Source organism: Micromonospora sp. CNZ322, from assembly GCF_007827755.1.
The window spans coordinates 281,023-338,693 of the sequence record NZ_VITD01000005.1 but is presented as its reverse complement, the minus strand read 5'-3'; the positions used below and the strand labels follow the sequence as shown (position 1 = coordinate 338,693).

The following is a 57,671-nucleotide window of genomic DNA, read 5'->3' as shown; positions in this document are numbered from 1 at the left end:
GCCGAGGACAACTCGGTCACCAACATCCCGGTGAGCCGATGGACCACGTAGTCCTTGAGGCCGATCCACCACCGCGTCGCCGTGCAGAGGTACGGCTCATGGCGGGCGAACCACAGGAGCTTGCAGAGCGGGTTCATCGAATGCACGGGTGTGCCCGTCAACCGGTGCAGCTCCCCGCTCTGGCCGGACAACCGCAACTCACGGGCCGCCTCCGACGACCGCGCGTCGCGCCGGGTCAGCAGCGGCGTCACCGGCGTCATGGCCGCGTCCAGCCCGATCAGGCCGTACCTGGCGGAGCTCAGCGCGAGGGCGACCACCTCCGCCCCGGCGGTGCCGGCCACACACGCGGACATCGCCGCCAGGGAGGCCGCCATCAGCACGTCCGGCTCCTGTACCTGCCAGCCGGGCATCGGCTCAAGCAGTGGGTACTCCCGCGTCGCGACGTGTCGTGCGGTGCCGTCCAACGCGAACGCGACAGCCCGCACGGCAGTGGTGCCCACGTCGACACCGACGATCACCCGACGCTCCGGCCCCATCCGCACATGGTCGAGCGGTGTTCGCCGGGCCGGCAAGCGGTTGCGCGCAGTTGTCGTCACGGCGGCGGGTAGCCGACCCGTTTGCGTGGAAGATCGGGCATCACCGACGCGAGTGGTGACAGGATTGTCGGCATGCCTGCTCGCGCACTGAGCTTCGGGATGGTGGCGGAACAATACGAACGGTACCGACCGGGGTACCCCGCCGAGCTTGTCGACCTGGTGCTGACGTACGCGGGTCGGCCCATTCGAACGGCCCTGGAGGTCGGCGCCGGAACCGGCAAGGCGACCCGGCTGTTCGCCGGAGCGGACGTCACTGTCACCGCGACCGAGCCGGACGCGGCCATGCTCGCCGAGCTGCGCAAGCACGTGTCAGCAGGCGTCGAGACCGTGCGGGCCGCGTTCGAGGACCTGCGGCCGGGCGCGAGGTACCACCTGGTCTACGCGGCGGCGGCACTGCACTGGACGAAACCCGAGGGGCGATGGTCACGGGTGGCCGCGCTGCTGGAACCCGGCGGCGTGTTCGCCTCGTTCGGTGGACCGACCCAGCTGGTTGACCCGGCGGTGGCCGACGCTGTCCGCCTCGCCCGGGCACCCTTCCTGGAGAGCGACGAGATTCCCTCTCCCGACGGCACGCCCCCGGGGCAGGCCATGCAGTGGCCGGGCACGGAACTCCAACGCTCCGAATGGTTCACCGATGTGCGGCAGACCGTGATCGAGCGTCGGCTGACGATGAGCGCGCGCGACTACGTGGGGCACCTGTCGACGATCTCGGCTTATCTCGAGCTGCCGACCTCGAAGCAGGAGCAGGTCTTCGGCCAGATCGAGCGGATCCTGCCCGAGCGGGTCGAGCTTTCCGCCGACATCGTCGTGCATCTCGCCCGCCGGCGCCCCGAGCAGTAGCGCCCGGTGGCGCTCAGACCAGGAACTCCTCGCGCATCCGCGCGCCCAGGTTGATCCCGCCCACCGCCCGGGGGCCGGACGGGTCGTGCACGGCGACGGTGTTGTTGCGACGCATCAGCTCACGGACCGCGGGCGGCAGCCGCGGCGGGTCGTCCATCGCCGCGAGGACCTGCCCGGCACTGACGATCAGTCGATCGGCCAGGGTGGCGGCGTCGGTGTCCACCCGCACCCGGCCGTACTCCCAGCCGGAGGTGGTCAGGTCGAGCACCTCGAACACGCGGGTCACCAGCGGGTTCGGGTCGGTCACCCGGTCGAGCCGGGGAGCCCGGTTGCCGACCACAGTGACGGCGGCGGCCACCTGCGCGTACGGGTGGAAGCCGCACGGCAACGCGAACAGCGGCCAGCGCAGGGCCGGGCCCGCCTCCTTCCACAGCGGCCGGTAGTTACGGCGGTGCACCAGCAGTCGCCGGCCGGTCCGTCGGTGGATCTCCTGGGCCTGGGCCTGAAGGTCCACGTGGGCCTCGTCGGCGACCTGACTCACGATCCGGGTCGCCACCACCAGGCCGTCGTCACTGTCGAGCGAACCGGTGAGCGCCTCGACCTGTTCGTTGAACCGGATCCGCGCGTGGGGGCCGTACCGGGACTGGACGTCGTGCAGCAAAGCCTGCTGGCGTCCCGGGTCGAGCTGGACCTTCCTACCGCCCAGCAAACGACGGAGCCAACGCATGTCGCCTCGATTCAGCAGAGCCGTCGCGGACGGCGGCAATGCTAGTGCGTCGGCCCTCCCTCATGTTCCCAAGGGGGGTTGATCGACGCCGCGCTCGGAGACGGCGATCACCGCCGACGCGGCGTAATCAGCCCCGACTCGTACGCCCACACGACCAGCTGCGCCCGGTCGCGGCAGTGCAGCTTCGTCATGGCCCGGTTGACGTGTGTCTTGGCGGTCAGCGGACTGATCACCATGCGCACGGCGATCTCGTCGTTGGTCAGCCCACGGGCGACCAGCTCGACGATCTCCTGCTCCCGGGCGGTCAGCACGTCGCGTCCGGCCGTCGGCACGGCCGGCGGTGGTCCGGCCACGAACTCACTGATCAGTGTGCGGGTGATGGTCGGCGCGAGCAGCGCGTCACCGCGCGCGACGACGGTGACGGCGTGCAGCAGGTCGGCGGGGTCGGCGTCCTTGAGGAGAAAGCCGCTGGCGCCCGCGCGGAGGGCGGCGAACACATAGGAGTCGAGCCCATAGTTGGTGAGGATGAGAACGCGGATCGCGGCGAGGTCAGGATCAGCGGCGATGCGCCGGGTGGCCTCGATGCCGTCGAGGCCCGGCATCTGCACGTCCATCAGGACGACGTCCGGGCGCAGACACCGGGACAGGTGGACGGCCGAGGTGCCGTCGGTCGCCTCGCCGACGACCTCCAGGTGGTCTTCGGCGTCGAGGAGTGCCCGGAAGCCGGCTCGCATCAGCGCCTGGTCGTCGGCGATCAGCACCCGGATCATCCCGGCTCCCGCAGCGGGAAGGTGGCCCGTACGGTGAACCCGTGGTCGTCGTGCGCGGCGGTCCGCAGCGTGCCGCCCAGGGCGCTGACCCGCTCCCGCATGCCGCGTAGACCCACGCCCGGGGTCAGCGGCTCAGCCGGCGACGCCTGACCGTCGTCGGTGACCGCGACGGTCAGCCCCGCCGGGGCGTACTCCACCTGGATGTGCGCTGTCGCGGGCCCGGCGTGGCGGGCCACGTTGGTGAGGGCCTCCTGGATGACCCGGTACCCGGCCTGGTCGACCTCGTCGGGCAGGTCCCCGCGCTGGCCGGTGACGGTCACCTGCACCGGTACGCCGACCGCCCGGGTCCGCTCGGCCAGCTCGTCCACCCGGGCCAGGCCGACCCGATCGCCGTCGGTTGGTGCGCGGAGGACGTCGAGGGTCGTGCGGAGTTCCCGCATCGCGGCGCCGCTGGCCTCCTGGATCGCCAGCAGCGTGGCCGACGGCTCCTCGCCGTGCTTGCGCGCCAGGTGCACGGCGATCCCCGCCTGCACCTTGATCACCGAGATGCTGTGGGTCAGGGAGTCGTGCAGGTCGCGGGCGATGCGCAGGCGCTCCTCCCCGGCGCGCCGCAACGCCATCTCCTCGCGGGTGCGTTCGGCCTCGATCGCCCGTTGCTCGACCTGCTCCAGGTACGCCCGGCGCTGCCGCGCGACGAGCCCGGCGACGTTGGCCGCCACGAACCAGCCGAGCAGCAGGGCCGTCCGCTCGGCGACCAGTTGGCCTGGTCGGCCGGCCGGCGCCATCGAGATGTCGCGGGCCAGGAAGCTACCGAGGAAGGCGAGGCTGGCCACGGCGGAGGCCGACCGGTGTCCCTGCCAGGCGCTGACGTAGACCGCGCAGAGGACGGGGAACGCGGCGGACACCCCGGGGTGCACCCGGACGTGAAGGGCCAGCATGGCGACGGTGACCACGCCCAGCGCCACCACCGGGTAGCGCCGGCACGCCGCCAGGGCCACCACAGTGGCGAGGACCAGGGCGACGTCGAGCACCTCGACCGGCGCGGCGTCCGGGGTGAGCACGGCGTTTGCCGAGCAGGAGGACGCCGAGGGCGAGCCCGCCGAGGGCGTACGGGAGGTCGCGGCGCATGGTCGCACTGTAGAACGGTCGTCGTCGGTGGAGCATCCCGCGCGCGTGGTACCTGCGGCGTACCACGGGCGCGGTATGAGCGGCGGGGCAAGTGTCTGCGGCGGCACGACGTTTTCCCGGCCCGCCGGAACGAGCATCGAACCCATGACCTACCGCTTCTTCACCCCCACGCCGACGAGGGCGGCCACCGGCCGCACAGCGTCCGTCTACCAACAGTTGCGCGACGACTTTCTCGGACCGTTGCCGACCTTCCAGGCGCTCTCGGCCGTGCCGGAGGTGCTGGCCGCGACCTGGGCGCTGATGCGCGAGGCGCTGCTCGCCGGGGACGCGCCCCGGGTCGAGCGCGAACTCGTCGCGGCAGCGGTGTCCCGGGCCAACCACTGTCAGTTCTGCGTCGACGCCCACGTGCTGCTGCTGCACGCGCTGGGCGCAGCGAAGCTGGCCGAGGCCGTCGCCCGGGGGGAGACGCCCCCCGAGCCGAGGCACGCCGCGCTCGTCGGCTGGGCGCAGGCGAGCCGCAGCCCCAGAGCCGCCGACTGGACCAGCACCCACGTCCCGGAGATCACCGGGACCCTGCTCGCCTTCCACTTCATCAACCGGGTCGTGTCCGCGTTGCTCGACCCCGATCTGCTCCCCGGCGGCCTGCAACGCTCCCCGCTGGTGCGCTCGGTCGGGGGCCGGCTCTACGCCAAGGCGGCCCGGGAGCCGAAGGAGCCCGGCCGAAGCCTCCCGCTCCTCGACGCCGACCCGACGGCATCACCTCCCGCCTGGGCGCAGGACAGCCCGGTGGGCGTCGCCTACGCGTCGCTGCGGGACGCCGCCGCCCGGGGTGGGGACCTGCTGCTGGGCGACGTGGCGCGCCAGACCGTCACGGCCACGGTGCGCTGGGAGGACGGGCGGTTCCCGGCCCGGCCCGCGGACTGGGCCGTCGACCTGGTGCGGGACGTGCCGGGCACGGACCGCATCGGGACGCGGATCGCGTTGCTGGCGGCGTTCGCGCCCAGCGCGATCAGCCCGGGCGACGTCGCTCTCTGGCGGCTCTCCCACCCCGCCGATGCCGACCTCGTGCGGTTGGTCGCGTACGGGGCGATCACGGCCACCGATCACGTCGCCCGGGCCCTCGCCTCGGCGCGCCTCTAGGAGGTAACCCATGCGCAAGGCTCTCGTCATCAGCAGCGCTCTGCTGCTCGTCGCGTTCGCCGTGCAGTTCGTCCTCGCCGCCGTGGGCGGGTTCACCAGACCCGCCGGCGACGACGCGTACGCGCTGCACAGCGTCAACGGCATGGCGGTCATCCCGATTCTCACAGTGCTCACCGCAGTGTTCGCCGCCCTGACGAAGGCACCGGGAAAGATCGTCGGCCTGGCGATCCTGCCGATCGGCCTCGTCGTCCTCCAGCCGCTCATCGCCATGCTGGCCGAGGCGTCCACTGACGCGTCGGGTGTCAGCACCCCGCTCGGCCTGACCATCGGTGGGTTGCACGCGCTCAACGGAATCATCGCGGTGCACGTCGTGGTCGGCGTCCATCGGGCGGCGCGACAGCTGAGCGTCCCGGTTCCCGCCGGCGCGGCTCGGCTGGTCACCCGGGAAGGAGAGCCGGCGTGACCACCGGGTCGCTGCTCGCGGCCGACCTCGTGATCGCGGTCCTCGCGGCCGCCGCCTGGCTGGGCGGTGGCGCCGCGTCCGCCGCCCGTCGCCGCCCGCTCGCGCTGGGACTGGCGGCCGTCGCCCTGCTCGCCACGCTCGCCCGCGCGATCACGATCACCGCCCTCGCCCGCGCCGGCTGGTGGTTCGCCGCGGAGAAGGTCCTCATCGCGGCCCCACTGTCGCTCGCGGCGGTGGGGATCGCCGGTCCGCGGTTGCTGCGCGCCCCGGGCGACATCCGGGCCGTCGCGGTTCCGCTGCTCTTCGCCGGGTACGCCACGAGCAGCGCCCTGCTCGTGACGGTCCTGCACGGCTATCCGGCGTCGGCCGGGGCGGGGCTGCTCGCGGTCGCCGGAGTCGTGGCGGCGACGGTTTTCTCGGGGCGTGCGCTCGGTGCGCACCTGCCCCGGACGGTGTCCCGGGTGGCCCTCGTGGTGGCGGTCGCGGCGCTGCTGACCGGAACCGGGCTGACCGTCGCTCCGGGCGCCGCGCCCGCCGTACCGCATGATCATGGTTTCCCGGCGGCCCGGATCGCCGACGAACCCACCCGGCGGTTCACACTGACCGCCGCAACCGCCACTGTGGACGCGGGCGGCCGGAACGTCGCGGCGTGGGCGTTCAACGGGCAGGTCCCCGGACCGGAACTGACCGCCACCGTCGGCGACGTGGTGGAGGTGACGCTGCGCAACCGGGACATCGGGCGCGGCGTCACAGTGCACTGGCATGGGTACGACGTGCCGAACGATCAGGACGGGGTACCCGGGGTGACGCAGGCGGCGGTGCGGCCCGGGCAGGAGTTCGTCTACCGGTTCCGCGCGGACCAGGCCGGAACGTACTGGTACCACACGCATTCGGCCTCCGATGTCGGCGTGCGGATGGGTCTCTACGGCGTGCTGGTGGTGCGACCGGGCCCGGCGACCGGCCTCGACGTCACAGTGCCGGTGCATACCCTGGCGGGCCGTCCGTTGCCCGTGCCGAAGGTGGAGCAGGTCGAGGCCGGCCTGCCGGTGCGGTTGCGGCTGATCAACACCGACAGCACGACGCACCGGTACGCCCTGGCCGGGACCGCGTTCCGGGTGGCCGCGATCGACGGCGTCGACCTGCGCGGCCCGACGCCGCTGGTGGACACCGCAGTGCTGATCCCGGCCGGGGGCCGCTACGACCTGGTCTTCGACGCGCCGGCGACCCCGGTGGCGCTGTTCGTCGACGGGCGGGCGGTCTACTCGACCGGCCCGGTGTCGACGGCGACCGGCGCCTGGCCGGTGCTCGACCCGCTCGGCTACGGCGCGACCGCTCCGGTGCCCTGGTCCCGGTTCGACAAGACGTTCACCCTCGTCCTCGATCGCGGCCTCGACCTGCGCAGACTGCTACCGCGGTACGCCCACACCGTCAACGGCGCGGCTGACCCGGACATCCCACCGCAGGTCGTAGGCCGGGGTGACGTCGTACGGTTCACGATCGTCAACCGGTCGCAGATCGTGCACCCGTGGCACCTGCACGGCCACCACGTCCTGGTGCTGGCCCGCGATGGCGAGCCGGCGACCGGAAGCCCGTTGTGGCTGGACTCGTTCGACGTCCGTCCGGGCGAGGTGTGGGAGGTGGCGTTCCGGGCCGACAACCCGGGGATGTGGGCCAATCACTGCCACAACCTGGCGCACGCCGATGCCGGGATGACGCTGCATCTCATGTACTCGTGATCGCCGGGGCCTGTAGTTTTCTGTCATGACTGAGGACACCTTCCGTTCGGTGGCGATCGAGCGCACCAGCCTGGGCAACTACGTCGTGCGGAACTCCCGTGGCGGCTCGGTGTCGTTGGGCACGGGCGAGGACAGCAGTTTCACGCCGGTGGAGTTGCTACTGGCCGCCATCGGCGGCTGCACCGCTGTGGACGTGGACCACATCACCAGTCGTCGGGCCGAGCCGACCGAGTTCGCCGTCGCCGTCACCGGTGACAAGATCCGGGACGAGGCCGGCGGAAACCGGATGCGGAACCTGCGGGTCGAGTTCACAGTGACGTTCCCGGAGGGCGCGGAGGGCGACGCGGCCCGTGCGGCGCTGCCCCGGTCGTTGCAGCAGTCGCACGATCGGTTGTGCACGGTCTCCCGTACCGTCGAGCTCGGCACTCCCGTCTCGATCGCCGAGGGCCCCGGGACCACCGCGGACTGACGGGCGCTGAGCACGGCTACTCAGGCTCCTGCGGTTCGTTCGGGTGAGGATGACGGGCATGCGTCGACTACTGGTGCCACTGCTGATCCTCCTCACCATGGTGGCGGCGTGCGCCGACCCGAACGCCCAGCCGGGTCGCTCGGACCCGACAGTCGCGGAGCCGGCGCCCACCGAACTGCTCGCCGACGGCAGCGTGCCCTGGGCCGACCTGAAGATCACCGGCGAGGACCTCAACGGCCGCCCTGCCGCGCCGAGAACGCCGGCCACCGGCAGCGAACCGTGCCGGGCAGAGCAGTTGACCGGCCGGCTCACCACCTGGACGCGGCCCGGCGCCGGCGGTGAGACGCCTCGCGGCTTCGACGCCGCCATCGGCAAGCTCATCGGCGAAGTGGACGTGCGGAACTCGTCGACGGTCGAGTGCACCCTGCAGGGCGAGGTGCCCACGACCATGCTCGCCGGCGGCCGCGAGATCCCGATGCTCTACACCCACGGCATCAACGAGGAGGGCCGTACCCGGGTGGTCGCCGTGCCGGCCGGCGGCCACGCCAGCCTGCGCCTGGACTGGTCCGGGCCGTTCTGTCAGCCCGTGAGGGGTTCGTTGGAGCTCGCGATCGAGCTGCCGCATGACGGCGGCAGGTTGCGCGCACCGGTCACCGCCGACGAGCGTCCGGGCTGTCCGCAGGGGGAGGGGGTGCACCCGCGCGCGCGTGGGACGCTGTCCGCGAGCGGGTTCACCGAGCCGGTGACGGTGTCGAAGCCCCCGTCCTCGCCGCTCGAAATGCTCACCGTCGCTGTTCAGGGGCCGACGACCGCCGCCGCCGGGTCGCGGCTCACCTTCCGGGTGACGCTGGGCAACCCGACCGACGGCCCCCTCGCGCTGGACCCCTGCCCGGGCTACCTGATGGAACGGTTCTCTCTCGGCGACGCGACGAACGACGCGGTGAACTCGGCCCAGCTGTACCGGCTGAACTGCCGCGCGCTCCCGCAGATCCCTGCCGGCGGCAGCGCCGTGTTCGAAATGGTCGCCGAGGTGCCAGCCTCGATGCGGGCCGGGCGCGAGCTGAGCGTGACGTGGAAGTTGTATCTGCCGCACTACGTGCAGCGGGGCAACCAGTTCGGTGTCCTCACCCTCACCGTCGTCTGAGGACGGTCGCTGCTGGGCCAGCCGCACCGGCGAAGTCGACGTGGGCGAGAACGAGGGATAGATGCTGTTGAGGGTATGGGAGCGCTCCCGTAACATACCTGACGCGGCCTGTTAACGCTCACAATCGGTCACCGCACAAAGACCACCACCAATGCATGGGCCGCCGTCCCGCGAGGAGGGTGCTACATGACCAGATCCAGAGCCACCAATGTCGGTCTGGTTGCGGCCGGCGTCGGCTTACTGATGTCGTCGACAGTTGTCGCGGCGCTGCCGGCCGGTGCCGCGGCTGAGGGTTGTTCGGTGAACTACGCCGTGTCGTCGCAGTGGCAGGGCGGCTTCGGCGCCAACGTGGCGATCACGAACCTGGGTGATCCGTTGAGCAGTTGGACCTTGACCTGGTCGTACGGCGCCGGGCAGACAGTGACGCAGGCCTGGAACACGTCGCTGACGCAGAGCGGGTCGGCGGTGACGGCGAAGAACGTGAGCTACAACGGTGGGGTCCCGACCAACGGCACTGTGTCGTTCGGGTTCAACGGGTCCTGGACGGGCAGCAACCCCGACCCGGCGAGCTTCGCCCTGAACGGCGTCACCTGCACCGGCGGCACGACGACTCCGCCGCCGACCGACCCGCCGCCGACCACCCCACCGCCGACCGATCCGCCGCCGACCACGTGCAACCTTCCCTCGACGTACCGGTGGTCCTCCACCGGGGTGTTGGCGACCCCGAGGTCGGGTTGGGTGTCACTCAAGGACTTCACCGTCGCCCCCTACAACGGCCAGCAACTCGTCTACGCCACCACCCACGACAACGGCACCCGGTGGGGCTCGATGAACTTCGGCCTCTTCACGAACTACTCGCAGATGGCCTCGGCCAGCCAGAACGCGATGAACAACGCGACCGTCGCGCCGTCGCTGTTCTACTTCGCCCCGAAGAACATCTGGGTGCTCGCCTACCAGTGGGGTGGGCCGGCGTTCTCCTACCGGACCTCGACCAACCCGACCAACCCGAACGGCTGGTCCGCGGCGCAGACCCTGTTCAGCGGAAGCATCACCGGTTCGGGCACCGGCCCGATCGACCAGGCGGTCATCGGTGACGACACGAACATGTACCTGTTCTTCGCCGGTGACAACGGCAAGATCTACCGGGCCAGCATGCCGATCGGCAACTTCCCCGGCAGCTTCGGCTCCAACTACACGACCATCATGAGCGACACCACGAACAACCTCTTCGAGGCCGTTCAGGTTTACAAGCTCCAGGGCCAGAACCGCTATCTCATGATCGTCGAGGCGATCGGTTCGCAGGGCCGCTACTTCCGCTCGTTCACGGCCACCAGCCTGGGTGGCTCGTGGACGCCGCAGGCCACCAGCGAGAGCAACCCGTTCGCCGGCAAGGCCAACAGCGGCGCCACCTGGACCAACGACATCAGCCACGGTGAACTGCTGCGCACCAACGCCGACCAGACGATGACCGTCGACGCCTGCAACCTGCAACTGCTCTACCAGGGTCGTTCCCCCAGCTCCGGCGGCGACTACGGCCTCCTGCCGTACCGGCCGGGTCTGCTGACCCTGCAGCGCCCGGTTTGATCACGCTCGACTGACCCGGACGGGCGGGCTCGGCGTCACGCCGAGCCCGCCCGCACCACGCCGGATCCACTCGGGTTCATGGAGGTCGCGGTATACCGGTCGTCCTGACGCCGCGACTTCCTTGAACGCGAGTCGATCAAGCAACGGCAGCACTGAGGCCGGCGGCGACGTCCGTGTAAGGATGTTGTGTGAGCTGCGAATCAACAATGTCGTCGGCGGTCGATCCAATCGCCTCCCCTCTCGTAATGGAAGGGGAGGGGATTGTGCTGCGGGACTGGCTCGACGCCGATCTGCCGCACATGCCGGGCCTCTTCGACGCGCCGGACATCGCCGCGAACACCGATATTCCTTGCCCATTCGACGCGGACGCCTTTCTGGTCAGAATCCGGCGGCGCCGTGCCCAGGGCATCGTCGACCTGGCCGTGACGCGCGACGGCGGGGAGCCGCGTGGCCTCGTCGTACTGCACGTGGCGAGCGGGGTGCTGGGGTACGCCATCGGCCCCGCCCACCGCGGCCGAGGCCTGGCGTCACGTTCTCTGCAATTGATGACGACGTTCTGCCACGAAGAACTCGGCTTCACCCGGCTACGGCTGAGCATCATCCAGGGCAATGTGCCCTCGCAGCGGGTCGCTGAGTCCGCCGGATACGTCCGGAGCGACGATGCCGTCGTCGAGAGGACGAATGGGTTGGGGCAGCCGAAGCTGCTCGAAACGTGGCATTGGATCGCTTCCGTGACGTCTGGCTGACAAAGACGGGATACGACACGCACCATCGGGACCGCCTGTGGCTGACGAGTTTGGGACGATGCGCCGGTCGACCTACCGACATCACCCGACTCGAAGGGATCCCCGCGATGGCAAAGGTCATCTCCACGCTGTTCATCTCGACCGACGGTGTGGCCGAGATCGACCCTGACTGGCACTTCCCGTACTTCGACGAGAACATGGGCCGCGCCGTCACCGAGGACTATGACGCCGCCGATGTGCTGCTCATCGGCCGCGAGACGTACGACAGCTTCGCCGGGGCGTGGCCCGGCCGGGAGGCCGCGGGTGGGGACGACGCGCCGTTCGCCAAGCAACTCGGCGACATGCGCAAGGTCGTCGTCTCACGCCAGCCGCTGGAGTTCTCCTGGCGCAACTCCGAGCTGATCAACGGTGGCCTCCTCGACGCTGTCACCGCGCTCAAGGCCGATGCCGGCGTCCGGGGAATCCTCATCCCCGGGTCGATCTCCGTGGTGCAGCAACTGCTCGCCGCGGGCCTGGTCGACGAGCTGCGTCTGCTGGTGCATCCGGTGGCCGCGCGCAAGGGCCGCAAGCTGTTCGACGAGGGCGACGCGGCGTACCACCTGCGACTGCTGGCTTCGGAGGCGTTCCCGACCGGCGTCCTCCGGGTGATCTACGCGCCGGGCACGGCACCGACTCCGGTCGGCTATGAGGAAATCAAGGACCAGGTGCCAGCCGGAAACTAGGGCGCGTTTTCGGGGACGGCCGCCGCGCCGGCCGCTCCCGGGTCCGGGCCACCGGTGCCCGGTGGTACGCCTCGCTGTATTGACCACCACCGATTAATCCCACACTTCGGACCGACATTTAGTGAGGTTCATCGATATTGACGGTGGGCGTTGACGGCGACAGGATCTCGGGCACCACCACCCTGATCCCTCCTGGGAGGCGCCATGACCCGTCCCCGCCTGCCCCGCCTGCGGGCAGCCACCCGGTTGGCCGCACTCGCGCTGGCCACCGCCGGCGTGCTGCTCACCGTCGCCACCCCCGCCAGCGCCGCCGTGCCCACCGGCCGTTACGTCGCGCTGGGCGACTCGTACACAGCAGGTCCGCTGATCCCCACCCAGGTCGACCTCAACTGCCTGCGCTCCAACCGTAACTACCCGTCGCTGGTGGCGGCGTCCGCCGGCTCGTCGTCGTTCGCCGACGTGAGCTGCTCCGGCGCCACCACGGAGGACATCCTCTACGGCGGTAGTGGCCAACTGGGCATCACGTTGCCGCCGCAGCTCAACGCGGTCACGTCGAACACATCGCTGGTGACGGTGCAGATCGGCGGCAACGACATCGGCTTCTCCGGCATCATCGGCGACTGCGCGGAGGCGAGCGTCAGTAGCCCGCTCGGCTCTCCGTGCAAGAACCGGTACACCGCCGGAGGTGTCGACCAGTTGCAGGCGCGGATCGTCGCCGCCACGCCGAAGATCACCGCCGTGCTCCAGGCGGTCCGGCAGGCCGCACCGGGCGCGCGGGTCGTGGTGCTCGGCTATCCGGCGATCCTGCCGGACAGCGGTTACGGCTGCTGGCCGGTCGTTCCGATCGCCTACCAGGACGTGCCGTACCTGCGTGGCGTCGAGAAGTCGCTCAACGCGATGCTGGCCAGCGTCGCGATCGCCAACGGCGCCACCTACGCCGATGTCTACACCCCGTCCATCGGCCGCGACGCGTGCAAGGGCAGCGGCACCCGGTGGGTCGAGGGTCTGGTGCCGCAGAACTCGGCCGCGCCGTTCCACCCCAACGCCCGAGGTGAGCAGGGCATGGCCACCGCCCTGATTGGCAGGCTGAACAGCTGACCGAGCCGTAAACGGCCGAGCCCGCCCCGCCGGCAGCGGCGGGGCGGGCCACTCCTGCCGTGCGCCGCGCGGCGGTGCCCAGACTCGCTGTGCTTGAGATCGGGGAGTCCGGGGTACCGAAAGCTATGCCGAATGTGGGGCAAGTCGTCGGAGACCGTTACCGCCTGGTCGAAAGCATCGCCAGCGGCGGAATGGGTGACGTGTGGCGGGCGGTCGACGAAACCCTCGACCGCTGCGTGGCGGTCAAGATGCTGCAACCTCGGTTGGCTACCGACGGCGGCTTTGGTGAGCGGTTCCGGCGCGAGGCGCGGGCCATGGCAGCTCTGCGTCACCCAGGTGTCGCCCAGGTCTACGACTACGGTGAGGTGTCCCAGTCCGGAGCGCCGGTCCTCGCCTACATCGTGATGGAATGCGTGCAGGGGCAGCCCTTGTCGGAGCGGATCGCCGAGGTCGGCCGGCTGGACGTGGCCGAGACGATGTCGATCGCCGCGCAGGCCGCCCGTGCCCTGCAGGCCGCGCATGACGCCGGTGTCGTCCACCGTGACGTCAAACCCAGCAATCTGATCATCGAGCCGGACGGACACGCCGTACTCGTCGATTTCGGTGTCGCGGTGACGCGGGAAGCGACGAGCCTGACCGCAGCGAACCAGATCGTCGGCACCGCCCTGTACATGGCACCCGAGCAGGTTGCGAAGAACGAGACCACACCGGCGATCGACATCTACGCGCTGGGGGCTGTCGTCTACCACTGCCTCGCCGGGCGGCCGCCGCACCAGGGCGAGAATGCCGTCGCGGTGGCGCTGCGGCATCTCGAAGAGGAACCGTCGCCACTGCCCGAGGACGTTCCGGCCGAGGTCCGGCGTGTGGTCGCCACCGCGATGGCCAAGGAGCCCGCAGACCGCTTTCCGACGGCAGCGGCCATGGCCGGGGCGGCGCAGGCACTCGCGGCCCCGTCCGACCACCTGCTGTCCACCGCGACCGGGGCGACCGAGATCGGGGTGCGGACCGAGGTCACGGATGCCCGGCGGTCGGCCCCCGGTGGCACGGTGAGCCGGGCCGTCACTCCTGGGCCCAGAGCGCTCGCGGTGCTTCTCGGATCGTTGGCCGCCGCAGCCGCCGTCCTGGCGCTCGCCGATCCCATCGGGATCATGCCCGGCCCGGCCGGGCGCCCGTCGACGCCTCCCGCGGTGCCGCCCGCGGTGTCGCCAACGGTGCCGTCGCAGCGGGAACCGGGCCCCGGCGTCGGCGGCGGTGAACCGGCCACCCGCAGTTCTGCGGGTCTGCCGGTCCGAGCGCCCGGCTCCCCGACCCCGACGCCAACCCGGGCCGAGGGGACGGTGGATCTGTCGACGCCGTCCGGTGGAAGCACTACGGATGCGCCTGGTCCCACCGCGTCCGAGAGCGCTCCTGCGGAGCCGACGGAAGCCCCGACGGGTGGAACGACAGTGGCGCCGACCTCGGGGACGACGGAGGACCCCGCGGCGGACCCAACCTCGGACCCGTCGGCGGAGGAACCGTCGGCAGAGGAACCGTCGGCGGAGGAACCGTCGGCGGAGGAACCGTCGGCGGAGGAACCGTCGGCGGAGGAATCGACGGCCGGAGGAGAGACCGCGTTGCCGCGGGCGTAGCGGACGGCGGCGAAGACCACGGTCTTGTGACTGGACCGTGCCGCAAGATCCGCCCTTTGCTCTGCACCCGCGGAAGCGCCATCCAGCTGTAGGCCGGTGGTGCCTCGGCGGGTGCAGAGCAAAGGGCACGTCGAGCGGGGTCGGCCCGTGGCCGCATGGACGCCGAGGCGGACGGGGGTGCCTGCGCAACGCAGACTGGCGTGGCGACCGAGGCCGCCACGCCAGTGGTGCGATGTGTCAGGAACTGATCGAGGTCAACTGGTACGACAGCTGATCGTTGGCCAGTTCCAGTTGCCGTTGGCCATGATCGTTACGCCGAAGTTGTTGCCGTTGCCGTTCGGCGTCGCGGTGACGGTGCCGCTGTTGCCGTTGACGGCGGCGTTCCAACTGTTCTGAATGCTCTGGCCGCCACCGAGGCCGAGGCTGACGACCCAGTTGTTGGTGCCGCTGACCGCGACGTTGAGGTTGAACCGGTCACCCCACTGCTGGCCGGCGGAGATCGTCGCGTTGCAGTTTCCGGTCCCCGGGTTTCCGGTGGGGGGCGGGGTGGTCGGGTTGCCGCCGCCGCTGCCCTCCCGGACGGTGATGTCGGAGCTTCCCTGGCTCTGGTAGCCCTCGGTGGCCATGACCTGGTAGCTGTGGTTGGTGCCGAGGTTCAGGCCGGCCCGGGCCCAGGCGTCGAAGTGGTTGGCGGTGGTGATGGTGCCACTCGAGCGCTTCTGCTGGCGGACGCTCCAGAACTGGTAGAACGTCTGGTTGCCGTCGATCGACGGGGCGTTGACCCGCTGGCTGCGGAGGATGTCGTAGGTGCCGCCGTCAGTGGTGACCGTGCCCATCCGGGTGGCGCCGCTGCTCGGGTTGTAGCTGCCGAAGTTCTCCACCACGTAGTACTCGATGAGCGGGTTGCGCGTCCATCCGTAGAGGGCGAGGTAGGTGTTGTTGTTACCCGGGTTGTAGCTGCCCGAGTAGGTGACCGTCCGACGGTTGCCGGTGGCCCAGCCCTTGCCGCCGACCCAGTTGTTGGTGCTCCTGTCCCAGCTGCTGGTGTATCGGCCGTCGGCGCGCAGCGTCATGCTGGCGTTGCCGCTGTCCTTCCAGAACGAGAAGTAGTACCCGTTGTGCGTGCCGGTGAGGTTCGACGTGAGGGTCCGGTCGGCCTCGGCGTACGCGTTGGTGGCCGTCATCGTGCCGGCGACGGCCACGACGGCGGCGCATGCGGCGCCCAGGAGCAACCGCATGCGGCCGCGGCCTCTCGGTTTGGTGTGGCTGGTGTCGGTCATGGAACTGTTGCCTCCTCTGACGGCTGGCGGGGGCCAGCGGCGCGGTATGCCTCGGCAGGCTGCCGGTGGTCGGGTAACGGCCACGGCGTCGTACCGCTCGGTGGTGGTGGGCCGGTCGTCCTGCACGACGACCGGAGAAGTGGGTCGTGGTGGTTGGTGCTGACGACAATCGAGCGCCGTCGATGGCGACCGTATTAACCCAGCCGTCGACTTGTCAACAATTTCCGGAAACAGCGTGGCAACACCGCCGTCATCGCCGGAACGGCATCCATCCAGGTCAGTAGTCGATCAGAGTCCAGGGCGGTCACCGCGGCGTCGCAACAGCCGAACATCGGTCGGGATGGGGGCTGCCGGAAGTTCCGGAGACTTTCCGGACCAGGTGTCCCGGCCGTGGCCAGTGGCACGGGCAGACGCTCCCGTTGCCCGAGCCGTCAGCGACGGCGCAGCGCGTTGAGCCTGGCGGCCTGGCGGGTCAGATGGTCGCGTTCGGCGAGGTTGGGGGCCTGCTGGGCGGCCTCGGCGTACAGCCGTGCCGCCGTTGTCGGATCGCCGTCGCGCTCGTGCAGGTACGCCGCCACCGCCGTGTACCGGGGCAGCGCGGCGTCCACCGCCGCGAGCGCCGTCAGGCCGGCCCTGGGGCCGTCGGCCTCACCGACCGCCACCGCGCGGTTGAGTCGGACGACCGGGTTCGCGGTCAGGCACGCGAGTTCGTCGTACCACTCCACGATCTGCACCCAGTCGGTCTCGGCGGCGGTCGGCGCGTCCGCGTGCAGCGCCGCGATGGCCGCCTGGGCCTGGAACTCGCCCAGTTGGTCGCGGGCCAGGGCCGCCTGCAGGATCTCGACGCCCTCGGCGATCGACCGGGTGTCCCAGCGGCTGCGGTCCTGCTCGGCGAGTGGCACCAGGCTGCCGTCGGGCGCGGTCCGGGCGGCGCGCCGGGCGTGGTGCAACAGCATGAGGGCGAGTAGCCCTGCCACCTCGGGGTGGTCGATCGCGGCCGCGAGCTGCCGGGTGAGCCGGATGGCCTCGGCGGCGAGGTCCACGTCACCCGAGTAGCCCTCGTTGAAGACCAGGTAGAGGACGCGCAGCACGGTGGCGACGTCACCGGGTCGGTCGAAGCGCAGCCCGGAGACGGTGCGCTTGGCCCTGCTGATGCGCTGCGCCATGGTCGCCTCGGGCACCAGGTAGGCGTGGGCGATCTGCCGGGTGGTCAACCCGCCGACGGCGCGCAGCGTGAGCGCGACCGCGGACGAGGGCGTCAGCGACGGGTGGGCGCACAGGAAGTAGAGCTGGAGCGTGTCGTCCACCGTGGGAGCGGGCCCTGACGCCGGCTCCTCGTCGACGAGATCCTCCCGCCGACGGCGAGCGGCGTCGGCCCGCGCCGCGTCGAGGAACCGTCGCCACGCCACAGTGGTCAGCCAGCCCTTCGGGTCGCGCGGCGGGTCGGCCGGCCAGACCCGGACCGCCTCGACAAGGGCGTCCTGCACGGCGTCCTCGGCCGCCGCGAAGTCGATTCCGCGGCGGACGAGGATCCCGAGGACGCTCGGCGTGAGGCTGCGCAGCAGCGTCTCGTCCATCGGGGCCGTCACTCCGTGATGGTGGGGGGCTCGCTCAGGAACGGGCGCAGCTCCAGCCACTCGTGGATCGGCTTCCCGCCCGCCCCGGGAGCGGCCGACAGCTCCCCGGCCAGCTCGACGGCCCGGTCGTAGCTGTCGACGTCGATCACCATCCAGCCGGCGATGAGATCCTTGGTCTCGGCGAAGGGACCGTCGGTGACCGGCGGGCGGCCCTCGCCGGCGTACCGGACGAACGTCCCCTCCGGGGCGAGTGCCTGACCGTCGACGAACTCTCCGGTGCCCTCGAGTCGGGCCGCGAAGTCGCGCATGTACTGCATGTGGGCCGAGATCTCCGCCGGGGTCCACTGGTCCATCGGCACGTCGTTGACCGTGGCCGGGGTGCCCCGGTAGTGCTTGAGCAGCAGGTACTTCGCCATCGTGATGCTCCTCGGTGCTGGCTGCGACCCATCGTGGTCACGTTCACTCCGGGGACGAAGCCGGTCGGCACTTCTCGACATGGCTGTCCGATTTTCTTCCTCCCGCAGGTTAACCTCGGGTGAATCGTCCGCCGTCGGGGCACCACGGGCGGCGCAAAACTTGATTCATTCCAAAATAGTGAGCTAGTGTTCGTACCCGTGATGTCCGACTTCGAGGCGCAGCTGCGGGCCGTCTCGTTGCGCGTGACCCGGCCCCGGTTGGCGGTGCTCGCGGCGCTACGTGACCACCCGCACGCCGGCACCGACGCGGTGATCGCGCTGGTCCGCGCGGATCACCCCACGGTCTCCCACCAGGCCGTGTACGACGTGCTGCGCGTGCTCACCGACGCCGGCCTGGTGCGGCGCATCCAACCGGCCGGGGCGACCGCCCGCTACGAGTCCCGGGTCGCGGACAACCACCACCATGTCGTGTGCCGCTCCTGCGGCGCCATCGCCGACGTCGACTGCGCCGTCGGTCACGCCCCCTGTCTCACCGCCTCCGGCGACCACGGTTTCGTGGTCGACGAGGCGGAGGTCGTCTACTGGGGCAGCTGCCCCGACTGCGCGACCGAACGCACGCCCCAGAGATCCGCAAGCTCGGAAGGAAGTACATGAGCGACACCCAGGACAACGGCCCCGTCAGTGCGCAGGGCGTGGACCAGAAGGCAGCTGCCGGCTGCCCGGTCGCGCACGACTCAGTGACCGCGCACGGCAGCGAGAGCGAGAACCCGGCGATCGACTCGCCGACCCCGAAGACCGGCGGTCGTCCCCGCACCAACCGGGACTGGTGGCCCAACCAGCTCGACCTGTCGGTGCTGCACGCCCACTCGTCCAAGGGCAACCCGCTGGGCGAGAACTTCAGCTACGCCAGGGAGTTCGCGAAGCTCGACGTCGAGGCCCTCAAGCGCGACATCGTCGAGGTGCTCACCACCTCGCAGGACTGGTGGCCGGCCGACTTCGGCCACTACGGCGGCCTCATGATCCGGATGAGCTGGCACTCCGCCGGCACGTACCGCATCGAGGACGGTCGCGGTGGCGCGGGCGACGGCGGTCAGCGTTTCGCGCCGCTGAACAGCTGGCCGGACAACGCCAACCTGGACAAGGCCCGCCGGCTGCTCTGGCCGGTCAAGCAGAAGTACGGCCAGAAGATCTCGTGGGCCGACCTGATCGTGCTCGCCGGCAACGTCTCCCTGGAGTCGATGGGCTTCAAGACCTTCGGCTTCGGCTTCGGTCGCGAGGACGTCTGGGAGCCCGAGGAGATCTTCTGGGGTCCGGAGGACACCTGGCTGGGCGACGAGCGCTACGCCTCCGAGAAGGAGATGGCGGCTGGCGTCGGCTCGACCGAGATGGGGCTCATCTACGTCAACCCGGAGGGCCCGCGCGGTAACGCGGACCCGGCCGCCGCGGCGCACTTCATCCGCGAGACCTTCGGCCGGATGGCGATGAACGACGAGGAGACCGTCGCCCTCATCGCCGGTGGTCACACCTTCGGTAAGACCCACGGTGCCGGCGTCGCCGACAACCACGTGGGTCCGGAGCCCGAGGGTGCCCCGCTGGAGGCGCAGGGCCTGGGTTGGTTGAGCACCCACGGCAGCGGCAAGGGCGCCGACACGATCACCAGTGGTCTCGAGGTGACGTGGACCGACGTGCCGACGCAGTGGAGCAACCGCTTCTTCGAGATCCTCTTCGGTTACGAGTGGGAGCTCACCACCAGCCCCGGTGGCGCGAAGCAGTGGGTCGCCAAGGACGCCGAGGCGATCATCCCGGATCCCTTCGACCCGGCGAAGAAGCACCGGCCGACGATGCTCACGACCGACCTGTCGCTGCGCGTCGACCCGGCGTACGAGAAGATCTCCCGCCGCTTCCTGGAGAACCCCGACCAGTTCGCGCTGGCCTTCGCCAAGGCGTGGTACAAGCTGCTGCACCGAGACATGGGCCCGATCGAGCGCTTCCTCGGGCCGTGGGTGGCCGAGCCGCAGCTCTGGCAGGACCCGGTGCCGGCCGTCGACCACGAGCTGGTGGGCGACGCCGACATCGCCGCACTCAAGGCGAAGGTCCTGGAGTCCGGTCTCACTATCGACCAGCTGGTCTCCACGGCCTGGGCCTCTGCCGCGAGCTTCCGGCACACCGACAAGCGCGGCGGCGCCAACGGGGCGCGGATTCGCCTCGAGCCGCAGCGCAGCTGGGAGGTCAACCAGCCCGAGCAGCTGGCCACCGTCCTCGCCACCCTCGAGGGCATCCAGCAGGAGTTCAACGCCGCCGGCGGGGCGGCCATCTCGCTCGCCGACCTGATCGTGCTGGCCGGTTCGGCCGCCGTCGAGAAGGCGGCGCGGGACGCCGGCGTCGAGGTGACAGTGCCGTTCCGGCCGGGCCGCACCGACGCGACCCAGGAGCAGACCGACACCGATTCCTTCCGGGTCATGGAGCCGCGCGCCGACGGTTTCCGCAACTACCTGCGCGTCGGCGAGAAGACCCAGCCGGAGGTGCTGCTCATCGACCGTGCCTACATGCTCAACCTGACCGCACCCGAGATGACCGTCCTCATCGGCGGCCTGCGTTCCCTCGGCGCCAACGTCGGCGGCAGCCAGCACGGTGTGCTCACCGACCGGCCAGGCGTGCTCACTAACGACTTCTTCGCCAACCTGCTCTCTCCGGGCACCCGGTGGAGCGCGTCGAAGTCCGACGAGCACGTGTACGAGATCCGCGACCTGGCCACCGACGAGGTGAAGTGGACCGCCACCGCGGTCGACCTCATCTTCGGGTCCAACTCGCAGCTGCGCGCCCTCGCCGAGGTCTACGCCAGCCAGGACGCCCGTGACAAGTTCGTGGCGGACTTCGTGGCCGCCTGGACCAAGGTCATGGAGCTCGACCGGTTCGATCTCGCCTGACAGGTACCACCGACGAGCCCCGGCCGATCCGCACGTGATCGACCGGGGCTCGTCGCCCTTTGCGTGCCGTTCGACGCGGGACCAGCGCCGTCCACCTTGATGTCACCCCCGGTGCCATTCCCTTCGCGACGAATCCCATGGATGATTTTCCTGTCTCATTGATCAGCTGGCGGACGGGCCCATCCATGGCAAGGTGTTGACCCTGCCCGGGCGGCGGGCGCGGACCTAGTCACGCAGGGAGTCAACGTGGCCCATCCCGACCTGCAGGCCGAGGACGTGGACCAGCACGCCGCAAGCCCTGCGATACCCCAGCAGCGGGTGGTCCCCGCTCGGCGGTCCCGAGCGGGCGTCGCCGACAGCGCCGTCGCCTGGCGACCGCTGCGGATCGCGATGATCGGCCAGAAGGGGATGCCGGCGACCTACGGCGGGATCGAACGGCACGTGGAGGAGATGGCCAGCCGGCTCGCCAGCTACGGCCACGAGGTCACCGTCTACTGCCGCCGGAGCTACGGCGAGACACCCGCCGACGGCTACCGGGGCGTACGGCTGCGCCAGACCCACACGATCGCGAGCAAGCACCTCGACGCCATCGTGCACGCGGCGACCTCGACAGTGGCGGCGATGGCCGCGCGGCCCGACATCGTGCACTACCACGGGCTCGGGCCGGCCCTGGTCGCCCCACTTCCGCGTGCCTTGTCCCGGGCGCGCGTGGTGTTGACCGTGCACGGGCTGGACAACCAGCGGGGCAAGTGGGGGCTCGCCGCGCGGGCGGTGCTGGGCAGCGCCCACTGGTTCAGCGGGTACGTCCCGCACCAGCGGGTGGCGGTCTCCCAGGGGCTCGCCGCCCACTACTCCGACCGGTTCGGCCGTCCCACGACCTACATCCCGAACGGCGTGAATCCGGCCCGACCGGCGCGGACCCGTCAGATCCAGGAACGGTTCGGGCTGACCCCCGGCGGCTATCTGCTGCTGGTCGGTCGGCTGGTGCCGGAGAAGGCGGCCGACCTGCTGATCCGGGCGTTCCGCCGGACCGAGACCCCGATGCGCCTGGCGATCGTCGGCGGGTCGTCGTTCACCGACGACTTCGTGGACCGGCTGCGCCGGGAAGCCGGGGCGGATGACCGGATCGTCTTCACCGGGTTCGCCTACGGCGACCTGCTCGCTGAGCTGTACGCCGGTGCCGCCGGCTTCGTTCAACCGTCCCGGTTGGAGGGACTGCCGTTGACGTTGCTGGAGGCGGCCGCGTACGGGCTGCCGGTGGTCGCCAGCGACATCGCGCCGCACGTCGAGGTGCTCAAGTCCGACACCGTCGGCGGGCGGTTGTTCCGTGACGGCGACGAGGACGACCTGGTCCGGGTGTTGACGTCGCTGCTCGCCGACCTGCCGGCTGAACGGGCCGGTGCCGTGGCGCTGGGCGGGCGGATCACCAACAGGTACAGCTGGGACACCGCCGCCCGTGAGTTGGAGCAGCTCTATCTCCGGCTGGCTCCGGAGCCGGGCCGACGGGCCCGGGCACGACGCACGGAGGCCGCCGACTGACCGGACGGCCTCAGCCGGGGGAGTGTCGGATCAGCCCCCCGGAGGACGGAGCAGTCGGTGCAACGGCCCCTTCTGCCGTCGAGGTGACAGGACTAGATTGAACCGATCTTGTGCCGGGAGGACATCGGTTGGCCGCGCCCGGCAGCGGCCGGGCAGCGCCGATTCAGTTCAGTGGGATCAGTGGAACAACACACGCAGCAGGTCACTCCGCTCATGACCAGGCGGCTCGACCCGACCCGCCTGCTCACCGGCGGAGCGGCGCTGGCCGCCGCGGTCGTGGCGGTGGTCGCGGGCGTCTCCATGGCGGCCGGTGATCGCAGGGGCGTGGTGCTGCCGCTCGCGGCGGTCGCGGGGATCGCGGTGGCCGTCCTCGCGCTGACCCGGTTCGCCGGGTACGTGCTGCTGATGCTCGCGGTGCGCTCCTGCGTCGACCTGTTCAAGCTGACCGGTCCCAGCGCCGGCCAGGCCGACTCCGCCGGAACGGCCCGGGCGGTGGACCCCTCCACTCTGCTCGCGGTGCTGTTCCTCCTCGCCGCCGGGCTCTGGCTGGCCGCGCAGCTCAGCCGGCACGGGCGGCTGCGCGGCTCCCCGCTCAGCTGGGCCATGCTGCTCGTCGGCGCCAGCAGCGTGGTCAGCGCCCTCGGTGCCAGCCGGCCGGCGAACAGCCTGTTGGAGGCGCTGCGGATCCTCACCGTGGTGGTGATGTTCGTGGTGCTGGAACAGCTCATGCCGGACACCGCGGCGATCCGCCGGGTCCTGCTCGCCTGCTACGCCTCGCTGGTGCTGGCGCTGGGCTACACCGTCGTGCTGTCGTTGCTCGGTAACCCGCCAGCCGAGGTGAAGGGCGACTTCACCCGGATCAGCGGCACGTTCAGCCAGTCGACCACGTTCGGCCGCTACCTGATGTTCATGGTGATCTTCGGGTTCGCCGTGTACCGCTTCCTGGATCGTCGCCTGCGGGCGTCCCTCGGGGTGCTGCTCGCGCTCTCGCTGCTGTTCCTGCTGCTCACCAACACCCGCAGCGCCCTGCTCGGCGCGGCGATCGGCCTGGTGGTGGTCGCCGCGCTGCACCGCAGCAAGCGGATGCTGGTCACCCTCTGCGTGGTGGCGGTCGCCGGGGTGGCACTGGTGCCCGCCGTCGGCGACCGCTTCGCCCAACTCGGTACGTCGCGCGCGGTCGGCGGAGACCCGACCGGAAACACCCTGGCCTGGCGGATCGGCTACTGGACCGAGATCGTCACGCTCGCCGACCGGAACCCGGTAACCGGCATCGGGCCGAACATGACCCAGCGTGAGACCGACGAGGCGAAGAAGCCGCACAACGACTTCCTGCGGGCGTACGTGGAGACCGGGCTGCTCGGTTTCGGGGCGTACCTGCTGATGCTGTTCGCCTTTCTGCACACCGCCCGGACCGCGCTGCGGCGCGCGCCTCCGGGCAGCTTGGAGCGTGGCGTCGCCGTCGGGTTCACCGGCTGCGCCGCCGCGTTCGTGGCGGTCAGCGCCGCCTCCAACGTCATTTCCAACGTGGTCACCCTCTGGTACTTCGTCGCGTTCGCCGCGGCGGCCAGCGTGATCGCCCGCCAACCGGCTCCGAACCTGACCGGCGAGCAGCCACGAGGCACGTCCGTCCCGGTTTGACTGAACGACAGCATTGGGGAAAAAGTGGAGATCGTCGACTACCTGCGGGTCGCCCGGCGGCGCCTCTGGGTACTCGTGGGCGTGCCGGTGCTCGCCACCGGCGCCGCGGCCGCCATCGTCCTGTTCGCGCCACAACAGTTCAGCGGGACCGCGTACGTGGCGGCGCCGGCGCTGGTGGGCGGCGCGGCCGGGACGCAGTACACCGGTACGCAGGCGGCGAACCAGTTCGTCGCGGCGTTCGGCGCGGCGGTCACCTCGCCCCGCGTCCTCGCCGACGTGGCCGCTGACACCGGGGTGCCGCCGGAGCGGTTGCGTGACGGGCTCGCCATCACCCAGGTCGGCGCGAGCAGCCAGTTGGAGGTGACGTACACCGCCGGCGACCGGGCGACTGTCGCGCCGGTGCTGACCGCGACCACCACCCGGGCGCTGGCCTTCCTCTTCTCCTCCCAGGTCGGCATCGCCACCGGCGAGGTCGAGGCGGCCAACGCCGACGTCACCGCGGCGACCAAGGCGATCGGCGAGTGGGAGAAGACGAACAAGGTCTCCCAGCCGGACCGGATCTACCAGGCCACGCTGGGCGAGCTGACCAGCCTGCGCCAGCAGCAGCTCTCGATGCAGGCGGTCGGCAACAGCCGGGGTGTCGACGCGGCGACCGCCGCGATCACCGCCGCCCAGAAGAAGCTCGACGAGCTGGGGCCGAAGCTCCCCGACTACCAGGCCCTGCTCGCCCAGCGGGACGCGGCGACCAACGCCCTGTCCCAGGCGCGGGAAGGGTTGCAGGCGGCGCGGGCGCAGGCCCAGGCCGCCGATCCGAAGCAGGTGACCAGCATCGGCGAGGCGCACGAGGTGAGCCGGATGACGGAGCTGGTGCGCACCGCCCTGCCAGTGGGCGGTGCGGGTCTGCTGCTCGGGGTGCTGCTGGTGGGCGTACTCGAACTGCTCTCCCGGGGTCGTACCGCCGCCCGGCCGGTGGCCCCGGCGGCGACCACCGCGGCCCCCTCGGCGCCGGCGGAGACCGTGACCGCGGCACGGTCGTGACCGTCGGGAAACGGGCCGCCGGGTGCGCGAGGTGACCGGCCGGTCGTCGGCCGCGCCGGAGGCCGGCGACCAGCAGGTACGCGGCATGGCCCGCGGCGGTGTGCTGAACCTGGGCAGCGCCGTGCTCAGCCAGGTGGCGCTCTTCCTGGTCATGCTGTTGCTGGCCCGGGTCCTGGGTGTACGCGAACTCGGCCGGTACGCCCAGGTCTACGCCGTGCTGTCGCTGCTGGGGCTGCTCTCGCTCTCCGGTTTCCGGGCCGGGCTGACCCGGTTCGTGGCGGTGCACCTCGCCGACGACGAGCCGGCCGCACTCCGGGGCGCGATCCGCCTCGGGATCGGCATCTCGGCCGTGGCGTCCACAGTGATCGCCCTCGGTCTGGCGATCGGCGCGCCGTGGCTCGCCGACGCCCTGCACGACCCGCAGCTCACCACCGGGCTGCGGTTGGCGGCGCTCTGCCTGCCCGCCGCGACCGTCTGCGAGGCCGCGCTCGCGGCCACCCGGGGATGGCGCACGCAACGGGCCTACGCGCTCATCGGCCAGGTCTACGAGCCGGGCGCCCGGCTGGTGCTCACCGCGCTGGCGCTCGCCCTCGGAGCGGGCCTGACCGGCGCGTTCTGGGCGCTGGTGGTGGCGAGCTGGAGCGCGGCCGGACTCGCTCTCGTGGCGCTGGCGCGGATGGTGCGCCGGGTGCCCGCCGCCCGGCCCGCGTACCGGCCGGGCGAGCTGTTCCGGTTCTCCACAGTCAGCTGGGTCTCCTCGCTGTCGTCCACCGGGCTGATCTGGGTGGACGCGTTGCTGCTCGGCTTCTTCGACTACGGTCCCGACGCGATCGGCGTCTACCACGTGGCGACCCGGTTGGTCACGATCGCGGTGTTCGTGCTGGCACCGGTGAACGCCTCGTTCGGTCCGCACCTGGCGCACCTCTACCACCAGGGTCGACTGGACGAGGTCCGCCGGATCTACCGGGTCGCCACCGGTTGGGTGCTCCGGCTGTCGTTGCCGGCCTTCGTGGCGTTGCTGGTCTTCCCGGAGCAGTTGCTGCGGTTGGTCGGCGGGCCGGGTCTGGCCGGTGGTGCGGCGGTGACGGTGGTGCTGGCGCTCGGCCAGCTCGTCAACGCCGCCACCGGGCCCTGCGGGACGCTGCTGAACATGTCCGGCCGGGTCTCGGTCAACATGGTGGACAACCTCGCGGCCCTGCTGCTCAATGTCCTGCTCAACCTCTGGCTCATCCCGGCGTACGGCATTCTCGGCGCGGCGGTGGCCTGGGCGGTGTCGTTGGCGGCGGTGAACGTCGCCCGGGTCTGGCAGGTGCGCGCGCAGGTGCACACCGTGCCGGTGACGGCGGGCATGGTCAAGGGCCTGGTCGCCGCGCTGGTCGCGATGGGCGTCGGGTTCGGTGTGCGGTGGTTGGTCGGGGGCGGGACCGGGCAGCTGGTGGTCGGTCTGGCCGCGATCGTGGCGGCGTACCTCGCCGTGGTGCTCGCCCTCGGGCTCAGTCGGGAGGACGTCATGGTGTTGCGCTCGGTGACCCGCCGAGGTGGTCGACGTGCCCCGGCCGACCCCGCCGACGGTGCCGGTGTGGGCGCCGGCCGCCCCGTGGTCCGTTCGTGACCGGCGTCGCGCGGCGTCAGGTCACCGACCGGCTGCGTCGGGGGGTACGCGCGGCGCGGGCCTGGGGACGCGCGGCCCGGCCGGGAGAGCCCGGCCCGCTGCCCGACTTCCTGGTGATCGGTGGGCAGCGCTGCGGCACCACGTCGCTGTACCACCATCTCGCGGCGCATCCCCAGGTCCTGGTGGCCAGCGGCAAGGAGTTGCAGTACTTCAGCGTCCATCATGGTCGGGGGGTGCGGTGGTACCGGGGGCACTTCCCGCGCCTCGCCCCGGGTGAGCGCACGTTCGAGGCGAGCCCCTACTACCTGTTCCATCCGAGCGTGCCGGCCCGGGTCGCGGCGACCCTGCCGCAGGCCCGCTTCGTCGTCCTGCTGCGCGATCCGGTGCAGCGGGCGTACTCGCACTACCTGCACACCCGCTCGTACGGCTTGGAGCCGCTGTCCTTCGCCGACGCGCTCGACGCGGAGGAGGAGCGGTTGGCCCGGGCAACGCGCGGTGGCCCGGACAGCGCCGCCGCGCACCGGGCGTTGCGTAATTATTCGTACACGGCCCGGGGTCGCTACGCCGAGCAGCTGGACCGGTGGTTCGCGCAGGTCCCGCGGGAGCGGATCCACGTCGCCCGGACCGAAGACCTGCACGCCGACCCGGCCGGCACGTACGGCGACATGCTGCGCTTCCTCGGCCTGCCGCCCTTCACCCCCGATGCGTTCACCCGGCACACCCGTCGCGTCGACCATGGCGTCTCGCAGCTGACCCCGGCCCTGCGGGACCGGCTGGGCGAGTACTTCGCGCCACACAACGCCCGCCTGACCGCCCTGCTCAACTGGCCCGACCCCTGGCCCGGCTAGGGCACGGCGGTCACCGTCGGTCACCGCCGCCGAGTCGGACGCGGCAATGAGCGGCATACCTCAGAGGCATATTGATACCTCTGAGGTATACCGCTACCCGGCACATCGACAGGTCGCGTAGGCGGTCGGGCCCTAGCGGACGGCGGCGAGGATCCGGTCCACCGGCTGGTCGGCGCGGAGCAGGACGGGGACGTCGGTCACCGTGGTGCCGCCGCCGGCCGCGCCGAGCGGGGAACCCACCGCCCCGGTCCGTCCGCCCGGTGTCGCCGGCACGCTCACCGGCGTGTTCGACGCCGACCAGAGCACCAGCGTGCTCGACCCGCCCCGAACGAACGCGACCCCGTGCAGCCTGCCGGCCACCGGGGCGGGCAGAGGGGTGACGGTGGCGTCCCGGGCCGCGTCGGCCAGGGCGGCCAGCATCCGGCCGGCGTCCCGTTCGGCGCCGTCCGGGTCGAGCAGGCCGTAGCGGACCTCGCTGCCGGCGGCGTTGTTCGGGTTGTACGCCAACGGCAGCCAACTGATCTCGCCGACCCCGCCGGCGACCAGCAGGGTGACCGTCTTGACCATCTCCGCCGCCCGGCTGGCCGTGTCACCGTCGCCGTCGCGCCAGAACTGCCCGACCTCCCACGCCTGGATCGGCACACCCGGCGGTGTGGTGGCGCGCAGGTAGTCCAGCAGCGGGGCCACCCCGCTGAAGTGCTCGTAGAAGTGCACCTGACGGACGTCGACGGTGCGGTCGGTCAGCAGCGACTCGGTCACCGCCAGGAAGCGCAGGCTGCGGCTGTTGGTCTCGGTGGCGAGCGCCCGGCGCAGCTGCGCCTCCCCGGTCACCGCCGGGATCTGCTGCCCCCGGGTGCCGACCCGGCGTTGGAAGTACGCCTGGTAGGCGGCGATGGCCTCGGGCACCCGACCGGCGCGTACCAGCCGGTCGGCGACACCCATGCCGTACGCGACGCTGCTGATGCCGGAGTCGACCACCCGCGCCTTCGGGTCGGTCGCGCGGATCGTCTCGGCGGCGGCCCGGACCAGCCGCGCGTACTCCTCGGGACTGCCGGCCCAGTAGCTCGGCGCGTTGACCTCGTTCTCGATGGCGTACTCCCGCACCCCGTACGGGCCGTAGCGCTGCACCACCGAGCGGACGAACCGCTGGTACGCGCCGAGATCGGTGGGCATCGCCGATTCGGTCTTCTTTGCCGTTCCCCGGGTGTAGCGGGCGGCGCCACCGGTCGCCCAGCACACGCCGGTGCGGATCTTCAGGTGCAGTGTGATGCCCAGCTCCCGGCTGCGCGACGCTATCTCGTCCAGCCCGGCCCAGTCGGCCTGCCCCGAGGTCCGTTCGATCTCGCACCAGGAGATCTCCTCGTACGTCGCCGAACCGGCGAGCCGGCGCAGGTACGGCTCGAACTGCTGGTACCGCGACCAGTCCCAGTGCGCGCCGAACGGGTTGCTCATCTGGTCGGCGGTGCGCCCCGGCGTGCCGACTCCGGGCGCCGCCGTCGTGGAGGGGGTGGCCGCCGGAGGCGGATCGTCGTCGCCGGCGGTGCAGCCGGCGGTGAGCAGAAGCGTGGCGGCGGCGACGGCGGTGGCGACCGCGCGCAGCCGGCCGGGGCGGGTCACCGGTAGCCCAGCGCGCGCAGGGTCGGACCGGAGAAGACCCAGACCAGCAGGCGGAGGAACGGGTCGAGTTCGCGGCGGTAGCTGCCCACCCGGGAGCCGTAGATCGGCGCGGTGTCGCCCACGGCCGCGCGTCGTCGCTCCGCCTCGGTGGTGTACTTCTGGGCCACGTCGTGCTGCTTGCTGTCGTAGTCGAGGATGCCGTCCTCCCAGGGCTCGCCGAGGAACTCGAAGAGGCCCCGCATCGCCTTCTCCGGCTCGCTGACCGCCTGCTCGTACCGCAGCTCGTAGTAGCGGTCCGCCGGCAGGGTGGCGCCGACCGCCCGCGCGGCGTGGATGTATCGCGGCCACTTGACCACGCACTTCACCGCCGACCAGTAGCCGAACCGTTTGCGGTGCGAGACCACCACGTCGCGTCCGTCCCGGATGAGGTGCACGATCTGGGCGTCCGGGAAGACCTCGGTGACGAAGTCGAGCGACATCGCGTACAGCGGGGTCTTGTCGGCCCACCGGGTCTTGCCTCGTGCGGCGGCGTAGTCGGCGTGCACACCGCCGAAGAAGTCCCGGATCCGGCGCAGCCAGTCCTCACGCGGAAAACCGAAGCGGGCCAGTCGTTCCCAGTCCCGGCCGACGATCCGTCGCAGGTCCGGCAGGAACCGGGTCTCCGGGCCGCAGCTGATCCGCGAGTGCGAGTCCAGGACGAGGCGCACCATAGTGGTGCCCGACCGCTGGCAGCCGACCAGGAAGATCGGCGCGGTACGGGTTCCGGTCTCACCCATTGTCGACCGCCTTCGTCGTCTCGGATCGGGCGTCGGCCGCGGCGCGGTCGAGCCGGCCGGTCAGCTCGTCGCAGTGGGCCCGGACGCCCGGGTCGATCGGTAGCCGACGGTGGCCCGCCGCGCCGTGCGACGTGCGCGGGGCGATGTGCGCGTGCAGCCCGGGATGGTAGGGGAAGTCGAGGAAGGCGCAGAGCCGCCGGAGCTGCGCGGCGGGCTGCGCGACCAGGCTGTCGTAGCGGCAGAGCAGCACGTCGGCCCGCCGGTTCAGGCCGAGCTGGAAGAACAGCGAGTTGCGGACGTACCAGAACAGCGCCGCGCCGCTGTGTGGATCCAACCGCTGCGGGTCGTGGGCCCGGATCAGCTCGATGGTGTCGGCGTCGAGGCGTTGCCCCTGCCACCGGCGGCCGATGCTGCCGTCGGCGATCGCGCGCAGGGCCCGCAGGTTCGCGTCACCGAACTTGGCGACCTCGGAGCGGGCCCGGTCGTCGACGTCGCGGTAGACCCAGAGCGCGCGCCCCGGCGTCACCCCCGGCAGGGCCAGCAACTCGTCCACGCGGTGGCTCTCGCAGAGCGGCTTGACCAGGACGTACGCGTGCCGGCTGCGGTGGAGGGTGGCGGTCAGCACCGGGTCCGGGCGCAGTTGGAAGCGGTGGAAGAGGGTGCTGTCGTTCTCGTTGCGGACCTCGACCTCGGGGGCGGCGTCCAGGCCCCGGACCAGCATGTTCGTGCCGGAGCGTTGCAGACCGACCAGGTAGACGGCCATCGCCGAGCCGGGCGTCCGGCCGTGCCGCCGTCGCCAGCGTCGCTTCGCCAGGGCGGTGCCGATCCGCTCGACCGGGTTGAGGCGGTCCTCCTCGATCAGCCGTCCGATCCCCTCGGTACGCGCCCAGCGCAGATGCCGCCGGACCCGCCGCGCGGTGTACGCGAGCGCGGAGACCTCGTCGTCGGCTGCCACGGTCCTCCTCGTCGGACACCGGCCCGGCCCCGCACCAGAGCGGGTGCGACCGGCGGCAGCCAGGCTATCGGGAGATCATGGTGGGAGGCCAGGCCGAGGACCGCACGGGCAGACGAAGATCACCCGTTCAGCCACATGCCAAACGTGAGCTGGACTCGCCGACCTGCCCTGCATACCGTGGGCCCTGGCCGGGGCGGGCAGACCCCGGTCATCACCTCCGGGCCCGGTTCGCCCGATCGACGTGAGCAGGGCGAGTCGATGCGCGTGCTGCATGTGAACAAGTTCCTCTACCGCCGTGGCGGCGCGGAGGGGTATCTGCTCGATCTCGCCGACCTGCAACGGGCTGCCGGCGACACGGTCGCCTACTTCGGCATGAGCCACCCGGAGAACGAGTCGCCCCTGCCGTACGCCGCGCGGTTCCCGTCCGAAGTGGAGTTGGAGCCGGCGCCGAGCGGGGTGCGGCCCCGCGCGGTGGCCGTCGGCCGGATGCTGTGGTCACCGACGAGCCGCCGCGGGCTGGCCCACGTGATCGACGACTTTCGGCCGGACGTGCTGCACCTGCACAACATCTACCACCAGCTCTCCCCATCGGTGCTCGCCGCGGCCCGCGCCGCCGGTGTGCCGTGCGTGCTGACCATGCACGACTACAAGCTCGCCTGCCCGAGCTACCAGTTGCTGGACCGGGGCCGCCCCTGCCAGGCGTGCGTCACCGGTGGCCCGTTGCAGGCGGCCCGTCGCCGCTGCAAGGACGGATCGCTGTCGCGCAGTGGCCTGCTCGCCGTCGAGTCCTGGTTGCACCGTCAGCTCGACGCGTACGACCCGGTGCAGCTCTTCGTCAGCCCGAGCGGGTTCCTGGCCGACGTGATGCGCCGCGCGGGTGTCTACCCGGACCGGTTGCGGGTGGTCAACCACTTCGTCGACCTGACCAGCGTCGCGGCCAAGCAGACGCCCGGCGGCGGTGTCGTCTTCGCCGGCCGGCTGGCGCCGGAGAAGGGTGTCGACGTGCTGATCGAGGCGGCCGCCGCGCTGCCGCCCGGAGTCAGCGTGGACATCGCCGGAGACGGCCCGGTCCGCCCGGAGTTGGAGGCGCTCGCCGCGCGGCGGGTGCCCGGCCGGGTCCGGTTCCACGGCCGTCTCGACAAGCCGCGCCTGCACGAGTTGATCCGGTCGGCGGCGGTGGTCGCCGTTCCGTCCCGGTGGCACGAGAACCAACCGATGGCGGTGCTGGAGGCGTTCGCCTGCGGTGTGCCGGTGGTCGCCACCGACCTGGGCGGGCTTCCCGAGCTGATCGAGCCCGAGCTGGATGGCCACGTCGTCGCCGCCGATGCGCCGACGGCCCTCGGCGACGCGCTGAACGACCTCCTGGCCGAGCCCGAACGGGCGTACCGGATGGGCCGGGCCGGCCGGGCGAAGATCGCCGCCCAGTTCGCCCCGGACCAGCACCTGGAGCGGATCCGTGGGCTGTACGCGGAGGCCGCCGAGGCGCTGCCGTCGCGGCGGCGGGCCGGCCGGGCCACCACCGGTGGGGGAGCGGCCCGGTGAACCCGGTACGGGTGCTCTACCTCGCCGGCAGTGGTCGCAGCGGCAGCACGCTGGTGACCACGGTCCTGGGACAGCTGCCGGGCTTCTTCGCGGCGGGCGAGCTGCGCTACCTGTGGCGACGCGGCATCCTGGAGAACCGACCCTGCGGCTGCGGCTCCCCGGTCGCCGACTGCCCGCTCTGGACCCGGGTGCGCGCCGACCTGACCGACGCCGACCCGGCCGGGATCGCCGCCCGGTTGGCCCAGCGGCTGCGGCTGCGCGGATTACCCGCACTGCTGCGCCGCCAGCGTCGGGGACAGCCGCCGGTCGCGGGTCACCCCGACGACACGCAGCTGGCCCGGCTCTACGCCTCGATCGCCGAGCACGCCCTGGCCGGCCGGTCGGACGGTGTCGTCGTCGACTCCTCCAAGCTGCCGCCGTACGGTGCCCTGCTCGGCAGCCTGCCCGGCATCGACCTGTACGTCCTGCACGTGGTGCGTGACCCGCGCGCCACCGCGTACTCCTGGCGGCGTCGACGCCCGCTGGACGGGCGCGCCGACGATGAGCTGATGAGCCGGCCACCGGTCGGCAAGGCCGCGCTGCTCTGGCTGGTCTGGAACACCGCGACCGTACGACTGTGGGGCGACCGCCGCCGTGCGCCCGGCCGCTACCTGCGGCTGCGGTACGAGGACTTCGTGACCGACCCGGCCGGCGCCACCGCCCGGATCGCCCGCTTCGTCGGCGCGACCCCCGACGAGCTTCCGTTCCCGACACCGGCAACGGTGCGGCTCACCCCCACCCACTCGGTGGCCGGCAATCCGTCGCGGCACCGCACCGGGCTGGTCGACGTGGTCGCCGACACCGAGTGGCTGACCGGGCTGCCCACCCGCGCGTACGCCGTGGTGACCGGGCTGACCGCCGTGGCCCTGGCCCGGTTCGGCTACCCGTTGCGCCGCCCGGCGGTCACCTCTCCCGCCGCCCGCCTCGCCGCGGACCCGGCCGTCTCCCCGTCACCCGCCACCCGGCAGGAAGGCTGAACGATGCTCTCACTGGTGGTGGGCACCGGTCGCTGTGGTTCGACCCTGGTCCAGGAGTTGCTCTCCCGGCATCCCGCGGTCGGCTTCGTCTCCGGCCTGGACGACAAACTGGCCCGGCTCAACCCCAAGGGCAGGTTCAACGGCGCGCTCTACCGGCGTTCGGCGCCGCGCCCGGCGGGGATGACCTCGCTGCGACACAGTCGACGGTTGCTGGAGCGGGGCCGGCTCCGGGTGGCGCCGTCGGAGGCGTACCACCTGCTCGACCGGCAGGTGCTGGCCGGCTTCTCCCGACCGTGTCGGGACCTGGTGGCCGAGGACCTGACCCCGTTCGTGGCCCGGCGGCTGCGGGCCTTCTTTGACGAGCGGATCGCGCGGCAGGGCTGTCAGCAGTTGGTGCAGCACGTCACGGGGTGGCCGCGGACCGGCCTGCTGCACGCCGCGTACCCGGAGCTGCGGGTGGTCAACGTGGTGCGCGACGGCCGGGCGGTGGCGAACTCGTGGCTCCAGATGGGCTGGTGGGACGGCTGGCGCGGGCCGGACAACTGGATCTACGGCCCGCTCCCGTCCGACCTGCGCGAGGAGTGGGCCGAGTCCGGTCGCTCCTTCCAGGTGCTCGCCGCGCTGGGCTGGAAGATGCTGATGGACGCCTTCGCGCAGGCCCGGCTGCGTCACCCGGCCGACCAGTGGCTGGACGTGCGCTACGAGGACCTGGTCGAGCAGCCGCGTGAGCAGGTCGGGCGGATGCTCGACTTCCTCGGCCTGCGTTGGTCGACCGCCTTCGAGAAGGGCTTCTCCCGGTACGACTTCACAGTGGGCCGGGCGGAGGCGTACCGGGACGAACTCAGCCGGGCGCAGCTCACCGCGATCGAACGGGTGCTGGAGAAGCCGCTGGCCGAGTGGGGCTACCCGGTCTAGGGGCGTCTGTCGCCGTCCTCGCTATCGACGGACGTCACGGGGGGCGGCTAATCTTTGGCCCCACACCATCGATGTGAGGAGATGCGATGGCGCGCCGTACCGGCCGACCCTCCTACCAGTTGGACAAGGCCGATGTGCGTCACCGCCGCACACTGCGCTTGGTGGCCGTCGCGTGCGTGATCGCACTGGTCACCGCGTTGCTGGGTGGGCTGATCGGCTACCAGTTGGGCCGCCCGGACGCGACCGAGGCGACCATCGCGAGCATCAAGCAGAACGAGGCGAAGCGGGACGCTCAGCAGATCGTGGAGCTGATCGAGACGGCCCGCCGCGTTCGCGACCAGGTCGCCCCGGTGCTGGCCGCCATCAAGACGGAGACGACCGCCGGACGTGCGCCCGACCCGGCGCAGGCGCGCCAGTGGCAGGGAGTCATGCGCCAGGCGGCCGAGCCGTTCGCCGACCCGCCGTCGGGGACCACCGCCACCAACGTGGCGCGCGGAGGGTTGCGCGGAGCGGTCCAGCAGGCGTCGCTGGCCGTCGACGCCTACGCGCTGGCGGCCGGCGTTCCGGCCGCGCAGCGTGCGGCCCTGCTGGACGTCACCGCGCGGCAGGCGGCCGAGGCCGCGACGATCTGGTCGGTCGCGGCGACCCAGCTCGACCAGATCAGCGTCGATTCCGGCCAGGGCCACCAGCATGTGTTCCTGGACACAGACCCCCACGAAGGGGCCCTCACCCCGGACGGGGCGGCCGAGGGAACCGGTGGCTGAGGCACCTTGCGGGGCAAGTGTCGGGTTTGCCGGCGGAGGTCGGCGTGCCGGGTCGGCCGAGCGGTCATGGCGTGATCTATGGGCGACCCGCCGGATCGGGTACGGTCGCTTATCGCAATGTCTATGAACCAGATTGGCTTTCCGTGCAATGGAAGCCGAATCGGAGGGACACAGCCGTGAGGTTCCCAAGCGCCGTCCGTCAGGCCGGCCTCGTCGTGGCCGTCGCCGCCCTGGCGTTGACCGCGGGTTGCGCGAAGAAGGACGACAGCGAGGTCCAGGCGAGCGGCGTCAAGCTGGTCGCGGCGGGCAAGCTGACCGTCTGCACCCACCTGCCGTACCCGCCGTTCCAGTCCAAGGACGCCAGCGGCAAGGTGACCGGCTTCGACGTCGATATCATGGACCTGGTCGCCAAGGAGCTCGGCGTCGAGCAGACAATCATCGACACCCCGTTCGAGGGGATCAAGTCCGGCCAGGACCTCAACACCGGCAAGTGCGACGCGGCCGCCGCCGGCATGACCATCACCGAGGAGCGGCGGAAGGTGGTCGACTTCTCCGATCCCTACTTCGACGCCACCCAGGCGATGCTGGTGAAGACCGGCAAGACGTACAAGTCGCTCGACGACCTCAAGGGCAGGAAGCTCGGCGTCCAGGCGGCCACCACGGGTCGTGACTACGCCAAGAAGCTCGAGGCGGAGAAGGGCCTGAAGCTCGTCGAGTTCGAGGACCTCGCCGCCCTCCAGCAGGCCGTCTCCAACGGCCAGGTCGAGGCCGCCATCAACGACCTGCCGGTCTGGACCGAGTACCTGAAGGAGAACCCGGGCGGGTTCGAGGTGGCCGCCGAGTTCGACACCGGCGAGCAGTACGGCTTCCCCGTCAAGAAGGACACCAACCCGGAGTTGCTCAAGAAGATCAACGAGGTGCTGGCCAAGGCCAAGCAGGACGGCACGTACAACACGATCTACGAGAAGTGGATCGGTAAGCAGCCGAGCGCCTGAGCGCCACGCACTACCGGAGGGCGCGCGTCCCGCGCGCCCTCCGACGTCGGTAACCTCCGGGAAGGCAACGAGCGAACGTGAAGCTGCGACGCCGCCAGCGGGAGCGGCTGTCCCTCGGGCTCCAGTACCTGGTCTTCATCGCCATCATCGCCACGGTGCTCGTCGCCGCGGACTGGGACAGGTTGGCCGACGCGTTCTTCCGCGTCGACATCATCAAGTCGATGTTCCCGACGATCATCACCGTCGCGCTGCGCAACACCATCCTCTACACGCTGGGCGCGTTCGCCTTCGGCCTCGTCTTCGGCACCATCCTGGCGCTGATGCGCCTGTCCCGGGTGGCGCCGTACCGCTGGGTGGCGACGGCGTACATCGAGCTGTTCCGGGGTCTGCCCGCACTGCTGGTGCTCTTCCTCGTCGGGTACGGCATCCCGATCGCCTTCCCGGAGCGCGAGATTCCGGGAGGGGTGTTCGGTTCGATCGCGATCGGCCTCGGGTTGACCGCCGCGGCGTACATGGCGGAGACGATCCGGGCCGGCATCCAGGCCGTGCCGAAGGGCCAGATGGAGGCGGCGCGGACCCTCGGCATGTCGCACTTCACCGCCATGCGCACGATCGTCATCCCGCAGGCGTTCCGGATCGTGATCCCGCCGCTGACGAACGAGCTCATCCTGCTCACCAAGGACTCCTCGCTGGCCTACGTGCTCGGGGTGACGGCGCAGACGATCGAGATCACCAAGTTCGGTCGGGACATGCTCAACGACCGGGTGAACGCGACCCCGCTGCTGGTGGCCGGCCTCGCCTACCTGGTGATCACCCTGCCGCTGTCGCAGGTGGTACGACGCCTCGAACTCCGCTACGCCAAGGCTCGGTGACCCCGATGACGACCACCCCTCCCCGCCCCGCCGTGGAGATCCGCGACCTGCACAAGTCCTTCGGGCCGCTCAAGGTGCTCAAGGGCATCGACTTCGAGGTCGGCCAGGGCGAGGTGGTCTGCGTCATCGGGCCGTCCGGCTCCGGCAAGTCGACCCTGCTGCGCTGCGTCGACCTGCTGGAGGAGCCGACCGCCGGCAAGATCTGGGTGAACGGGGTCGAGATGACCGACCCGGACGTTGAGATCGACGCGGTCCGCCGCGGCATCGGCATGGTGTTCCAGTCGTTCAACCTGTTTCCGCACCTGACCGTCCTGAACAACCTCACCATCGCCCAGCGCCGGGTGCTCCGGCGAGGTCGGGCCGAGGCCGAGCGGATCGCCCGTGCCAACCTGGAGCGCGTCGGGCTGACCGACAAGGCCGACGCCTTTCCGGCCCAGCTCTCCGGTGGGCAGCAGCAGCGGGCGGCGATCGCCCGGTCGCTGTCGATGGAGCCGAAGCTGATGCTCTTCGACGAGCCGACCTCCGCGCTCGATCCGGAGCTCGTCGGCGACGTGCTCACCGTCATGCGCAAGCTGGCCGAGGACGGCATGACGATGATGGTGGTCACCCACGAGATGGCGTTCGCCCGCGACGTCGCCGACCGGGTCGTCTTCATGGATGGTGGCGTCGTGGTCGAGCAGGGGCCGCCGCAGGAGGTGCTGGGCGCGCCGAAGCACGAACGGACCCGCGCGTTCCTCTCCCGGGTCCTCAACCCGACCCACGTCGCGCAGCTCGGTCAGCCGGACCAGTCGCCCGCGCCGTCGGCCGCCCCCGGTCTGCCGGCGGATGACCGCCACCTCCTCTGACAGACATCTTCCGTACGCCTGACCGCCGGGTTGCCGCATTGACGGCAGCCCGGCGTCTGCTTGTGTGTCAGCTTCATGTCAATCGACCGACGTCGTGATGTCAAGGTAATCTTCTTGCAATCAGAGCTGTACTTTCGTCGATGGATTACATAAGTTGCTGTCATCCATAGAAAGCTTTGAGTCTTCCGAGCAAAGTCCGCGACGAGCCTCACCCTCAGTCGTGCCACCGCCCCCGCGCTCGGGTCGATGCACCCTGTCCTCGTCGCGTCTTCGCCCGGTTGGGAACGGAGACCCATGGACGATCACGCTGGTGGCCCTCACCGCCACCTGTCCCGCAGATCGCTGATCGCCACCGGCGCGCTCGCCGCCGGGGCGTTGGGCGCGTCCGCCCCAACGATCGGCACCGCGTTCGGTGGCAGCCCCGCCCGGGCCGCCGCCGGTGTCACCAAGAAGATCACCATCTACGCCGAGCAGTTGCCCGGCAACCTGTTCGGGTACGGCCTGGCGCCCGGTCAGGCCACCGTTCCGGGCCCGATCCTGGAGATGTACGAGGGTGACACGCTGGAGATCACCCTGGTCAACACCACCAACCAGCGGCTGTCCATCCATCCGCACGGGGTGGACTACAGCACCGAGTCCGACGGCAGTCCGTTCAACGCCTCGTTCAACAACCCGGGTGAGACGCGGACGTACGTCTGGCGCTCCCACGAGATGGTGGCCGCGGCCGGCCGGCGGTACATGCCGGGCAGCGCCGGCTACTGGCACTACCACGATCACGCGATGGGTACCGACCACGGCACCGGCGGTGTCGCGAAGGGACTGTACGGCGCGCTGATCGTTCGACGGCGTGGCGACATCCTGCCGTCGAAGCAGTTCACGGCCGTGTTCCACGACATGATGATCAACAACAAGATGGCTCCGGCGACCCCGATGTTCGAGGCGAACCTGGGCGAGCGGGTCGAGTGGATCGCCATCGGCCACGGCAACCTGTTCCACACCTTCCACCTGCACGCGCATCGCTGGGCGGACAACCGCACCGGGATGTTGGAGGGGCCGAGCGACCCGAGCCTGGTGGTCGACAACAAGGACCTCAACCCCGGCAGCTCGTTCGGTTTCCAGGTGCTGGCCGGAGAGGGCGTCGGACCCGGCGCGTGGATGTACCACTGCCACGTGCAGACGCACTCCGACGGCGGCATGGCCGGGATCTTCCTGGTGCGCAACGCCGACGGCAGCATGCCGCCGGGTGCCGAGGAGGCGATCCACCGGTTCCAGGGCCACACCCACACGCACGGAAGCTGACCGAACCGAAAGTGGGGACGGGCATGACCAGAAAACTACGACGAACCCTTGCCGCGGTAGCGGCCTTGGCGACACTGCTCCCGGCAACGACGGCGGCCGCGGCCGCACCACGAACGGCGGCCGCCCCGCAGGCGGCACAGCCGCAGCAGACCGCGGTCCTGGTGTTCCACGGCCCGGTGGCCGAGCAACAGGACCCGGTTTCTCGCGCGGTGGACACCATCAAACAGCTTGGTGCCGTTCATGACATCGATGTCACGGCCACCACGGACCCGGGCGCCTTCACCGCGGCCGGGCTGTCCGCGTACCGCAGCGTGGTCTTTCTCTCCGCGACGGGCGCCGCGCTCAACCGCGACCAGGAGTCGGCGCTCCAGAACTACGTCAAGGCCGGCGGCGGTTTCGTCGGCATCGCCGACGCCGCCCGAGCCCAGGTCGACTCGACCTGGTTCACCGGGCTGATCGGCACCCGCCCGGCCGGCGCCATCCCGGTCGCCGAGCCGGTGACCCGGGTGACCGCCAGCGGCGAGAACCCGCCCAACGAGACCAAGGAGAAGCTGACCGACGGCGACGCCAACACGAAGTGGCTGGTCCGCACCCCGACCGCCTGGGTGGCGTACGAGTTGAGCGCACCGAAGAAAATCACCGGGTACGCGCTCACGTCGGCCAACGACTCCTCAGGTCGGGACCCGAAGGACTGGACCCTGCAGGGCTCCACGGACGGTCAGAGCTGGACCGACCTGGACCGCCGCACCGGGCAGACCTTCCCGGACCGGTACCAGACCCGGCGGTTCGACATCGCCGCGCCGCAGGAGTTCACGCGCTACCGGCTGAACGTCACAGCGAACAGCGGTGAACCGCTGGTCCAACTCGCCGACCTGCGCCTGTTCACCGGCAGCACCACCGCCCCGGAGCCGCCCGCGGTGAACCGCGCGGTGGTGAACATCCTGGACCGCAAGCACCCGGCCACCGCGTCGCTGCCGATGACCATCACCCGGTCCGACCGCTGGGAGAACTGGGACCCGAACCCGATCGGCACCGTGCACACCCTCGCCCAGGTCGAGGAGCGGCACTACAACCCGGGGGCAGCCGCCAACGGCGCCTTCCACCCGGTGTCCTGGTGCCGGGACTACGACGGCGGCCGGTCGTTCTACACCGGCATGGGCCACACCGAGGGCAGCTACGGCGAGGAGGCGTTCCGCACGCACCTCGCCGGCGCTCTCAACTGGACCACCGGTCGGGTACGCGGCGACTGCCAGGCCACCATCGCCGCTAACTACAAGGTGGAGCGACTCACCGCAGCCAACCAGACCGGGCAGCTGGACCAGATCGGCGAGCCGCACGGGCTCACCATCGCGCCGGACGGCACTGTCTTCTACGTCGGCAAGGCGGCCTGCCCGAGCGGCCCGATCGCGGACTGGAACAACCCGAAGGTCGGCCTGGGCTGCGGCACCATCCACTCCTGGGACCCGCGCACCAAGCAGGTCAAGCTGCTCACCACGCTTGAGGTGATGGGCAACCGGGGCAGCGGCTCCGAGTTGGTCAAGAACGAGGAGGGTCTGCTCGGCATCGTGCCCGACCCCGCGTTCGCCGAGAACGGCTGGCTCTACGTCTACTGGATGCCGCACGACTCGGTCGACCGGGTGAAGCGGGTCGGTCAGCGAACCGTCTCGCGGTTCACCTACGACCGTCAGGCGCAGACCATCGACCAGGCCACCCGCAAGGACCTGTTGCAGTTCCCGGTGCAGATCCACAGCTGCTGCCACGCCGGCGGCGGCATGGCGTTCGACGCCAAGGGCAACCTCTACGTCGGCTCCGGCGACAACAACTCCTCGGAGGGGTCGCAGGGCTACGCCGGCAACAACTGGACCCAGGAGTACCAGGGGATCTCGTTCCAGGACGCCCGCCGCACGTCGGGTAACACCAACGACCTCGCCGGCAAGATCATCCGGATTCACCCGGAGCAGGACGGCACGTACACCATCCCGGAGGGCAACCTGTTCCCACCGGGCACGGAGAAGACCCGACCGGAGATCTACGTGATGGGCGTACGCAACATCGCCCGCCTTCAGATCGACCCGGTGCACCAGTGGCTGACCGCCGGTTGGGTCGGCCCGGACGCCTCGTCGCCCAGCCCCACCCTGGGCCCGGCGAAGTACGAGACGGCCACCATCATCACCTCCGCCGGTAACCAGGGCTGGCCGTACTGCATGGGCAACCGGCAGCCGTACCGCGACCGCAGCAACGCCGACGCGACAGTGCTGACCGGCTGGTACGACTGCGACAACCTGAAAAACGAGTCACCGCGTAACACCGGACTGGTGGACATCCCGGCGGCCCGGGACAACATGATCTGGTATTCGCCCGACGGCGGCGGCCCGGTGTTCCCGAAGCGGACCGACGGCAGCGGCCTGCCGACCTACATGGCGGCCGACGCCACCTACACGCAGCCGTATCTGCGCGGCGGCGGGCAGGCCATCATGTCCGGCCCGACGTACCACCGCAGCCTCGTCGACACCGCCAGCGGCGTGGCGTGGCCTGAGCACTGGGACGGCAAGTGGTTCATCGGCGACCAGTCGAACGCCGCCAACCGGGTCGCGGTCACCGTCGACCCGGCCGGCGTGCCGCAGGCGACCCCACCGGTGTACGCCGAGTCGCTGCGGGCCATCATCCCTGGTGGCAACGGCGACAACCGGTTGCAGAGCTGGATGGACGCGAAGTTCGGCCCGGACGGCGCGCTCTATCTGCTCGACTACGGCGGCGGCTTCTTCAGCCTGCACGCGAACCAGAAGCTGATCCGGATCACCTACACCGGCGGGGCGCCCACCCCGGCGCCGGCGGCGACCTCGGTCGCCGTGCAGAACAAGCCGCTGACCATCGCCTTCACCGGGTCCCGCTCCGGCGGCGTCAGCCACCGCTGGGAGTTCGGCGACGGCGCCACGTCAACCGAGGCGGACCCCCGGCACACGTACGCCACTGTCGGCACCTACACCGCGAAGCTCACCGTCACGTACGCCGACGGTCAGACCGCGACGGTGCAGACCACTGTGACGGTGGGCTGCGCGGTGCCCGACGACAGGTCGACGGTGTGGCTCGGCGACACCGACACCGGGGTGCCCAGTCGCACGGTCGGGCAGGGTTGCACGGCCAACGACCTGATCGACGACGAGAGCACCTGGACCGACCACAACGGTTTCGTCCGGCACGTCACCGCGGTGGCCCGCGCGTTGCAGGACGACGACCTGCTCAGCACCCGCGAAGCGGGCACCCTCACCCGCCTGGCCGCCGCGTCGGAGATCGGCCGGGACGGGCACACCGGGTACGAGCCGCTCTTCGACGGCACCGCCGAGTCGCTGCGCGGCTGGCAGCAGGCACCGTCGGGACAGTTCGGCATCCAACCGGACGGGTCGCTGCGCTCCAGCGGCGGCCTGGGCATGCTCTGGCACACCAAGGAGCTGGGCGACTTCTCGCTGAAGTTGCAGTTCCGGGACATCGCGCCGGGCACCGGCCGGGCCAACACCGGAGTCTTCATCCGGTTCCCGGATCTGCGAACGCCCCTCGACCAGCGGCCACCGGACAGCTGCGGCACGGTCGGGTCGGCGCGGACCTCGCCGGCCTGGATGGCGATCTACTGCGGACACGAGATCCAGATCTACGACGGTGACACCGGTGAGCCGCAGAAGACGGGCTCGGTCTACAACTTCGACCCGGTGCCGCTGGCCCAGGCCGGCGTGACGCCGAAGAACGAGTGGAACGACTACGAGATCCGCGCCGTCGGGCAGCACTACACGATGATCCGCAACGGCGTGGTGATCAACGAGTTCGACAACACGCCGGGCAAGCAGTCGTCGCGCGCCGGCGACCCGCCGACCGACCTGCGGCAGTTCCTGCGCGGCTTCATCGGCCTGCAGAACCACGGTGACAACGACCTGACCGAGTTCCGCAACATTCGTGCGCGGGAACTCTAGGAGTGACGATGACCCGACGACTGACGGCCGCGCTGGCGGCGCTCCTGCTCACGGTGATCCCGTTGGCAGTGGCGCCCGCCTCCGCCGCCCCGCGTGTCGCCGCCGACCAGGTGCTGACCTGGACCGCCGACGACAGCATCACCCAGTACAAGTCCGCGCCCACCACGGCGGTGGCCGGAGCGACCACGATCATCTGGGAGAACAGCGCGGCCACCGGAAACACCACCGGGATGCCGCACACCCTGACCTTCGACACCAGCACCGAGGGCTACAACCACGACGTCACAGTCAACATCCTGGCCAGCCCGTTCGACGCCAACGACGGCCGCCACCAGGCGACCGTGACGCTGACCCCGGGCCGGTACCGGTACTTCTGCTCGATCCCCGGCCACAGCTCGATGGTCGGTGAGCTGGTGGTCACCGAGGGCGGTGGCGGCGGCGACACCACCGCGCCGACAGTGACCGCCGCGGTCTCCGGCGACCAGGACCAGGACGGCAACTACCTCGGCGCGGCCACGGTGACCGTGACGGCCACCGACGCCGACTCGGGGGTCCAGACCGTCGAGTACCAGGTCGACGACACCAGCTTCCTGCCGTACACCGAGCCGGTGCGAGTGACCGCGATCGGCGACCACGCGGTGCAGTTCCGCGCCACCGACCAGGCCGGCAACACCAGCGCCGTCGGCTCGGTGGCGTTCCGGATCGTCGAGCCGGGGGAGGAGGACACCACCGCGCCGGTGGTGGCGGTCGCGCTGGCCGGCGACCGCGACGGCGACGGCAACTACATCGGTACGGCCACCGCCACGTTGACCGCCACCGACAGCGGTTCCGGTGTCGCCACCATCGAGTACGCCCTGGACGGGGCGGCCTTCACCGCGTACACGAACCCGATCGTGGTGAACGCGGCCGGGATGCACATGCTGCACTACCGGGCCACCGACGTCGCCGGCAACACCTCGGCGGAGCAGATGTCCCACTTCACCGTCGTCGAGCCGCAGGCCGAGGACACCACCCCACCCACTGTCGCCGCCACGGTGGCCGGTGACCGCAACGACGACGGCGGGTACGTCGGCGGCGCGACCGTCACCGTCACGGCCACCGACGCCGAGTCGGGCGTGGCGAAGATCGAGTACGCGCTCGACAGCGGCGGCTGGACGGCGTACGCCGCTCCGGTCGCCGTCCGCGCACCCGGCGCGCACACAGTGCGGTACCGGGCGACCGACACGGCGGGGAACTCCTCCACCGAGCAGTCGACGTCGTTCACCGTGGTGGTCGACGGCACCGACCGCTGCCCCGACTCCGACACCCGGGCCACCGTGGTCATCGACGGGGGCGACACCGGTGTGGCCAACGTGGACACCGGCGACGGCTGCACCATCAACGATCTGATCGACGAACACGCCGACTACCCCGGCCACGCCGAATTCGTCCGACACGTCGAAGCGGTCACCGCCGCTCTCGTGACCGGCGGCACGCTCGACCGGCGGCAGCAGGGCGCCATCGTCCGGGCTGCGGCCCGATCGGACGTCGGCGCATGAGTCCTCGAACCTCACCGACAGGGAGTACCACGATGCCCGGACGTACCGTCGCCAAGCTCGCCACCGTGAGCGCCGTCATCGCGGCCTCGGTGCTGGCCGTGGCGCCCACCGCACACGCCGACCTGGTCACCCACTGCATCGGCACCGGCGGCGCGGTGACAGTGCCCAACGACCTGCTCGTGCCCGCCGGCGAATCCTGCGCGCTCACCGGCACCACGATCACCGGCAACGTCACCGTCGCGGCCGGCGGCAACCTGGTGGTGACCGGTGGCCGGGTCAGCGGTGAGGTACGTGTCGCCGCCGACGGGTACCTCGACGCCACCGAGACGACAGTCGACGGCCAGGTGGTGCTCGCGGCCGGGGGGTACGGCATCTTCCTCAAGGACGCCCGCACCGGCACCGTCACCGTACGGCCGAAGGGCTCCACGACCATCGACAGCTTCCTGTTCGCCGAGGCGTCGACGGTCACCGGGCACGTCAACGTCGGCGCCGGCGAGGTCCGGCTCGACCGGGGCACCCAGGTGCAGCGCAACCTCAGCAGCACCGGCACCTACTACACCGACCTGCACGACTCGTTCGTCGACGGCACGCTGTCGGTGCTCAACAGCGCCACCGGCAGCGTGGTGTGTGGCAGTGCGGTCCAGGGCCGGGCCACCTTCGCCGGCAACCTGGGCGGTGTGCAGCTCGGCCCGAACGGCACCCTCGACAGCTGTGCCTCCGGCGGCTACTGGGGTGGGGACGTGAGCATCACCAGCACCACCGGTGGCGTCACCGTCGACGACAACATCATCAACGGTCAGTTGGCGGTGACGTCCAACGACCCGGCCGCCCAGGTGGCCGCGAACAACCGGATCCGTGGCGGGGTGACCGGTGACCAGGCGGCACCTGCCACCAACCGTGCGGCCCGGGTGGCCGGCCCGGACCGGGAGAACGCCGGTGACGAGCGGGCCGAGGTCCGCCGTACCTCGGCGGTGCAGGAGGCCACCGAGGCGGGCGCCGCCCGGCTCTAGCTGATCGACGCGACGGCGGCCGGCCACCCCCGCGTTCGGGGTGACCGGCCGCCGCCGTCGTGCCGCGTCGACTAGAAGTTACCGGCCGAGTTGCACTTCACGCCCTGGTCGAGGCAGTTGCGCACCCGTGCGGCGAGCGCCTCGTCCTTCCACGCGTTGAAGAAGTCCGCGTGCATCGAGAACGACGTGCCGGACGCGAGGGTGATGCCGTCCGTGTTCGCGCTCAACGGATACGAGATCACGAAGGACACCGAGGGGACGGGCACCGGGTGGCTCTTCGGGCACGCCCCGGTGTGGTCCCCGTTGGCCATGTGCGCCTTGTGGTCGGGGCTGTCCAGGTGCTTGCCGTCCCAGCAGTCCGGGAAGGTGATCTGCCGGACGATGTTCGCGGTCTTGGCGCAGACCGGGAACGTTTTGTCGGCGCTGCGGCCGATCTCGCCGCCGATGCCGGCGCACCAGAAGTGGTTGCCCTGCTTGTCCGGGGTGTCGACCTGGTTCTTGGCGTTACCCGTGATCATTCGCAGGCCGAACGGGAAGGGCTGGGTCCTGCTCGGGTCCTTCAGGCGGGAGCCGTAGTAGACGGTCACCTCCTTCGGGTCCACGACCTTGCCGTTCTGGTACATCGTCGGCACCCAGTAGGCGGACTGGTCGTCCGGCGAGTTGCAGGTGGTCGCCTTGGACGCCCGCAGCGACTCGGCGGTCGAGTTGGCGTCGGTCGACCTGTTGCCCCAGAACGTGTGGTTGTGTGAGCCGCCCACCAGCTTCGGCAGCACGATCGGATCGTCGCTGTTGTGGTGGCTGGTCGTACAGCCGACGTTGAATTCGGGCACCTTGACGGGGTTGCCGGTCACCGTTCTGGGCTTGCGCGCGAAGAATGCCTTCGTCGCGGCGGCCTGCGCGGCGGCGTCGATGGTGATCCAGCCACCGGAAGCGGTGGGCGGGGCGGCACTGGTCGCCGGCTTGCCCGGCGCGGACGGGGTGGCCGAGGTGCCCGGAGCACTCGGCGTGCCCGACGGGTCGCTCGGGGCGGTGGCAGTCGGCGCGTCCGGGCCGGGCGAGCCGATGCCGGTGTCGCTGGACGGGCCGGACGCGCCGGGGGTGCCCGGCGCCTCCTTGCATCCGCCGGCGAGCGCCACGCTCACCAGCAGCAGGGCGGTGACAGTACGACGGTGTCGAGGGGTGGATCGGAGATTCATCAACGGGGGCGCACCTTTCTTCCGAGCACGAAGAATACGAGTCGGCCCCCTGCTCGTTTCCAGGTGAAACGATTAATTCTCCCTTAAATATCGCTCTGCGATTGCCTGGTCGGCTGTGCGGAGCCGCCGCGATGTCGGCTCGATCTCAATTCTTTGATTTTTCTTCAAAAACTGTAATCGGCGACTGTGGCGCCACTCCACTTTCTTGAGTGGTCGGCCGTGTCGGGTCAGCAGCGGTCGCGTGCCTTGCGTAGGAAAGTCTCCCGGGACACGACCTTCGTCGAGTTGTGTTCGCGCGGCGCCAACACCTGATCCGGGCCGATCCGTGGCAGGTCCGCGAGGGTGAAGTCCACCGAGAGGGCCTCGCTGCGGCTTGACCCGTCGAGGGTGTAGGTGACCCCGGCCCGAAATTCGGTGAGCAGCTCGACGTCCACCTCGGTCGCAAGGCTGTCGACAGCGTCGGCGACCTCCCAGCCCTCCGGCGGCTGACCCAACAGCGCCACCTCGACGACCTCGCTCGCGGGCGGGCCGCCGATGCGCCACCTGATCAGGGATCGTTTGCCCGGTTCACCCTTATGGTCGTTCTCGAACACACGGATATTGGCGTCACGGTCGTCGCAGGTGAACAGTACGCCGACCGGCCGGCCGTCCTGGACGGCGAGAGCGACAATCGGCTGCTCCGCAGGCGAGCAGGCGGTCAGGATAAGGAGGGGAAGCGGGAGCAGAATCCACGTACGTCGTCTTCCACGCATGTCGGCAGCATTCCACTGCGGCATCACGCTTCGATGCCCCGAGGATCACAAAAGGGAAGCGCAGCCGACGGACCCGGACCGCGTGCCGCGCCCGAACGTTCCCCCCTTCGTTGCGTGATTTCCGGAAACAGCGCAGGGCGCCGTCGACGCGGAGAGAATTGCCGCCACGGAGCACGCGGAAGCCGGGGGACGTTCGATGGGTTTACGAAGGCGTATGGCGCTCGTTGCGGTGACCGTCGCGGCGACACCGCTGGTCGTCGGTGGGTGCACCACCGAGCGAAAGGCCGCCGTGCGTCAGGCCGAGCAGGTGGTGCCCTCGCCCGAACTGACCCTCACGCCCGCCGACCTCTCCCGGAACGTGCCACTCAGCGCCGAGGTGGTGCCGCTCGTCAGGGGCGGCAAGATCACCACCGTCCGCATCGTCGACGACACCGGCACCTTGGTCAGGGCGGAGCCACGCGCGGACGGCTCGGCCTGGGTGCCGACCACTCCGTTGCGGCCGCAGCACACCTACACCGCGTCGGTGACCGCCACCGGCGACTCCGGGCGGACCGCCACCCGCACCACCACCTTCACTACCGCGGCGGCGTCGACGAAGCCGCAGGTGAGCAGCACCCTGTACTTCGCCGACAAACAGACGTACGGCACGGCCATGCCGGTGACCATCGGCTTCGATCCGCCCATCGCCAGGGCGGCCCGCGCCGACGTGCAGCGTCGGTTGTTCGTCACCACGAAGCCGGCCCAGCCGGGCGCCTGGTCCTGGGTGGACGACGGCAGCCAGGTCTACTACCGGGCTCCCGACTTCTGGCGGCCGGGCACGACCATCAGCGTCCGGGCCGGCCTGGAGGGCCTGCCCATCGGCAAGAACCGCATCGGTGACGCCGACCGCACCGCGACGTCCCGGATCGGACGGCAGGTGGCGCTCGAAGTCGACAACGCCACCAAGCAGATGCGCGTGCTGCGCGACGGCAAGCTGATCCGCAGGATCCCGGTCAGCCTCGGCAAGCGCAGCACCCCCACGTCCAGCGGCAAGATGGTGATCATGGAGAAGCACCAGGACACCACGTTCGACACGCGGGGCGAGCCGAACGGCGGCTACGTGGTGAACGTCAAGGACGCGCAACGGCTCACCTGGGGCGGCGAGTTCATCCACGGGGCACCCTGGTCGGTGTCGGATCAGGGACACCGCAACGTCTCGCACGGCTGCACGAACATCTCGGCGGCCAACGCCGACTGGTTGATGGGCGTCACCCAGGTCGGTGACCTGGTCACCTTCACCGGCACCGAGGTCCGCCTCCAGCCGGGCAACGGCTGGACGGCCTGGAACACCAGTTGGGGACAGTTCGTCAAGGGCAGTGCCCTGCCCGTACCCGCGGATCTGCGACCGGCGTCGCCCGGGCCTGCGGTCACCGGTGGCGTGCCGACGCCGGGGCCGTCCGACTCCGCAGGCTGAACCACCGGCTGCCCGGCGGGCTCTCGCCGCTTGCCCGGCGGCCCTACCCTCCGGGCCATGACGTACGAGCCGATGATGGTTCCCGCTCCGAGGCCCAACCGGACACTTCGTACGGTCCTGATCGTCGTCGGCGCCCTGCTGGCCTTGTGCTGTGTGGTCGGCACCTGCGTCGGCCTCTGGCTCTACCGCTCGGTCAAGGACACCGTCGAACCGGTCCGGGTGGTGGCGACTGCCTACCTCGACGACGTGCAGGCCGGCAACTACGCGGGCGCGTACGGGCGGCTGTGCGACCGGGTGCGCGACACCATGCCGCAGGAGGACTTCGCCCGGATCCAGAGCGCGCAGTTGAAGATCAGCAGTTACGAGATCACCGGCGTGAACGTCAACAACTACAACGGGCGGGTCACCGGGACCGTCCAGGTCGAGGCGGTCCAGGCGGCCACCGGTGCGAGGTTCACGCAGGGGGTCGCGCTGGTCAAGGAGGACGGCGACTGGCGCGTCTGTCAGTGAGTCACCGCGCCGCGCTGCATGAGAGTCGGTATGCGAGCTACGGTAAAACCTGACGTTCACGTGAGGGGCAAGGCTGTGTGACCGGCGTCACCGGCCGGGGGAGGGTCGATGCGGATCGGGGAACTGGCCACGAAGACCGGGGTGTCGGTACGAGCCCTGCGCTACTACGAGGAGCAGGGCCTCCTTTCTGCCGCACGGAGCAGTGGCGGGCAGCGGCACTACCTCGACGACGCGGTCGACCGGGTGTATCTGGTCCAGATGCTGTACGCCGCCAGCCTGTCCAGCCGAACCATCCTGGACCTGCTGCCCTGCGTCGACGCGAAGGTCAACACACCGCAGTCGCGGGCCATGCTCCGCGCCGAACGCGACCGCATCGATCGGCAGATCACTCAACTCCGGCAGGCGCGCAAGCGGCTCGACGAGGTCATCGCGCTCAGCGAGAGCCCGACAAACGGTTGCACCCGAACGGACACCGACGCCGCGGTGGCGTAGCGACGCAGTCCCGTCGCCGGCTTTTGACCCTGCGTCGATCGGTGGCAGCTCAGCAGGGCGTCGCTCGGCGTGTCGAGCTGCTCAACTGCCAACGATCAAGGGATGGGCCAGCTCCGGGATGCCGTAGTGCTGGTCGAGGACCTGCATCGCCGCGCCCGCGGCGATCACGTCCGCGCCGAGGCTGGACAGGGCCACCCTGGTGCTGAGCCAGTCCGCGCGCCGGGCGTCCGCCCCGACGGCCTCGGTGACCGCCGCGAGATAGGTCTGCGAGTGTCGGAGGAGGTCCGCGCCGGCCAGCACCACGTGGGCGAGGTCGAGGGTCTGGAGCAGGTTGACGACGCCGACGGCCAGCACGCGGGCGGCGTGTGCGATGTCTCCAGCCTCGGCGGCCCGGTGGTGCACGATCTCCAGGCACCCGTGCCGGCCGCAGACGCAGCGGGGCCCGGTCAGGTCGACGACCGTGTGGCCGAACTCGCCCGCGTTGGTGTGCGCTCCCCGGTGGGCCGCGCCGCCCAGCCAGAAGCCGCCGCCGATGCCGGACTCGACCATGATGAGGGCCGCGTCGCCGAACGTCGCGCCGTGCCGCCAGGCCTCGGCCGTGATCCCCGCGGTGACGTCCTTGTCCAGGTGGACGGGGAGGCCGAGGTGCTTTTCGGCGATCTCGCGCAGCGGTATGTCGTGCCAGTGCCGCAGGCCGTGGGCGTCGCGGACCAGGCCGTTGGCGTGGTCGAGTGGGCCGATCATGCCGATGCCCAGCCCGGTGAGCCGGCTGCGCAGGTCGCCGATGCCGGCCATCGTGTCGATGCCGACGCTCAGGGCGTCGAGGAGCTGCTCCGGGGTGAAGTCGCGGGGCAGTGGACTGACCGCCGAGTGGTGCACGGTGCCGGCCAGGTCGACCAGGACGAGCCGGAGCGTGCGTCGGGCCACGTGGGCGCCGATCGCGTACCGGCTGTCCGGGACCAGTTCGTAGATGACAGCGGGCTTGCCGATGCCCGGGCGCCGGACGCCGGCGGGGCGGATCAGGCCGTCGGCGGTCAGCCGGGCGATGACCTTGGAGACCGCCTGTGGTGTCAGGCCGGTGGCCTCGACCACTGTCGCGCGCTCGAACGTGCGAGCCGTGCGCCCCACCGCCATAACCAGCGCCTGGTTGTACCCGCGGAGGAAGGTGACGTCGGCAGTGACGCGAGTCATCTCACCACCCTATTACGCAACGCTGTTGCTAAATTTTTTTGGTGATCGAGTTGAGTAGAGGTCGACGGTTGGCGGCGCTGGCCGCCCTGGCACTGGGCGGCGTCGCGGTCGGCCTGACCGAGTTCGTGGCGATGGGGCTGCTGCCCGACATCGCCCGCGGTCTGCTCCCGCACGAGTACGCGCAGTCGTCGTCGGACGCCGTCGCCCGGGCGGGTTGGATGATCACCGCGTACGCGCTCGGCGTGGTCGTCGGCGCGCCGCTGATCGCCGCGTTGAGCGCGCGTCTGCCCCGCAAGAAGCTCGTTCTCGGGCTGCTCGTGCTGTTCGCCGTCGGCACTGTCGCGTCCGCGCTCGCCCCCACCTTCGACCTGGTGCTGGTGGCCCGGTTCGCGGCGGCGCTGCCGCACGGCGCGTACTTCGGTGCGGCGGGTCTGCTCGCGGCGACCCTGATGGGCCCCGGTAACGAGGCCCGTGGTTTCGCCACGGTGCTCGGCGGTCTGACAGTGAGCAACCTGGTCGGCGTACCCCTCATCACGCGGCTCGGGCAGGCCGTCGACTGGCGGGTCGCGTACCTGGTCATCGCCGGCTTCTTCGTGCTCACCCTGCTGGCGGTGCTGGCGGTCGTGCCGGAGGTCGCCGCGGCGGTCGACGGCTCGCCGGCCACCGAGTTGCGGGCGCTGCGGACCCCGCAGGTCTGGCTGGTCGCCGCGACCGGCGCAGTCGGTTTCGCCGGCTTCTTCGCGGTGAACACCTACATCGCTCCGGTCACCACCGACGTCACCGGCCTCTCCGCCGCGACGGTGCCGTGGGCATTGGTCGCGGTGGGTCTCGGGATGACCGTCGGCAACGCCCTGGGCGGCTGGCTGGCGGACCGTGACCTCCACCGGAGCATGGTCATCGGTTTCGTGGCGATGATCGTGAGCATCGCCGTGTTCAGTCTCGTGGCGTCGTCCCGCGTCGGTCTGTTCGTGGGCGCGTTCCTGGTCGGTGCGACCAGCCTCTATCTCGGTCCGGTCCTGCAGGCGCGCCTGATCACCGTCGCCCCGGGAGCGCAACTGATGGGCGCGGCGCTCAACCAGTCGGCCATGAACATCGCGAACAGCCTGGGTGCCGCGCTGGGCAGCGTCGCCATCGCCGCCGGCCTCGGTTACCTCGCGCCGGCCCGGGTGGGCGTCGCGCTGGCGATCGTCGGGTTGATCCTGGGGTTGGTCAGCTTCGCCGTCGGGCGACGAGTGCGCGAACGGGTCCCGGCCACCGTCTGACGAGTGCGAGCGGGGCCCGGCCACCGTCTCGACCTGAGGTGGCCGGGCCGTCCGCGAGACGCGGTCAGAAGTCGTCCACGCTGACCGTCACCCGGTCGGTGCTCGACCTCCAGTTGGGCACGTTGATCACCTCGTAGCCGCCGCCGCGTTGGCCCACGGTGATCCGTACCAGGCCGAGGTGTGCCGGTGTTGCCGGAACGAAGACGTCCATGCCGGTGATGAAGGTCTGGCTGAAGAACTCCGGCAACGGGGCCGTCAGGTCGGTGACGCCGTCGCTGCCGTCGTCGAAGGCGAAGATGCCGATCGTCCGCTTGGCGCGGGGTGTGTTCGCCGCGTTCAGGACGTCCCTGCCGTTGATCCAGAGGTGGTCGCCGGCGTCGCCCTGGTCGCCCCACCACTCCTTCTGCCGTTGGATCGTGAGCGCTGTGTGCCGGTCGCTGGTCTCAACCAGGCCGCTGAGGCCCTCGCCCGGCTCGCTGGTCGCCAGGCGCACCAACGAATCCGAGCGGAGAAACGGCTGAAAGTAGAAGTGGTGCGTCGCGGCGCCCGGGCGCACGATGGCGAACTCGTAGCGAGCCGTGGCGAGCACCGGGAGAGGGCCGAACGAGCCGTCGCCGCCGAGTGACAGCCGATGCGCGGGCCGGTGCGACAGTCGGCCGCCGGTCAGCGGGCTGACCGGGTAGACCTCAAGAGTTGCACCAGTGACACCGACGTTGCTCGGGAAGAGCACGGCGCGGCCGGAGACGCGGGCGGCGCCGAAGAGTTGCGGCACGATCCGCGTCGTGTGGGGCGCGCGGCCCCGGAGGAAGCCGAAGATCTCGGTGAACGACTCCGCCGACGACACGGTCTGGGTGTGCGACTGGTCCGGCAGATGCACGTTGGTCGCGCCGACGACGGCGCGGGCCGGGTCACCCTCGCCCCAGATGGCGAGCGTGGGCACACCACCCGGCGGGGAGATCGCGGGGCGCCCGTCCAGGTTGACGTAGTGCGCGACCCGGGCGGCACGCTCCGGTGAGCTGTTGAGATAGGCCTGCGAGACGAAGGTGCCCAGTGAGTGCGCGACGAGGTCGACCCGGTCCGCGCCGGTGGCCGCCAGCAGGCGGGAGATCCGTGCGTCGAGTCCCGCGTACACCTGGGGCAGGATCGTCGCGACGTTCGGGGAGTCGTACTCGTGGGCTTCGATGATGTCGATCGGGTACCCGTTGCTGGCCAGCCGTTTGGCCTGGGTCTCGAACTGCGCCGCCGATCCCGCGCTGCCGTGTACGAAGATCACTGGACGGTACGTCGGTGTGGCGGCGGCTTCGGCGGTGCGTGGAACGGCGACGGCGGACAGGCTGGCCGCGAGGGCGACCCCGGCCAACACGGACAGCAGGCTCCGGCGAGATGTGTGCATCGATCCTCCACCTGGACGGACGAAGTATTTGCACTGCTAGCGCAAGTATCGTGTCAGGGTGGGGAGCGATGGTCCACACCTTCCGGTCAGTTGACCTTTGTGGCGAGCAGGTCGCCGACGGCGGCGCGGACCGGGTCGGGGTTCGACCAGCTCCAGTTGGGGTGCGCGCGGTTGGTGAGCAGCGCCAGGACGAGTTTGCGGTCGGGGGCGACCAGCAGCGAGGGGCCGGCGAATCCGGTGTGGCCGAAGGTCCGGGCCGAGGCGAGCTTCCCCATGAACCAGCTCTGGTCGAGGACGACGCCGAGGCCGTGCGCCGAGGTCCGATTGGAGCGCTCGGGGTCGATGGCGGGTTTGCCGGCGTTGTGGTTGGTGAGCATCCGGCGCACCGTCGCCGCGGCGAGGATCCGCTCGCTCCGGTGGGTGCCCTCGTTGAGGAGCAGCTGACCGATGGCAGCGAGATCGGTCGCGGAGGCGAAGATGCCGGCGTGGCCGGCAATGCCACCGAGGTGATTGGCGACGTCGTCGTGGACGACGCCACGGAGTAGCCCCCGGGACGAGCGGGCGTCGGTGGCGACCAGCCGGCTGGCCTTCGCGGCGGCCGACAGCCAGCCGTTCGGGTTGAAGCCGGTGTCGCGCAGGCCGAGCGGGTCGGTCAGGTTGGTTTTGAGCGCCTGATCGAGCCGCTGGCCGGTGACCTTCTCGACGATCTTGCCGGCGACCATGAGCCCGACGCTGGAATAGCGGAACGTCTTTGCCGGCACGGCGCCGGAGACCAGCGGCGTGCCGAGCACGGCGTTCCAGCGGGCCGCGTTGTCGGGCAGGCCGGTGACCTTGGCGCCGACGGGAAGGCCGCTGGTGTGGGTGAGCAGCATCTCGACGGTGATCCGCTCCTTGCCCGCGCCGGTGAAGGCGGGCAGGTAGTCGCGCACCGGAGCGCCGAGGTCGACACGCCCCTTGTCGACCTGCTGCAACAGCAGGATGGCCGTGTATACCTTGGTGACCGAGGCGAGGTCGAAGATGGAGTCCCGGCGCATCGCGACGCGCTGGTTGGCCGCGAGCAGCTTCGGACCCGCCGAATAACGCAACGCCTCACCGACAGCGCTGTGCACCGTCACCTTCCCCGCCCACCAGAACGAGAGCGACAGCACCGGGAAAACCCTTGTGTTGCACGGTCTGCGGTGTCGCGGGCAGGTGTCGCCGAAGCAGGACGGTCACGTCCTGCGCGTAGCGGGCCTCACGAACTGGTGGGTTGCCGCCGACCGGTGCGTCCGGTGCCCTGAGCGGCGGCCCGGCGTCTCCCGCCGGACCAAATCCGGCCCGGCTGCCGGTGGCGCCCTTCCCGGTCGCCGCGTCGCCAGGGCCGGCCGAACCGGGGTTCGGCGCGCCGGTGGCACCGCAACCGGTAAGGGCGGAGGCCGCAGCGGCCAGGCCGGCCCCGAGCAGAGTTCGACGTGCAACGGACATGCCGGAAATCGTGACAGCCGGCCAGGGTACGCGCCACCTGACCCGTCCGAACGTCGGACCCGTCCGGCCCACCGGTCAACAGGCCGTCATCTGGCGGACACAGCCGGTTGCCGTTCAGGTGGTTGTGCGACGATCGGCGGGCAAAACGTCGAACGACCGTCCACCGGTCTGTCCGCGCGCGGTCGCGGACAGTAACCGGGGAGGGCACACACCCCGTTACCCCCTTGGAGAGCACGATGTCCCTCTCCCCGTCCCGGGTCTTCGCAGAGCTGAATGCGGCTCGACCCCCTGACCAGCCGTCCCCGACGATGGGCACGGCCGTCGTGGTCGGCGGCAGTGTCGCCGGTCTGCTGGCCGCCCGGGTGCTGTCCGACCACGCCGACACCGTCGTCATCATCGACCGGGACGACCCGCAGGTGACCGGCGCGCGGCCCGGCGTACCCCAGGGGACGCAGTTGCACGCGCTGCTGCCCGGCGGCCTCTTCCAGCTGGAGCGGCTGTTTCCCGGATTCCGCGACGAGGCACTGGCGCGCGGAGCGGTCGAGGCGCCGCCCGCGGCCCGGCGCAACTACCTCGACGGACGTCTGAAGGTCGTCGTCCCCGACGACGCCGACAGTCTGGCGGGCAGTCGGCCGCTGCTGGAGGGCCTGATCCGCCAGCAGGTGCTCCGACTGCCCAACGTCAAGACGATCACCGCTCGCGCCACCGGCCTCGTGTTCGACGGCTCCGCTGTCACCGGGGTCCGCTGTGAGGTCAGCGGGGTGCCCGGTGTCGAGCGCGGTGACCTCGTGGTGGATGCCATGGGGCGGTCCAGCAAACTGTCGGACTGGCTGGAGCAGGCCGACTGGGACCGGCCGGTCACCCGGCGGATGACAGTGCACCTCAACTACGCGACCGCCCTGTTCCGTCGCCCGGAGGTGACGCCGGACTCGACGGTCGTGCTGGCTTTGAACACCGCCAGGGCGCAGGTGGACGTGGCCGGGGCTGCGTTCTTCGCCATCGAGGACGGCCGGTGGATGGCCATGATGGCCGGTTACGGCAAGGACCGCCCGGGGCGCACCGCCGACGACTTCGTCCGTCGCCTACGCGAGCAGTTCCCACCGGAGTTCGGCGAGGTTGCCGACCAGGAGATGATCGGTGACGTCCAGACCTACCACCACGCCGACAGCCGGCGACGGGACTTCCACGCGCTCAAGCGGTTCCCGGCCGGTCTGATCAGCGTCGGCGACGCCGTCGCGTCGTTCAACCCGGTGTACGGGCAGGGAATGACGGCGGCGGCCCTGCACGCGGCCTGCCTGTCGACGTACCTGCGGTCCGGTCCGGATCTGCGGGCGCCCGCGCGCCACTACCTCGCGCTCCAGAAGGTCGTGGTCGACGCCGCCTGGTCGCTCTCCACCTCGGCGGACCTGGCGTTGCCCCACGTCGACGGGCCCTACCCGCGCGGCTATCGGCTCTCCAGGTGGGCCAGTGGGCAGATCATCGCCGCGACCGTCACGGACGTGGCGACCGCGCGGCGGTTCAACGACGTGGTTTCCATGCGCGAGCACCCGCGCTCACTGGCCCGGCCCAGCGTGCTCCTGGGCGCCCTGCGGGCCAACCGGCGCACACACTGAGCGGGTGACCCGGCGGCCTCGGCAGGAGGCCGCCGGGACAGCCCCTTACCGGGGGAGCTTGCGGAGGATGTCGACCACGAAACGGTGGTCGTCCAGCTGCGGCAGCCCGGAGACACCGACCCAGCCCACCACACCGGTGCCACGCACGCGCAGCGGCACCGCGCCCCCGGCCGCCGCGTACCGCGAGGCCGGCAGGCCGAACCTCTCTGCCAGCGTCACCTGCTTGTCCTGGCACAGCCGGGCCATGTAGAGCGAGGAGTGCTCGAACCGCATCACCACCCGCCCCTTGCGGCGCAGCCACGCGTCATTGTCCGCCGTCGACCCCGGCAGGCCACAGTGGAACAGCTGCCGCCCGGCCCGCCACACGCCCACCGATACCGGCAGCCGCTGCTCGGTCGCGGCGGTGACGGCGAGCATCCCCAGCTCGTACGCGTCGGTCTCGGACAGACCCGCGAGCTCCAGCTCGTTCTCCTCGCGCAGCAGCTCGTCCAGCGTCGGCCACGATTCACGGTCAGCTGACATGTTCTTCTCCTTTTGGTGCGGGCGATCGTCCTCGTCCTGCGGGGCGATCAC

General features: G+C 70.8%; 51 protein-coding genes (2 of these 51 only partly in view). 34 read left to right on the top strand and 17 right to left on the bottom strand.

The annotated features are described in order from the left end of the window. Nucleotides 1-536, bottom strand: the beginning of a protein-coding gene (locus FB453_RS15460; protein ID WP_145790873.1) for a gluconokinase. 991 nt of this gene lie to the left of the window's left edge; only the first 536 of its 1,527 coding nucleotides appear in the window; the start codon lies at nt 534-536; its stop codon lies beyond the left edge, outside the window. Between the two features lie 132 nt (nt 537-668). On the opposite strand from FB453_RS15460, the gene FB453_RS15455 reads away from it, so the two are divergent. Next, nucleotides 669-1,436, top strand: a complete 768-nt coding sequence (locus FB453_RS15455) for a class I SAM-dependent methyltransferase (RefSeq protein ID WP_145790871.1) — start codon at nt 669-671, stop codon at nt 1,434-1,436. Nucleotides 1,437-1,449: 13 nt separating this feature from the next. On the opposite strand, the gene FB453_RS15450 is transcribed toward FB453_RS15455, so the two are convergent. The 3 genes from FB453_RS15450 to FB453_RS15440 all read right to left on the bottom strand — a co-directional run bounded on the left by FB453_RS15450 (nt 1,450) and on the right by FB453_RS15440 (nt 4,069). Beyond that, complete coding sequence (locus FB453_RS15450) at nt 1,450-2,163, bottom strand: hypothetical protein (protein ID WP_145790869.1); 714 nt, start codon at nt 2,161-2,163, stop codon at nt 1,450-1,452. 107 nt (nt 2,164-2,270) lie between these two features. Beyond that, nucleotides 2,271-2,933, bottom strand: a complete 663-nt coding sequence (locus tag FB453_RS15445; RefSeq protein ID WP_145790867.1) for a response regulator transcription factor — start codon at nt 2,931-2,933, stop codon at nt 2,271-2,273. Further along, nucleotides 2,930-4,069 carry a sensor histidine kinase gene (locus FB453_RS15440; RefSeq protein ID WP_486480277.1) on the bottom strand — a complete coding sequence of 380 codons (1,140 nt, stop codon included), beginning with the start codon at nt 4,067-4,069 and terminating at the stop codon, nt 2,930-2,932. The genes FB453_RS15445 and FB453_RS15440 overlap by 4 nt, the downstream gene beginning before the upstream one ends. Nucleotides 4,070-4,205: 136 nt before the next feature. On the opposite strand from FB453_RS15440, the gene FB453_RS15435 reads away from it, so the two are divergent. The 10 genes from FB453_RS15435 (at nt 4,206) to FB453_RS15390 (ending at nt 14,791) form a co-directional block, all read left to right on the top strand. Beyond that, nucleotides 4,206-5,201 (top strand): carboxymuconolactone decarboxylase family protein, encoded by a 996-nt coding sequence (locus FB453_RS15435; RefSeq protein WP_145790865.1) that lies wholly within the window; start codon nt 4,206-4,208, stop codon nt 5,199-5,201. Between the two features lie 10 nt (nt 5,202-5,211). Beyond that, nucleotides 5,212-5,664, top strand: a complete 453-nt coding sequence (locus tag FB453_RS15430) for a DUF6220 domain-containing protein (protein WP_145790863.1) — start codon at nt 5,212-5,214, stop codon at nt 5,662-5,664. After that, nucleotides 5,661-7,400: a multicopper oxidase family protein gene (locus tag FB453_RS15425; RefSeq protein ID WP_145790861.1), complete on the top strand. Its 1,740-nt coding sequence runs from the start codon at nt 5,661-5,663 to the stop codon at nt 7,398-7,400. The genes FB453_RS15430 and FB453_RS15425 overlap by 4 nt, the downstream gene beginning before the upstream one ends. 25 nt (nt 7,401-7,425) lie before the next feature. After that, nucleotides 7,426-7,869, top strand: a complete 444-nt coding sequence (locus tag FB453_RS15420; protein WP_145790859.1) for an OsmC family protein — start codon at nt 7,426-7,428, stop codon at nt 7,867-7,869. A gap of 58 nt (nt 7,870-7,927) precedes the next feature. Then, on the top strand, nt 7,928-9,013 hold the full coding sequence (locus FB453_RS15415) for a hypothetical protein (RefSeq protein WP_145790857.1): 1,086 nt from the start codon (nt 7,928-7,930) through the stop codon (nt 9,011-9,013). A 186-nt stretch (nt 9,014-9,199) separates the two neighbouring features. Continuing rightward, nucleotides 9,200-10,597 (top strand): glycoside hydrolase family 62 protein, encoded by a 1,398-nt coding sequence (locus tag FB453_RS15410; protein ID WP_145790855.1) that lies wholly within the window; start codon nt 9,200-9,202, stop codon nt 10,595-10,597. Between the two features lie 263 nt (nt 10,598-10,860). Then, a complete protein-coding gene (locus FB453_RS15405) occupies nt 10,861-11,343 on the top strand; it encodes a GNAT family N-acetyltransferase (protein ID WP_186718300.1) in 483 nt (160 codons plus the stop codon). Nucleotides 11,344-11,450: 107 nt separating this feature from the next. Continuing rightward, nucleotides 11,451-12,065: a dihydrofolate reductase family protein gene (locus tag FB453_RS15400; RefSeq protein ID WP_145790850.1), complete on the top strand. Its 615-nt coding sequence runs from the start codon at nt 11,451-11,453 to the stop codon at nt 12,063-12,065. 204 nt (nt 12,066-12,269) lie between these two features. Further along, on the top strand, nt 12,270-13,163 hold the full coding sequence (locus tag FB453_RS15395) for an SGNH/GDSL hydrolase family protein (protein WP_145790848.1): 894 nt from the start codon (nt 12,270-12,272) through the stop codon (nt 13,161-13,163). A gap of 134 nt (nt 13,164-13,297) precedes the next feature. Further along, a complete protein-coding gene (locus FB453_RS15390) occupies nt 13,298-14,791 on the top strand; it encodes a serine/threonine-protein kinase (protein ID WP_486480276.1) in 1,494 nt (497 codons plus the stop codon). Between the two features lie 254 nt (nt 14,792-15,045). Here FB453_RS15390 and FB453_RS15385 read toward each other — a convergent pair whose 3' ends face one another. From FB453_RS15385 to FB453_RS15375, 3 genes are all read right to left on the bottom strand, one after another. Then, nucleotides 15,046-16,071 carry a glycoside hydrolase family 11 protein gene (locus tag FB453_RS15385; protein WP_145790844.1) on the bottom strand — a complete coding sequence of 342 codons (1,026 nt, stop codon included), beginning with the start codon at nt 16,069-16,071 and terminating at the stop codon, nt 15,046-15,048. Nucleotides 16,072-16,502: 431 nt separating this feature from the next. After that, on the bottom strand, nt 16,503-17,648 hold the full coding sequence (locus tag FB453_RS15380; protein WP_145791085.1) for a DUF6596 domain-containing protein: 1,146 nt from the start codon (nt 17,646-17,648) through the stop codon (nt 16,503-16,505). Nucleotides 17,649-17,656: 8 nt separating this feature from the next. Further along, on the bottom strand, nt 17,657-18,064 hold the full coding sequence (locus FB453_RS15375) for a YciI family protein (protein WP_145790842.1): 408 nt from the start codon (nt 18,062-18,064) through the stop codon (nt 17,657-17,659). A gap of 198 nt (nt 18,065-18,262) precedes the next feature. Here FB453_RS15375 and FB453_RS15370 point away from each other — a divergent pair, with 198 nt between their 5' ends. The 7 genes from FB453_RS15370 to FB453_RS15340 all read left to right on the top strand — a co-directional run bounded on the left by FB453_RS15370 (nt 18,263) and on the right by FB453_RS15340 (nt 27,666). Then, nucleotides 18,263-18,718, top strand: coding sequence for a Fur family transcriptional regulator (locus tag FB453_RS15370; protein ID WP_279616384.1), 456 nt, complete (start codon nt 18,263-18,265; stop codon nt 18,716-18,718). Next, the gene (gene katG, locus FB453_RS15365; RefSeq protein ID WP_145790840.1) at nt 18,715-20,991 is read left to right on the top strand and encodes a catalase/peroxidase HPI; all 2,277 of its coding nucleotides are present in this window, start codon (nt 18,715-18,717) and stop codon (nt 20,989-20,991) included. Before FB453_RS15370 ends, katG begins: the two co-directional genes overlap by 4 nt. Nucleotides 20,992-21,237: 246 nt before the next feature. Beyond that, nucleotides 21,238-22,530, top strand: coding sequence for a glycosyltransferase family 4 protein (locus FB453_RS15360; RefSeq protein WP_145790838.1), 1,293 nt, complete (start codon nt 21,238-21,240; stop codon nt 22,528-22,530). Between the two features lie 180 nt (nt 22,531-22,710). Then, nucleotides 22,711-24,168 carry an O-antigen ligase family protein gene (locus FB453_RS15355; protein WP_145790836.1) on the top strand — a complete coding sequence of 486 codons (1,458 nt, stop codon included), beginning with the start codon at nt 22,711-22,713 and terminating at the stop codon, nt 24,166-24,168. A gap of 24 nt (nt 24,169-24,192) precedes the next feature. Continuing rightward, nucleotides 24,193-25,206, top strand: coding sequence for a Wzz/FepE/Etk N-terminal domain-containing protein (locus tag FB453_RS15350; protein ID WP_112584457.1), 1,014 nt, complete (start codon nt 24,193-24,195; stop codon nt 25,204-25,206). Between the two features lie 22 nt (nt 25,207-25,228). Beyond that, complete coding sequence (locus tag FB453_RS15345; RefSeq protein ID WP_145790834.1) at nt 25,229-26,818, top strand: oligosaccharide flippase family protein; 1,590 nt, start codon at nt 25,229-25,231, stop codon at nt 26,816-26,818. Beyond that, on the top strand, nt 26,815-27,666 hold the full coding sequence (locus FB453_RS15340) for a sulfotransferase (RefSeq protein ID WP_186718298.1): 852 nt from the start codon (nt 26,815-26,817) through the stop codon (nt 27,664-27,666). Before FB453_RS15345 ends, FB453_RS15340 begins: the two co-directional genes overlap by 4 nt. 132 nt (nt 27,667-27,798) lie before the next feature. On the opposite strand, the gene FB453_RS15335 is transcribed toward FB453_RS15340, so the two are convergent. Genes FB453_RS15335 through FB453_RS34225 form a run of 3 tightly spaced genes read right to left on the bottom strand, consistent with a single transcriptional unit; the run spans nt 27,799 to nt 31,014 of the window. Beyond that, a complete protein-coding gene (locus FB453_RS15335; RefSeq protein ID WP_145790830.1) occupies nt 27,799-29,283 on the bottom strand; it encodes a hypothetical protein in 1,485 nt (494 codons plus the stop codon). Further along, entirely contained in the window at nt 29,280-30,059 is a 780-nt protein-coding gene (locus FB453_RS15330; protein ID WP_145790828.1) for a sulfotransferase family protein, read from the bottom strand. Before FB453_RS15330 ends, FB453_RS15335 begins: the two co-directional genes overlap by 4 nt. Then, nucleotides 30,052-31,014 (bottom strand): sulfotransferase family protein, encoded by a 963-nt coding sequence (locus tag FB453_RS34225; protein WP_186718296.1) that lies wholly within the window; start codon nt 31,012-31,014, stop codon nt 30,052-30,054. Before FB453_RS34225 ends, FB453_RS15330 begins: the two co-directional genes overlap by 8 nt. A gap of 258 nt (nt 31,015-31,272) precedes the next feature. Here FB453_RS34225 and FB453_RS34220 point away from each other — a divergent pair, with 258 nt between their 5' ends. From FB453_RS34220 to FB453_RS15275, 11 genes are all read left to right on the top strand, one after another. Next, nucleotides 31,273-32,556, top strand: a complete 1,284-nt coding sequence (locus tag FB453_RS34220; RefSeq protein ID WP_186718294.1) for a glycosyltransferase — start codon at nt 31,273-31,275, stop codon at nt 32,554-32,556. Beyond that, nucleotides 32,553-33,572: a sulfotransferase family protein gene (locus FB453_RS15320; protein WP_145790824.1), complete on the top strand. Its 1,020-nt coding sequence runs from the start codon at nt 32,553-32,555 to the stop codon at nt 33,570-33,572. The genes FB453_RS34220 and FB453_RS15320 overlap by 4 nt, the downstream gene beginning before the upstream one ends. A gap of 3 nt (nt 33,573-33,575) precedes the next feature. Beyond that, on the top strand, nt 33,576-34,487 hold the full coding sequence (locus tag FB453_RS15315) for a sulfotransferase family protein (protein ID WP_145790822.1): 912 nt from the start codon (nt 33,576-33,578) through the stop codon (nt 34,485-34,487). Nucleotides 34,488-34,573: 86 nt separating this feature from the next. Next, on the top strand, nt 34,574-35,251 hold the full coding sequence (locus tag FB453_RS15310; protein ID WP_145790820.1) for a hypothetical protein: 678 nt from the start codon (nt 34,574-34,576) through the stop codon (nt 35,249-35,251). A gap of 176 nt (nt 35,252-35,427) precedes the next feature. Then, nucleotides 35,428-36,246 (top strand): basic amino acid ABC transporter substrate-binding protein, encoded by an 819-nt coding sequence (locus FB453_RS15305; RefSeq protein WP_145790818.1) that lies wholly within the window; start codon nt 35,428-35,430, stop codon nt 36,244-36,246. 77 nt (nt 36,247-36,323) lie between these two features. Next, nucleotides 36,324-37,118 carry an amino acid ABC transporter permease gene (locus tag FB453_RS15300; RefSeq protein ID WP_091406922.1) on the top strand — a complete coding sequence of 265 codons (795 nt, stop codon included), beginning with the start codon at nt 36,324-36,326 and terminating at the stop codon, nt 37,116-37,118. A gap of 5 nt (nt 37,119-37,123) precedes the next feature. Next, entirely contained in the window at nt 37,124-37,963 is an 840-nt protein-coding gene (locus tag FB453_RS15295) for an amino acid ABC transporter ATP-binding protein (protein ID WP_145790816.1), read from the top strand. Nucleotides 37,964-38,257: 294 nt separating this feature from the next. Next, on the top strand, nt 38,258-39,262 hold the full coding sequence (locus FB453_RS15290) for a multicopper oxidase domain-containing protein (protein WP_091406920.1): 1,005 nt from the start codon (nt 38,258-38,260) through the stop codon (nt 39,260-39,262). A gap of 23 nt (nt 39,263-39,285) precedes the next feature. Then, complete coding sequence (locus tag FB453_RS15285; protein WP_145790814.1) at nt 39,286-43,224, top strand: ThuA domain-containing protein; 3,939 nt, start codon at nt 39,286-39,288, stop codon at nt 43,222-43,224. Nucleotides 43,225-43,232: 8 nt separating this feature from the next. After that, nucleotides 43,233-44,762, top strand: coding sequence for an OmpL47-type beta-barrel domain-containing protein (locus FB453_RS15280; RefSeq protein ID WP_145790812.1), 1,530 nt, complete (start codon nt 43,233-43,235; stop codon nt 44,760-44,762). Between the two features lie 32 nt (nt 44,763-44,794). Further along, on the top strand, nt 44,795-45,772 hold the full coding sequence (locus FB453_RS15275; RefSeq protein ID WP_145790810.1) for a hypothetical protein: 978 nt from the start codon (nt 44,795-44,797) through the stop codon (nt 45,770-45,772). Between the two features lie 71 nt (nt 45,773-45,843). Here the strand turns inward: FB453_RS15275 and FB453_RS15270 are convergent, their stop codons facing one another. Both FB453_RS15270 and FB453_RS15265 read right to left on the bottom strand, forming a co-directional pair. After that, the gene (locus tag FB453_RS15270; protein ID WP_145790807.1) at nt 45,844-46,968 is read right to left on the bottom strand and encodes a DUF1996 domain-containing protein; all 1,125 of its coding nucleotides are present in this window, start codon (nt 46,966-46,968) and stop codon (nt 45,844-45,846) included. A 227-nt stretch (nt 46,969-47,195) separates the two neighbouring features. Then, the gene (locus FB453_RS15265; protein ID WP_145790805.1) at nt 47,196-47,744 is read right to left on the bottom strand and encodes a hypothetical protein; all 549 of its coding nucleotides are present in this window, start codon (nt 47,742-47,744) and stop codon (nt 47,196-47,198) included. 190 nt (nt 47,745-47,934) lie between these two features. On the opposite strand from FB453_RS15265, the gene FB453_RS15260 reads away from it, so the two are divergent. From FB453_RS15260 to FB453_RS15250, 3 genes are all read left to right on the top strand, one after another. After that, on the top strand, nt 47,935-49,173 hold the full coding sequence (locus FB453_RS15260) for an Ig-like domain-containing protein (RefSeq protein WP_186718292.1): 1,239 nt from the start codon (nt 47,935-47,937) through the stop codon (nt 49,171-49,173). A gap of 57 nt (nt 49,174-49,230) precedes the next feature. Further along, the gene (locus tag FB453_RS15255) at nt 49,231-49,683 is read left to right on the top strand and encodes an Rv0361 family membrane protein (RefSeq protein ID WP_145790800.1); all 453 of its coding nucleotides are present in this window, start codon (nt 49,231-49,233) and stop codon (nt 49,681-49,683) included. Nucleotides 49,684-49,791: 108 nt separating this feature from the next. After that, nucleotides 49,792-50,175, top strand: a complete 384-nt coding sequence (locus tag FB453_RS15250) for a MerR family transcriptional regulator (protein WP_145790798.1) — start codon at nt 49,792-49,794, stop codon at nt 50,173-50,175. Nucleotides 50,176-50,256: 81 nt separating this feature from the next. Here FB453_RS15250 and FB453_RS15245 read toward each other — a convergent pair whose 3' ends face one another. Further along, complete coding sequence (locus FB453_RS15245) at nt 50,257-51,366, bottom strand: ROK family protein (protein WP_145790796.1); 1,110 nt, start codon at nt 51,364-51,366, stop codon at nt 50,257-50,259. A 41-nt stretch (nt 51,367-51,407) separates the two neighbouring features. On the opposite strand from FB453_RS15245, the gene FB453_RS15240 reads away from it, so the two are divergent. Next, nucleotides 51,408-52,628 (top strand): MFS transporter, encoded by a 1,221-nt coding sequence (locus FB453_RS15240; RefSeq protein ID WP_145790793.1) that lies wholly within the window; start codon nt 51,408-51,410, stop codon nt 52,626-52,628. Between the two features lie 64 nt (nt 52,629-52,692). On the opposite strand, the gene FB453_RS15235 is transcribed toward FB453_RS15240, so the two are convergent. Together FB453_RS15235 and FB453_RS15230 are read right to left on the bottom strand one after the other, a co-directional pair. Next, nucleotides 52,693-54,021 (bottom strand): alpha/beta fold hydrolase, encoded by a 1,329-nt coding sequence (locus FB453_RS15235; RefSeq protein WP_145790791.1) that lies wholly within the window; start codon nt 54,019-54,021, stop codon nt 52,693-52,695. Between the two features lie 86 nt (nt 54,022-54,107). After that, nucleotides 54,108-55,169: a serine hydrolase domain-containing protein gene (locus FB453_RS15230; RefSeq protein ID WP_486480275.1), complete on the bottom strand. Its 1,062-nt coding sequence runs from the start codon at nt 55,167-55,169 to the stop codon at nt 54,108-54,110. A gap of 552 nt (nt 55,170-55,721) precedes the next feature. Here FB453_RS15230 and FB453_RS15225 point away from each other — a divergent pair. Next, the gene (locus FB453_RS15225) at nt 55,722-57,098 is read left to right on the top strand and encodes an FAD-dependent monooxygenase family protein (RefSeq protein WP_186718290.1); all 1,377 of its coding nucleotides are present in this window, start codon (nt 55,722-55,724) and stop codon (nt 57,096-57,098) included. A gap of 45 nt (nt 57,099-57,143) precedes the next feature. On the opposite strand, the gene FB453_RS15220 is transcribed toward FB453_RS15225, so the two are convergent. Together FB453_RS15220 and FB453_RS15215 are read right to left on the bottom strand one after the other, a co-directional pair. Continuing rightward, the gene (locus tag FB453_RS15220) at nt 57,144-57,620 is read right to left on the bottom strand and encodes a heme-degrading domain-containing protein (RefSeq protein WP_112584538.1); all 477 of its coding nucleotides are present in this window, start codon (nt 57,618-57,620) and stop codon (nt 57,144-57,146) included. Nucleotides 57,621-57,667: 47 nt separating this feature from the next. Next, nucleotides 57,668-57,671 carry the final stretch of an SDR family oxidoreductase gene (locus FB453_RS15215; protein ID WP_145790789.1) on the bottom strand. Its footprint extends 1,457 nt past the window's final position, so the window shows 4 of its 1,461 coding nt (coding positions 1,458-1,461); its start codon lies beyond the right edge, outside the window — the gene reads right to left on this strand; its stop codon occupies nt 57,668-57,670.

Bases quoted from the DNA above. Each gene is read 5' to 3' on its own strand.
- FB453_RS15455 (WP_145790871.1), top strand. From the start codon at position 669: ATGCCTGCTCGCGCACTGAGCTTCGGGATGGTGGCGGAACAATACGAA.
- FB453_RS15450 (WP_145790869.1), bottom strand. From the start codon at position 2,163: ATGCGTTGGCTCCGTCGTTTGCTGGGCGGTAGGAAGGTCCAGCTCGAC.
- FB453_RS15445 (WP_145790867.1), bottom strand. From the start codon at position 2,933: ATGATCCGGGTGCTGATCGCCGACGACCAGGCGCTGATGCGAGCCGGC.
- FB453_RS15435 (WP_145790865.1), top strand. From the start codon at position 4,206: ATGACCTACCGCTTCTTCACCCCCACGCCGACGAGGGCGGCCACCGGC.
- FB453_RS15430 (WP_145790863.1), top strand. From the start codon at position 5,212: ATGCGCAAGGCTCTCGTCATCAGCAGCGCTCTGCTGCTCGTCGCGTTC.
- FB453_RS15420 (WP_145790859.1), top strand. From the start codon at position 7,426: ATGACTGAGGACACCTTCCGTTCGGTGGCGATCGAGCGCACCAGCCTG.
- FB453_RS15415 (WP_145790857.1), top strand. From the start codon at position 7,928: ATGCGTCGACTACTGGTGCCACTGCTGATCCTCCTCACCATGGTGGCG.
- FB453_RS15410 (WP_145790855.1), top strand. From the start codon at position 9,200: ATGACCAGATCCAGAGCCACCAATGTCGGTCTGGTTGCGGCCGGCGTC.
- FB453_RS15400 (WP_145790850.1), top strand. From the start codon at position 11,451: ATGGCAAAGGTCATCTCCACGCTGTTCATCTCGACCGACGGTGTGGCC.
- FB453_RS15395 (WP_145790848.1), top strand. From the start codon at position 12,270: ATGACCCGTCCCCGCCTGCCCCGCCTGCGGGCAGCCACCCGGTTGGCC.
- FB453_RS15385 (WP_145790844.1), bottom strand. From the start codon at position 16,071: ATGACCGACACCAGCCACACCAAACCGAGAGGCCGCGGCCGCATGCGG.
- FB453_RS15380 (WP_145791085.1), bottom strand. From the start codon at position 17,648: ATGGACGAGACGCTGCTGCGCAGCCTCACGCCGAGCGTCCTCGGGATC.
- FB453_RS15375 (WP_145790842.1), bottom strand. From the start codon at position 18,064: ATGGCGAAGTACCTGCTGCTCAAGCACTACCGGGGCACCCCGGCCACG.
- katG (WP_145790840.1), top strand. From the start codon at position 18,715: ATGAGCGACACCCAGGACAACGGCCCCGTCAGTGCGCAGGGCGTGGAC.
- FB453_RS15330 (WP_145790828.1), bottom strand. From the start codon at position 30,059: ATGGGTGAGACCGGAACCCGTACCGCGCCGATCTTCCTGGTCGGCTGC.
- FB453_RS34220 (WP_186718294.1), top strand. From the start codon at position 31,273: ATGCGCGTGCTGCATGTGAACAAGTTCCTCTACCGCCGTGGCGGCGCG.
- FB453_RS15315 (WP_145790822.1), top strand. From the start codon at position 33,576: ATGCTCTCACTGGTGGTGGGCACCGGTCGCTGTGGTTCGACCCTGGTC.
- FB453_RS15310 (WP_145790820.1), top strand. From the start codon at position 34,574: ATGGCGCGCCGTACCGGCCGACCCTCCTACCAGTTGGACAAGGCCGAT.
- FB453_RS15295 (WP_145790816.1), top strand. From the start codon at position 37,124: ATGACGACCACCCCTCCCCGCCCCGCCGTGGAGATCCGCGACCTGCAC.
- FB453_RS15290 (WP_091406920.1), top strand. From the start codon at position 38,258: ATGGACGATCACGCTGGTGGCCCTCACCGCCACCTGTCCCGCAGATCG.
- FB453_RS15285 (WP_145790814.1), top strand. From the start codon at position 39,286: ATGACCAGAAAACTACGACGAACCCTTGCCGCGGTAGCGGCCTTGGCG.
- FB453_RS15280 (WP_145790812.1), top strand. From the start codon at position 43,233: ATGACCCGACGACTGACGGCCGCGCTGGCGGCGCTCCTGCTCACGGTG.
- FB453_RS15275 (WP_145790810.1), top strand. From the start codon at position 44,795: ATGCCCGGACGTACCGTCGCCAAGCTCGCCACCGTGAGCGCCGTCATC.
- FB453_RS15270 (WP_145790807.1), bottom strand. From the start codon at position 46,968: ATGAATCTCCGATCCACCCCTCGACACCGTCGTACTGTCACCGCCCTG.
- FB453_RS15265 (WP_145790805.1), bottom strand. From the start codon at position 47,744: ATGCCGCAGTGGAATGCTGCCGACATGCGTGGAAGACGACGTACGTGG.
- FB453_RS15260 (WP_186718292.1), top strand. From the start codon at position 47,935: ATGGCGCTCGTTGCGGTGACCGTCGCGGCGACACCGCTGGTCGTCGGT.
- FB453_RS15255 (WP_145790800.1), top strand. From the start codon at position 49,231: ATGACGTACGAGCCGATGATGGTTCCCGCTCCGAGGCCCAACCGGACA.
- FB453_RS15250 (WP_145790798.1), top strand. From the start codon at position 49,792: ATGCGGATCGGGGAACTGGCCACGAAGACCGGGGTGTCGGTACGAGCC.
- FB453_RS15245 (WP_145790796.1), bottom strand. From the start codon at position 51,366: ATGACTCGCGTCACTGCCGACGTCACCTTCCTCCGCGGGTACAACCAG.
- FB453_RS15235 (WP_145790791.1), bottom strand. From the start codon at position 54,021: ATGCACACATCTCGCCGGAGCCTGCTGTCCGTGTTGGCCGGGGTCGCC.
- FB453_RS15225 (WP_186718290.1), top strand. From the start codon at position 55,722: ATGTCCCTCTCCCCGTCCCGGGTCTTCGCAGAGCTGAATGCGGCTCGA.
- FB453_RS15220 (WP_112584538.1), bottom strand. From the start codon at position 57,620: ATGTCAGCTGACCGTGAATCGTGGCCGACGCTGGACGAGCTGCTGCGC.